The following is a 57,671-nucleotide window of genomic DNA, read 5'->3' as shown; positions in this document are numbered from 1 at the left end:
CGTGCGCGAGCTGGGCACCAACAAGTACGTCGCACTTGCTGCCGCGCTGGCGGCTTTGGAGAGCAAGACCGGTTAAACCGTTGGCCGAGAAGGCATCTACGAACGCCAGCCGCTACGTAGATGCCTTCTCGTCGTCAGCCTCGCAGCGCCTCCGCCAACGGCTCTAGCACCGCTGTGTCGTACGGCGGAGGCAGGTAGATGATCGCCACGTCGAGCCCCTCGGCCCCTAGCGCGGCTGCCTCATCGACAACCTTCGCGTAATCGCGATCCTCGCCGAGCCGGATGTGGGCCGAGAGCGTGATCTCAGCCGGATCCCGGCCGATGTCGGCGCAGTGCGCGGCCAGCACATCGCGCTTGCGCGCGAACTCCTCGGGCGGTCCTCCCACGAAATTCCAGTGCTGCGCGTACTTGGCGGTGATCCGCAACGTGCGCTTCTCGCCGCTGCCGCCTATGCAGATCGGCGGGTGTGGTTTTTGCGGCCCCTTGGGCTCGTTGCGAGCGTCTTTGAGCTGATAGAACGTGCCGTCAAAGCTCGTCGTCTCCTGGCTCAGCAGACCGGTGAGCACCTCGCAGGCCTCTTCGAACCGGTCGAATCGCTCCTTGATGCTGCCCAGTTCAATGCCGTAGGCGCCGGATTCTTCCTCGTTCCAGCCGGCGCCGATACCGAGCTCGAGGCGACCACCGGACACGATGTCCAACGCCGAGGCCATATTGGCCAGCACGGCCGGATGCCGATAGTGGATACCGGTCACCAGCACCCCGACGCGCAGCCGCCGGGTGGCCTGCGCGAGCGCGGTGAGGGTTATCCAGCCCTCCAGGCACGGCCCGGTGGAATCCGAGAAGATCGGATAAAAGTGATCAAAGGTCCAGCCGGACTCGAAGACGTCGATCTCGTCGGCCACCTTCCAGATGGCCAGCATGTCGTCCCAGGTGGTGTTCTGCGGAGATGTCTTGAATGCGAAGCGCATTGCACAACCCTATGCAGGATCCACCTGGAGTGTCGACCAGATACGAACTATCCCAGCCGCTGCTTGAGCGCGTCGAACTCGTCCTTGACGCCGCTAGGCAGCTTGTCGCCGATGAACTCGAACCACTCTTCGATGAGCGGCAACTCCGCGAGCCACTCGTCGTTGTTCACCGCGAGCGCCTCGGCCACATCGGCCTCCTCGACGTCCAACCCGGCCAGATCCAGGTCCTCGACGCCTGGAACGGTGCCGATCGGGGTGGATACACCGTTGGCGCGGTGCTCGATCCGGTCAACGATCCACTTGAGCACCCGGCTGTTCTCGCCGAATCCGGGCCACAGGAAGCGTCCGTCATCGCCACGGCGGAACCAGTTCACGAAGAACACCTTGGGCAGCTTGGACTCGTCGGCCTGCTTACCAACGTTGATCCAGTGGTTCAGGTAGTCGCCCACGTGGTAACCCATGAAGGGCAGCATCGCCATCGGGTCGCGGCGCACGGTGCCGACCTTGCCCTCGGCGGCCGCGGTCTGCTCCGAACCCAGGGTGCCGCCGATGAACACGCCGTGCTGCCAGTCCCGGGCCTCGGTCACCAGCGGCACAGTCGTCTTGCGGCGGCCGCCGAACAGGATGGCCGAGATCGGCACACCCTGCGGGTCATCCCACTCGGGAGCCAGGATGGGGCACTGCGACATCGGGGTGCAGTAACGCGAATTCGGATGCGCCGCTTTGGTCTCGGTCTCGCGCAGAACCCAGTCCTGACCCTTCCAGTCGATCAGGTGCTCGGGCTCGCCCTCCAGACCTTCCCACCACACGTCGTTGTCGTCGGTACGTGCGACGTTGGTGAAGACGGTGTTGCCAGCCTCGATGGTCTTCATGGCGTTGGGGTTCGAGCTCCAGTTGGTGCCCGGCGCCACGCCGAAGAAGCCGAACTCCGGGTTGACGGCGTACAGACGGCCGTCCTTGCCGAAGCGCATCCAGGCGATGTCGTCACCCAGAGTCTCTGCGCGCCAGCCGGGGATGGTCGGCTGAATCATGGCGAGGTTCGTCTTACCGCAGGCCGACGGGAAGGCCGCGGCCACGTAGTAGGCCTTGTTCTCCGGCGAGATGAGTTTGAGGATGAGCATGTGCTCGGCGAGCCAGCCCTCGTCATGGGCCATCGCCGAGGCGATGCGCAGCGAGTAGCACTTCTTGCCCAGCAGCGCGTTACCGCCGTAACCCGAACCGTACGACCAGATTTCACGGGATTCGGGGAAGTGGGTGATGTACTTGGTGTCGTTGCACGGCCACGGCACGTCTTCCTGACCGGGCTCCAGGGGCGCACCGATCGAGTGCAGCGCCTTGACGAAGAATCCGTCGTCGCCCAGCTTCTCCAGAGCGGCGGCACCCATGCGGGTCATCACCCGCATGGAGGCAACGACGTACTCCGAATCGGTGAGCTCCACACCCAGCTTGGGGTCCTCGGCACCGAGCGGGCCCATGCAGAACGGCACCACCCACATGGTGCGTCCGCGCATGCTGCCCCGGAACAGCTCGGTCATGGTCGCGCGCATCTCGGTGGGGTCCACCCAGTTGTTGGTGGGACCGGCGTCCTCTTCACGCTCCGAGCAGATATACGTCCGCGATTCCACCCGGGCGACGTCCGACGGGTCCGACAGCGCCAGGAACGAGTTGGGGTGCTTCTCGGCGTTGAGCCGCTGGAAGGTGCCCGCGTCCACTAGTTGCTGAGAAACGCGCTCGAACTCTTCATCGGAACCATCAGCGAACACGACCCGATCAGGTTGTGTCAGCTCAGCGACCTCGCGGACCCAAGCGAGCAATCCGGCGTGTTTCGTCGGAGCGTTGTCAAGACCGGGAATGGTCGCTGCTGTCATCGAGAGCATCTCCTCGTTGAGCCGGGTGAGGTACGCAGTTGCCGCACCGGCGCTGGTCGGAACCTAGATATATGAGGTTAGCGCTGGCGCTATTCAGCGTGAAACGGGGTTGGTACGTATCCATCAATAACAAGCGAGCTTCGGCCAGTACTTCCCGCGGTACAACCCCAGCCCATTTACTTACCGCCGATGCGACCGTGCTCGATGAGCTCCCAGTGCGCACCCGCACCGCGGGCCCAGGTCTCATACGTGCCGTCCGCCCCGAACGTGGTCACCTTGTCGGCGATACCGTCCTCGTCGATGTCGGACACCACCGATAACCCGTCAGGTTCATGCAGCGTGACGGTGTCGCCGATGCCGTCATGGTCGGTGTCGATGAGGTCTGTTCCGAGGTCCACCAGACCGCCATCGGTGGGCAGGTACATGTGGTGATCGACGTGCAGATCGGGGCTGAGTGCATGGCCTGGTTCGTGCACCCCTTCACCTGGCCCCCCAAGGCCCACATGGAAACCCTGGTCAAAACCATCGATCATGTCTCTGCCTAACCCTCGCGCGCGCGGCCTATCGATCTATTCTCGGCTGTTCCCGCGATCGCGTCCAGCCGTTCGGTGACCGCCGTTAACGCTTTATGTACGGAGGGCAGGTCGCGGTTGCGCAGCGCCGTTGCGCGCGCGGTGTTCATAGCGGCCTCACGCAGCTCGGAATCAATTTGCCCGACCCGGGCGGCCAGCTTGTCGTTCTCACGTTCGTCGATCTCGACCAGATCGGCGTTGAGCCTGGTCTCCACCTCCAGCACCCGCGCGGCGACCCACTGCTCCAAGTACGCCCGCAGCTCTCCCGTGGTGTCTCCCAACCACCGGTCCAGCACCGTCCGGTCGTGCAAGAGCCCGCGCACCGCCACCAGCCACACCGCGATGCAGGCACCGGCGATGAGGCCCACCGCCAATCCCGCCGGCGCCAGGCCGGGACGCGCATACGCCACCAACCGGGACACCGTCAATGCCGCGCCCAGCCCGAAGAACACCCCGAACAGCGCCATCATCCGGGTCTCCAGCCGACGTGATCGCACCGAAGGATCTGGTGCTTCGGGCGGCAGCGGCCGATTCGCGCTGGGGCGCGGCGCCGCCCAGCGTTGGGTTACCTCGGCCGAGATCTCGGCCAGGTGTTCCTCGGTGCCCTGTTCCACTTCGGCGACCACCTCGGCCGCCCGGCGCCGCACCCGATCGCCGAAGCCGGGCACATCGCGGCGCTTCAGTTCGGCGATGTCCTCGCGCAGCTCGCCGGCCACCGAGCCCACTCGCTTGCGCGCGAAGTACAGCAGCGTCATGCGTGCCTGCGCGATGCGGTTGCGCAACGCCAAGGTCCGTTCGGACTTGCCCGAACGCGTGCGCCGTACCGCCGCCTGCCGCTGATTGCGCAGTTCGTCCGCGCGTGCACCCTCCCCGGCCTCCGGCGGCACATTCAGCATTCCCTGCAGACGAGTCGCCCAGGCACGCAGCCGGTTTCGCTCAGCCAGGGCGGGTTCCTCACGAACCTTGCGCACTGCCCGCACCAATTCGTCGAGTCCCACTGCCGTGCCACGCGTCGAGACCCCCAGCCAGGTGATACCGCTGAATCGGGAGTCGTGCTCGGCCAGGATCTCCCGATTCCGGTTCATGACCTCACGCCAGGACTGGTGCACATCGATCTTGGAAACCACCGCGACGAGCGCATCGGTGTTGGCGGCGGCCAGCTGAATCAGACCGCAGTCCGACGGTGTGAGCGGTGCGGTTCCGCTGCACACGAAAACCACCGCCGAGGGCGCCTGCCCGTGCTGCAGCTCCTCAGGCTCGACGATGCGCACACCCGATATGCGTGAGGACAGCTCGGTGGCCAGGGTGCTCGCGCCGGCCAGCCAGCTGCCGGTCACCATCACGGCGTCGTGCGCATGCACGCCGAGCGGACCGAGGGTGGGGTCCACCGCCAGCACCAGCTCGTCGACCCGCTTGTCGGTAGGAGTTGTCACGCCCGGCCCCCCGCCAGCCGCCACAAGCGCAGCGATCCCCGCACGATGTCCGTGCCCATTGCCGCGTATGTGGCGTTCACCGGTCCGGCGGCGAATCGCTGCCAATGTTCGGCGCGGTAGCGGTGATCTTCTGGATGATCGCTCAGCTCCACCGTCAGGCCCGCCGCCGTCGCGGCATCCACCGCACACTGCATCGCCGCGACCACCACGTCGTCACTGGTCAAGAAGGCGTCAATCTGCACCGGCAGCACACCCGTCACGCCGATCCTGCGGAGTTCGGCGAGCACCGCGCGCATTCGGCGGTACCAGCCCTGGGCAATGGCCACGCGAATCGCGTTCACCACCGCGTCGATGCCCGACAGGTCGCGCAGCAGTGCGGCGAGTCCCGGGGCCGCCAGGGTGGGAACCTGCCGAAGCGCCCCGATCGCGCACCCCATCGGGTACAGGTCCAGTTCATGGAGCAACCGCTGCCTCATCGAAACCGGCACCTGGTGTGTGCCGGTGACGAAGGCATCGACGGAACTGGTGTCCGCAGGGTCCCCGACCATCAGTTTGAGGGCCTCGACCATGGCTTCATCGATATCCGCCAACGGAACGTGCGCCGATAACGGCAGCGTCGGCACCCGCGTCTCCAGACGGTACTGGGCGCACCGCTCCACAGCAGCGGTCCAGGGGCCGCGAGCGGCGCCGGGATCGGTCAGATCTGCCTTGTTGAGAATCAGCACCTTGGGTGCGTTGGATGCCTCCAGTACAGCGCGGTCCTCGGGCTTGAGCGCCTCCGCGAACACCACCACGTCGACGTCAGCCACGATCGGTTCCGACGGGATTGGCACCTCGATAAGCGCATGCCCCGGCCCGTCCGCTGCCGGCAGGGTGCGTCCCAACGCGCCGATCACGCTGGTGACGCCCACACCGGCCCGGCCCCGGACGGTAACCCGAAGAGGGTCTCCCGACCGCACCGCCAGATCGTGAATCCGCTGGCCGCCGTGCACCTGGCGAACCTCAGGACGCGTGACGAACCGGTCGAGCGCTCCCCGGAAGACCTCAAACCCCCGCGTCATTGCTTTGCAGACCCAATCTCATCGCGCTTACGGAAATGCTCACATTGTCACCTGATCCGATGGAGGGTTCCACCCTGGTAGGCAACTGTTGAGTATCAATATGCGCTGGGATTATGGGATCTGCCGCCCATGAGTGACCATGGGAAGATGCGTTGTGACGGCCAGGAGCGGGGCTGTGTGGCATCTGAAACAGCCACCGACGAGCTCCCTGGGACCGGCGGGGTCCAATCCACGGCCGGTACGGACGGCCGCGACCACCACCCCCGCCGCGTATCCAGCTTCCGTTCACGGGGGTCATCGCTGTCCGACGGCCAGCAGAAGGCCTGGGACAAATCCTGGCCGACCTATGGGCGCGTCGCCCGGGAAGCCGACGGCACCTGCCCACCGCTGGAACCTGCGGCCTGGTTCGGCCGCACTGCGCCCTTGATTCTTGAAATCGGCTGTGGCACAGGCACATCCACCGCCGCGATGGCGATAGAAGAACCACAATTCGATGTGCTTGCGGTGGAGGTATACCGCAAGGGCCTGGCGCAGTTGCTCTCGGCGATCGATCGTGAGGGCATCGAGAACATCCGGCTGATCCGCGGCGACGCCCTGGACGTGCTGGAGTACCTGCTGCCGTCGGGATCGCTGACCGCGGCGCGGGTGTTCTTCCCGGACCCCTGGCCCAAGGCCCGCCACCACAAGCGGCGGCTGCTCCAACCGGGCACCGTGGCCCTGCTGTCTGACCGCCTCCGGCCGGGCGGCACCCTGCATGTGGCCACCGATCACGCGAACTATGCCCAGCACATCGCCGAGGTGGGCGATAACGAGTCCACGCTGCGGCGCCTTGAGCTCGACGATCCGCGCATTCCCGTCTCCGTGAACCGGCCCACCACTAAGTTCGAGGGGAAAGCGCACACGGTCGGCAGTGCGATCAACGACTTCGTCTGGGAGCGATTGTGAGCCTCGCCGAGGACTTGGAGCGCCCCAACACCGTGGACGAGACGGCCCACCGACGGCGGGTGCTGCGAGTACTGCTGGTGTGGGACGCACCCAACCTCGACATGGGCCTGGGCGCCATCATCGGCGGCCGCCCCTCCGCGGAGAACCGGCCCCGGTTCGACGCCCTGGGCCGCTGGCTGCTCGAACGCACGGCCGCCTATTCGGCGGATCACCCCGATTGCCTCGTCGAACCCGAGGCCACAGTGTTTACCAATATCGCGCCGGGAAGTGCCGACGTGGTGCGCCCATGGGTCGAGGCGCTGCGCAATGTTGGGTTTGCGGTATTTGCCAAACCCAAGATCGACGAAGACAGCGACGTCGACGTCGACATGCTTGCTCACATCGAGCTACGGTCCGACGAAGGCCTGGCCGGGGTGCTTGTGGCCTCGGCGGATGGTCAAGCCTTCCGAGAACCGATGGAGAAAATCGCCGGTGACGGGGTGCCCGTCAGTGTGCTGGGATTTCGCGAACATGCGAGTTGGGCGCTAACCTCGGATACTCTGGAGTTCGTCGATCTCGAGGACATACCCGGAGTTTTCCCCCGAGCCTTACCGCGGGTGGGTCTAGATTCGCTCCCCGACGAAGGCGCCTGGTTGCAGCCATTCCGACCCTTGTCGGCGTTGCTGACGTCCAGGACATGAAAACCGGCGCGTGAGAGACGCTAGTTAGGAGATTCTGTGTTCGCCTGGTGGGGCCGAATGGTGTACCGGTATCGGTTCATCGTCGTTGCCGCGTTCGTCACGGTCTGCCTGGGTTCCGGGCTTTTCGGGATAACGCTCGGCGACCACGTGACGCAGAGTGGCTTCTTCGCGGACAACAGCGAGTCGGTGAAGGCCTCCGTGATGGCCGACGACGCGCTCGGACGCGACCGGACCACCCACGTCGTCGCCGTCATCGCAGCCCCCGAGGGCAAGACGGTCGACGATCCCGCTTTCCAGAAGAAGGTCATCGACCACTTCGACCAGCTTCAGAAGGACAACCCCAACGAGGTCTACGGCTGGGCCGGCTGGTTACGCGCCCCCACCACCACAGACCCCACCGTCAAACGGATGGTCACCGACGACCGTAAACACACCTTCGTCTCGGTCAGCCTCAAGGGCGACGACGACGACACCATCCTCAACAACTACAAAGCCCTGTCTGATCCGGATAAGGACCACGACCCCGCCAAGAACAAGTTCCTGCTCGACGGCGTCGACATCCAGCTGGCCGGCCTGCAGCCTGTGGCCAGCGAGCTGACCGGAACCATCGGTACCGACCAGCAGCGCATGGAGGTGCTGTCGCTCCCGATCATGGCGGTCGTGCTGTTCTTCGTCTTCGGTGGTGTGATCGCGGCGGGCCTGCCGCTGATGGTCGGCGGTCTGACCATCGCGGGCGCACTCGGCATCATGCGGCTGATCACGCTGTTCGCCCCCGTGCACTTCTTCGCTCAGCCGGTGGTCACGCTCATCGGCCTGGGTATCGCCATCGACTACTCGCTGTTCATCGTCAGCCGCTTCCGCGAAGAAATCGCCGAGGGTTACGACACCGAAACCGCGGTCCGGCGCACCGTCATCACCTCCGGCCGCACCGTCATGTTCTCGGCCACGCTGATCGCGGCCGCCCTGATGCCGATGCTGATCGTGCCGCAGCAGTTCCTGAGGTCGCTGACGTACGCCGGTATCGCCTCGGTGCTACTCGCCGCGATTCTGGCGGTCACCGTGCTGCCGGCGTGCCTGGGTGTTCTCGGGCGCCATGTCGATGCCCTGAGCATCAAGCGGTTCAGCCGCACCAAGTCGCGCGAGGAGCTGGAGAACGGCTTCTGGGGACGCACCGTCGTCTTCGTGATGCAGCGGCCGCTGGTCTTCGCCGTCCCGATCGTCATCGTGATGCTGCTGCTGATCATCCCGCTGGGCAACCTCAAGCTCGGCGGATTCAGTGAAAAGTACTTGCCGCCAACGAATTCGGTTCGCGTAGCTCAAGAGGACTTCGACAAGCTGTTCCCCGGGTTCCGTACCGAGACCATCACCATCGTGACCAAGGGCGCCACGGATTCGCAGCTCAACCAGATCCGGGCCGACGCCATGAAGGTTCCCGGGTTCGTCGAACCCGGCGGAGACAAGAGCCAGATGTGGCAGCGCCGCCAGTCCGTCAAGACCGACGGCGACGCCAGCGTCAAGGTCATCCAGAACGCCCTGATCAACCGTGATACCGCCGGGGCCAAGGTCAAAGAGCTCCGCGCGATGTCCGTTCCCAAGGGCGTCACGATGTATGTCGGTGGTACTCCCGCCCTCGAGCAGGACTCGATCGACACCGTGTTCGACAAGCTCCCGCTGGTGATCGTGATCCTGATAAGCGTCACCACAATCCTGATGTTCCTGGCATTCGGCTCACTGGTCTTGCCCATCAAGGCAGCCGTCATGAGTGCCTTGGGCCTGGGTTCGACGATGGGCATCTTGACCTGGATATTCGTCGACGGACACTTCTCCAAGTGGCTGAATTTCACTCCGACACCGCTGACCGCGCCGGTGATCGTGCTGATCATCGTCGTCATCTACGGCCTGTCCAGCGACTACGAAGTGTTCCTCATGTCCCGCATGATCGAGGCGCGGCATCAGGGCCTGTCCACCACCGAGGCTGTGCGCGTGGGTACTGCCAACACCGGGCGGATCATCACCGCGGCCGCGTTGATCCTGATCGTGGTGGCCGGCGGCTTCGCCTTCTCCGATCTGGTGATGATGAAGTATCTGGCCTTCGGTCTCATCGCCGCCTTGATCCTGGACGCCACCGTCGTCCGCATGCTGCTCATCCCGGCGGTCATGAAGCTGCTCGGCGACGACTGCTGGTGGGCACCGGCCTGGATGAAGCGCATCCAGGTGAAGCTCGGCCTCGGCGAGGTCACCCTGGCCGACGAGCGCAAGCGCCCGACCGGACGCGAGCAGGCCATCGCGGCTGCCAGTTCTCCGGTCGGGTCCAACGCACGCACCACCAAGCTGCAGATCGCCTCCGAGCGCACCCGGTTGCCCTCGACACCCACACCGCGCCAACATGATCCGTCCGCACCGGCGCGGCCCACTCCGCCGCCTCCCGCTCCTCCGACCACCCCGGTCAACATCGCGAGCGACGACAGTGGGGACGCCCCCGCGACAACGCGGATGTCGGTGCCCGGCAAGAACGTTGCGCCTACCGACGCGCCCACCACGCGCGTACCTGGCGGCAATCCGACGGGCCCGGACGCTCCGACCACCCGCAGCAGCGTCCCCGGCGCTCAGCGCCCGGCCCCCCGGAACGCCGATCGGGAGATCGAATCGTGGCTCGGTGAGCTGCGCGGCCCCAAGCAGTCCGGCTCTGCCCCGGCCGAGTCGGGCGACGCGACCACCGCGATTCCCGTCGCGAAGCCCAACCCTGCCAATGGCACCTCGGGTGAGGATGCGACAACGGCGATGCCTGTCGCCAATCCCGAAGCCACTCGACAGGGTCCGCCACGGGCTCCCCGTCCGTCACGGGCCCAGCAGACCGCGCCGCCGTCCGCCGACGCGACGGAAGCATTGCCTGCGTCCGATCAGAAGCGCACGCCGCAACAGCAACAGGAAGCGGACGAGGCCACTCGCCGCAGCCGTGGTGGCAGTGTCAGCGCACAGGATCTGCTACGTCGTGAGGGGCGCCGCATCTAGCGCGACAGTTCGTGCGCCGTCTCTCGTATTCGTGCTGGTGACATGACGCAAGACGTTCATCACTCCGAGGCAGCCGCATTCCTTTCCGCCCTCGGAGGACTGATCGGACAGTATCTGGGTGGGACGATTACTGCGCGGATATACACCCGGAACTTCATGTCGCTGAGATCGAGATTTATTACGGATGCGGTGGTCGATGATCCAGCGGTACGTGAAATGTTCACGGATCTCGAAGACTATGTGCCCGCGTACCAGCCCCCCGATCCGGCCGAACCACATGCGATCTCCGAGGCGGAGATGCGCCGCCGCCTGATCGATGAGCGAGTTCCTGCTCTCGAAGAGCGTTACGGAAGATTCCTCGAGCTTCACACGCCTGATGCCGAATACCTGACCAAACAAAACGATTTGGCGCGCAAGATCTATGATCTGCAGTCTGCATATGCACGAGGCTCGGTCTCTGGAGAGGACTTCGTCACGAGCATCTACGAGATCCAGGACCTCGGAGACCAGTGGCAGATCTTCCACGACCTCTTCGATACCGCGTACGCGGATGCCGCAGAGCTCGAGATGGGTTCTCCTGGCATCGGGAGCGACGCATACGGGCGCGATGCACGATTGTTGGCTGCCGAGCGGGCACAGACCTTCGAACGCACTTTTGGTTTAGCCGCCGACTGAACTCGACTTCGATACGGATTGCTCATCGCGCGTTGCGTATTCGCGCGCGTACAGCGTGCCGCCACCCAGGAGTAGCAGCCCGGTGACGATGAACGCTCCAATACGGGCGATGCCGTCGAGAGTGGCCAGGTCGAAGAGGAACAGCTTGGCAACGGCCATCGCTGCGAGCACGAATCCCGTTCTGGTGACCCAGCTCTGATCACGGTAGCGTCGTAGGCCTGCCAGTAGCAACGTCACGGAGACGACCATCCAGGATACGGTCGCCAGACCATGTCCCAGCAGGAAACCATCATTGTTGCCCAGCAGCGCAGTGCCGGAGAGCACAACAGCCGCGGTCCCCGAGTACAGCATCGATACCCCGGCCAGCACGCCACGCGCCGGAGCGGACTGCGGGCTCGCCCAGCCGACCCGATGCATCGCCGCCATCACCATGCCGACCGTGGCGGCACTCAGCACGCTCGCCACGATCAATAGCGGACCCGCACCGCGCACGGCGCTAGCCGAGTTGGTCAGTAGTTCCGGGGGTACGTACGCGATGTAGGCCGCACCGCCCAGCACACCGAACGCCTGCCCGAGCACCAACGAAATACGTTCCCTCAGTTGATATCCAAGGGCAGACAGGGTCAGTGCAAGCACCAGCAGCACCACCACGAGCAGGGCGTCCCGGGCGCCCTGGACCGATGCCTGCAGCAGCGCCAGCCCCACCACCGAGGCCATGGCGATGCGCGCATGTATCGGAAGGCCACCCACCAGCAGCAGCACCGCACCCATCACTGCGGCGACCCCAACCGGCATCAGCACGCCCAACGGCCACACCGGGAGGAACAGGGCACTGTAGAGGCCGGGTGTGCAAGCAACCGCGATCATCACCGACGAGGTGAGATCACCCTCATCTCCGGTAAGCAGCCACAGCGACCCCACCAGGGTGACCAACAGTGCCAGCACCGCCATGATGAGCAAGGCGTGCGGGTGCTCCTCCCCTGCCGCGGCACCAATCGCGCCCAGCAGCGTCAAGCTGACGCCCACGGTCCGAAAAGCATGCAGTACTGGCCAATTCCGGCCAATCTGGGCGGGCAGACTCGCGATCAGTAGCACCAGTGCGAAAGCTGCAAGTTCAACGGTAAAACCGTTGGTGAGGATGGGCGCCAGCACCGTGATCGCGCCGACCACACCCGCCGCAAAGGGTTGAGAGTTCCACTGCCGCGCCAGCACCAGGCCCGCGCCCGCGATGGCCAGCCCGAGCGCCAGTCCCGCAATCACTGGAATCCGGTGATAGATCACCGTGAGTGCCAGCACATCAAAGTACCCCGCCGCGAATCCTGTTGCTGCGGTGGCGATACCACCGACACGGCCACCAGGTCTGGATTGCACCCGGATGCCAAGGGCAACCAGACCCGCGGCAAGGACGGCGCCGGAGGCCATGCGCGGGACCGGACCGAAGTACCCACTCTTGGCGGCGAGGACCAGGAGCATCACCACACCCGCGAGTGTCACCACCGCGCCCGCGAGGGCCATTGCCTTGCTGGCGAATCCTTCACGTGCCCAAAACGGCTCCCGCGGCAGGGGCGTGGTAGGCACCGGGGCCTGAACGGGCGGTGCGAGAGCAGCCACCGGAGCGTGTGTCGCGGGTACCGGTGCAGCCAGCGGAGGCGCCCCCTGAGCACGCCGGTAGTCATCCCAATACCGCTGCGCCTTGAGATATTCGGCCTGAGTCCATTCGACCATTCGGCCCCGCAACGCATCGAGCTCCGCACGCAGTGCGCGCTCACGCCCGTCCAACTCATCGAGCGCGGCGGTCATCTGCTGCAGCTGTGGATCTGTCATGCCTCTGAGCGTCGCGGCTACGGGTCCCGTAGTGAACACGTAGACCTACCTCGATGGGTAGGGGTTTCTCACGCCGTTAGGTAGCGCTACTCAGCACCACGCATCCGGTCCGGCGCATCCGCCGCCACGTGACCCAGATACGCGGTGTACAGGGTCCGGGAGGCAAAGGACTCCTGCTCGCCCCACGGCAGTTGCGGCCTGGTGACGAGCAGCGAGGCAACCCCATGCGTGGTCGCCCACAGTTGCAAGGCCGGTTCCAGGGTATTGCCCGGCGGGAACAGTTCCTCGTCGACGAGTTCCTGAACAACGCCGCGAAGATGCAAAAAGGCTGAACTGTTGAGTATCTCGTCAGATTCGATACCCCGCCGTGGTGGTCGGGTGGTCGCGAACCGGTACATCAACGGGTTCTGCGCGGCGAAGCGCACATAGGCCAGGCCGAGTGTGTGTAGACGTTCCACCCCGGCAGCGATGTTGGACGTTGCCCGCTGCAGTGCCTCACCGAGTTGCTCGAAGTACCTGGAGCACAGCGCGTCCGCCAATTCGTCGGTGCTCGAAAAATGCCGGTAGAAGGACGGTGCCGTGATGCCCAGCGCCCGCGTCAATTCGCGGGCCGACGGGGCCCGGGCCTCGCCCGATCTACGGATGAGATCCATTGCCGTATCGATGATCTGCTGTCGCAGCAGCCAACCCTGCCCCCGGGGCAGGCGCTTTCTCGGTGCGGTTGCGTTGTTTTCGTCATCCATGTGTCACTCCACCGCATGTCCTGGATCAGCTCGGGGGCGCGATGGGTAGTGTCGGGCCGCCCTGAGGTGTAGGGATGGTGAACCTCCCCTTGGGAGTGGGGTCCGTGGTCTTCCCGAGATCGGCACCGGCCGGCGGCCCCGCGGTGTCGTCGCCCGCGGGGCGCGGAGCGTTCTTGGCCCCGCGGATCAGAACCGCCGGATCGTCGTTGGCGCAGTACGTATAGATAGGCGGTTCCGGGAAATCGGCCGAAGAGGGCGGTACTCGCGGAGTGCCGTAGTCACAGGCGTAGCGCGGGTACAGATCTGCCGTGGCCCACACGCCACCGTCGCGCATGGTGTCAGCGATGCCACCGAACACCGAGCCCCGGTAGTTGGGGAAGAACGCGTTGATGGCTGGGGTACGCACGTACAGCATCTGCGCTGTCGAAGCGAGGTTGGCCAGGAGCGCGACCATGGTGTCGGAGTTGTCGGCGAACAGGTTGTCGACGGCACCCAGGGTCTTGGGGGTTTGATCGACGAGGGTGCGGTAGCCGTTTTGCATCTTGTCCACGCCGCGCAGGGTGCGGCCCAGCTCGTTGGCGGTGGCTTGGATGCCCGAGTTCTTGTCGGCGGCCAAGGTGAGCACCACGCGGCTGGTCTTGAGCAGGCTGGTGGTCTCGGGCAGCACCGAATCCAGGGTGCTCAGCAAGAAGGTGCCGCCGTCGATGATCTCGGTGAGCTTGCGCGGGCCTTCCTTGCTCAGGCTCAGTTCCTTCTTGATGAGCTCCAGCTTCTTGGGATCCACCTGTGCCAGCAGACCATCGGCATCGGCTAACAGCTTGGCCAACGTCACCGGCACCTGCGCACCCTCAGAGATCACGCTGCCGTCCGTGAGGAACGGGCCTTGCTGACCGGGCCCGCCCTCGAAGTTGAGGTACTGCTCACCGGCTGCCGACAAACCCGTCACGCGGACTTTCGCCGCAGTCGGAATCCGGTACCTGGATTGAATCTCGGCGGTCGCATTCACACCCTGCTGGGTAATCTCGAGCGACTGCACCGTCCCAATCTTGACCCCCCGCAACGCCACATCCTGATTCGGCAACAACCCACCGGACTCCGGCAGCTGCACCATCACCCGATACGTCGAGGCAAATGGGTTGACGCGCAACGCGCCTACGAACAGATAGACCACCGCCACGACCATGGTCAGTGCCAGAGCGATACCCGACAACGCCGCCTTCTGGCGGTGGCCCGCACGCGCAGCGCCGACCAGAGTATTTGCAAGCGCGTTGATCATCGCCCACCTCCCGGAGCGGGCGGGATCGTCTCGATGACACCGGGCTCGGTGGGGCTGGGGCGCACCGGAACTTCCTGCCCGTACGCACCCTGGCCGACGACGCGTTCCTGCAAGCGCCATAGCGTGTACTTAACGGACCCCACCAGTTGCGCCCAGTTGTATCGCTTAGGGCCGTGTAGACCTGTGTCGGCGTGAGAACCCGCATCGGGTATCGAGCCGAGAACCAACTGGTCTATTCCCGCAGTGAGGGACAGCGAGTTACCGGCGGTTGCTTTGATCGCGGTGGGCATGATCCGGTTGAAGGCAGCAAGGCTGGTGTCGGGATCCAGCGCCACGTCATTCCATGCCTTCGCAACGGTATTGGCGTCCTTGATAACGCTGCGACCACTGGTGTCCGTACCGGCAATCGATGGGAACTTCTGCAACTGCTTGGTGGTGTCGCCCGCCATCACCAAGAGTTCGGACAGCTGTGCGGTATTGGCGGCCAGCGTCTCCGTGGCCGGCCCCGCCGCCGTCACGATATCGGTAATAGCCTGATTCTTGGCGTCGATCCGGTCAGCCAGCTGCGAAGTCTGGGTAAGGGCGTCAGAGATCTCCGCTGAGCGTGAATTCAGCTTTCCCAGTAACTGATTGGAGTCGTTGATCAGATCTCCGAATGCATGGCCCTGATCATCGGTCGCCTTTCCGAAACCATTGACAATATTGGTCAGGTTGCGTACGGCACCCCCGTTGGAGGCTAGCGCGGCCGAGCTGAGCACCGATTCCACTGTGGCGGCGGCGGTCGTCGAGTCCAGACCGATGGTGTCACCGTCTTTCAGGAGCGGGCCATCCGACAGTGCCCCCGCAGGGGGACGGATCGAGACAAAAACATCACCGAGTGGTGTGGCCGAACGCAATTCGGCGGTGCTGCCCTTGGGCAGCCGAACCCCGTCAGAGATGCGCAACGTAGTGATCGCCGTGTAGTTACTCACGTGCATCTCGTCGACCTGTCCCACATCGGCACCGGCGAGTTTGACCTTCGCACTGTCCGGCAGGTTGAGGACGTTGGCGAACAGCGCCGTGAGGCGGTATCCGCCACTGCCGATACCCGGCGCGGGCAGGGGCAGGTCACCGAGACCGTTGGTGGCACAACCACTCAACACAGCAGCGGCCGCGACCGCCGAAGCCGCCAGTATCTTGCGCGCGCCCATCACTTCTGCCCCATCGCCGCGAGTCCGTCCAGCATGTAGGTCAGCCCAAAATCGGGTCCATAATCCTGCAATGTCCCGGTGCCACAGCCCAATTGACGTAGGCCCATCATGTTGCAGATTTCCTTGTCCATCTGGCTCTCGAATAGCAGCCGGTCGGTCATGAACCGGATACGCAACCGCTTGTTGTCCTGGTCCACGACGTTGTACATGTTGTCCCATGCCAACGGCTGGACGTCGATCCACTCGGAGATCTCACGCTGGTTGTCCACTACCGCTTTGAGCGCGGTGTTGGAGTTGAGGATGGTTTGTTTGAGGTTGTCGCGATTGGCCTCGACAATGTCTCCAGCTTGCTTCACCAAATCGTTGAACTTGTGCCCAGTGGACCCGGTTCCCAATGCCTCATCATCGAGGATTTGGCTCAGTTGGTGAACAGTAGAGGCGAATTCACGCAACTTGCCATCGTTGGCTGCCGCTGCGTCAAACAGCGAGCTAACGTTCTTGATGATGGTGGTCAACTGCTCGCGGGTGGTCACCCCACCTTCGGAACTCAGGCGCAGCGCCTTGGATAACTCACCGAGCCCGGACTTGATCTTCTCCCCGTTGTTATCGGCGACCCCGACAGCCGAGTTGACGATATCGGCCACCGGCCCCTGACCCTTGCCATCTCCTTTGAGGGACAATGAAAGCCGGTCCAGCATGCCTAGCACCCTGTCGAACTCCACCGGGGTTTTGGTGTGGTCCAATCCGATGGTGTCACCGTCTTTGAGAGTCGGCCCGCCGCGATAGGGCGGAGACAGCTCGACCTGGCGGTCGGTCAGGATCGAGGTGGACAGCGTGACTGCCTGGACATCGGCAGGCACCTTCACATCTTTGTCAACCGTGAACTGCACCTCGACGTAGCCGGATTGCGGCGTGATCTTCGTAATCTTTCCTACCGGCATACCGAGCACCGCAACGACATTCGACTCATACAAACCGGAGGCATTGTCGAACTGCGCGGTCAGCGTGATGTGATCGAGTTGCGATTTCACGAAATACGCCCCCGCGCCGATGACGGCCGCGGCCAGCACCACTACCGTGCCGACCATCGCGATCAGCCGGTTCCGCCTAGCGCCCATTGTCATCATTTGCAGTCCTTGAAGTACGGGATCATTCCGAATTGCTTGGCGCGCCCACTGATCGCACACATCCACGAATCGACCAACAGGCCATTCGACAGGTTGATGTCGATAGCGTTGCCGGTACCTGTCGAGTTGGCGATACCGCGTATCAAAACCGGCGCAATCGGGTAGAGACTGCGTAGCAGATCGTCGTGCTTACCCAGCATGTCGGAAAGCCCCCGCGCCGTCTTGAGCATCTCGTCGAGCTGCGGGCGGTCCTTGATCAGGACCTTGCTGAGCTGCTCAACCAGGTTCGTGAATGACTGCAGCATTGCGTGAAAAGTGGCGCGGCGGGCCACGAGCTCACCGAGCAGATCTTGCCCCTGGTTGATCAGCACGCCAATGCCGGACTGCTGGCGACGCAAGGTGTTGGTCACCTTTTCGGTGCTCTTGAGCAGCGTCCCCAACTGATCGCGCCGCTCGGCGATCACCGAGGACAGCGACTGGATGTTCGCCATTGCCTCTGGTACCACGTTGGGCAGTCCCTGCAGTTGCTTGCCGAGGATGCTCAGTGACTGAGCCACCTTGTCGAAATCGACTTGGTCAAAGGTGTTCGTCGCCCCAGCCAGCGCGGCCTGCAGATCGTAAGGAACCTCGGTATGCGCGAGATCAATTGTCTTGCCAGGCAATGCCCCCGCACCCTTGGGCTGCAGATCCAAGTACCGGGATCCCAGGATGGTGGTGACGCGGATCGAGGCTTTGGTGTCCTTGCCCAACGTGATGTCGTCTCGGACGCTGAGCCCGGCTTCAACATGGTCACCGACCAGTTTCATGCCCGTGATGTTTCCGACGGGTATACCCGCCACCGTGATCGGCTGACCCGCGCGTAACGAGGCAGCCTGCGCGAATTCCGCCGTGTAGGTGGTGTAGCCCAAGCCCATGGCCTTGACCAGCAGCATGCCACCCACCAGCGCAGCGATTGCCGCGATAGCGATGAACCCGAGCCAGGTCTTGTTGTAAGTCTCGACCGGCCGATTCTTGATCCTCTGCCATCTGGATTGCTCAGCCATTGGCCATGTTCCGGCATCGCGGGGTGTGCTGGGCGACGTTTCCAGGCGTAGCGGCGTTGACGATGATCGGTATCACGTCATTGAGACCGGGGAAGAAGCCGGTGAGGTTCAGGTCGCACATGTAGACGTTGATGAACGCTCCCTCGGAGTAAAAGCGAGACAGCCCCTTCAGAGTGAGCGGCAGGTTGGCTCCCAGGAACGCGTACTGCGGTTCAATACTCACCACATGCTTTCCGAATCCGGGCTGGCGGGTGATGAGTTCGTCGAGCGAGGGGTATACCTCGTCGGTGATCTTCGACAGGCGCCTCATGGACTGCGCCATCGAGCCCACCGAGGACACCAGCTCGGGCCGCTTGCGATCCAGATCCGACACCGTCTGCCGTGTCTGGGTCAGCATCTTGTCGAGGTTGTCGTTCTGCTGCGCAAGATTGCCCGTGACGGTGTTCAGGCTGGTGATGGCATTACCCAACGCCTGGTCACGCCCCGCAAACGTCTTTGTCAGAGTTGATGTTTGACTCACCAGCGTGACGATCGAGGCATTGTCACCTTGTAGTGACTGAATAACGCCCTTGGTCAGATTGTCGGCCTGCTCGGGCGACAGCGTGCTGAACAGCGGCTCGTAACCGTTGAGTAGCGTGGTCACGTCAAACGACGGGTCCGTGCGCTCCACTGGGATGGTCGACCCGCCCGGCAGCACATTGGTGTCGCCCGACTTACCCAGCGCCAGACCGAGGTAACGCTGGCCCACGATGTTCTGATAGGTCACCGAGGCAACTGTGTTGCCGTACAGCTTCTGGTCGTTCTGGACCACGAAGTCGACCCTGGCCTCGTCGTTGTTGACCAGCTCGATCCTCTGCACGCGGCCTACCCGGACCCCCGCCATGCGCACGTCGTCGCCGTCACGCAGTCCGTAGACATCGGTGAACACCGCCGAATACGCCGTGGTACTTCCCGATACATCGCGGCGAAGCGTGGCGTACACCAACCAGCCGAGTGTCAGTGCCACGGTCATGAAGACCGCAAGCCCGATCAGCGGGCCACGGAATTTCATTGCTGTCCTTCCTTCACGAACGACACCGCGGTGCCGCGGGCCACAGGGCCAAGCAGCAGTTGTGTGGCAGGAGTCCGCAGACCACCGGTGATCACGCCCAACTGATCCCGTTCATGCTGACTACCGACTGGCCCGACGTTCCCGCCGAACGATGCGGGAACGACGGGCACGCCTCCACTGTCATGGGCGCCGGGAGCTACCGGCGCGGGCGGGATCGGTGGTGCCTGAGGCGGCGGAGGCGGCTCCAGATCATCGGGATCGTGGGTGCCCGGAACACGCGGCGCCGGAAATGGATGCCATGGCGGCAGAGGCGGGTTGGGGTCCGTAAGGTTCGGGCCGCCCGGCGGCACCACGTACGGCGGACCCACCGCAACCAGATTTCCGTTGGGGCCCACGACTGTTCCGCGAGGCGGTTGCAGATTCGGCGGCACCTTGTAGTTCTGCGGGAGCAACGTCTCGGGCAGGTCCGGTCGCACTACCTGTTCCGGAGCGGTGAAACAGCTCGGCCCCTTCAGATCCCCGTACCGCGGACAGTCCACGCGCGTATAGGTGTAGCTCGGAGCCAGTGTCACCGCGATTGGCATATGCGGCAGGTCCCGATCTGCCACCCACATCTGCTCAAACCAGTTGCGGGACAGCTTGTTCATGTTCCGGAAGATCGGAACGAACTTGTCGGCATTAGTGGCGAAAACACCGATCGGGGGCGTCATGTGTGTGGTGATACCGATCAACTGGTCGGTGTGGTTATCGAAAGCCTGCTTGGTGGTGCCCACCGTGGTCAGCCCCGCGTGTACCAGACTTGTGAGCTGCTCACGATTTTCGGCGAGCGTCTGCATCGGCCTCACCGCCTGATGTAGCGAATCCAGCAGATCAGGTGCAGTCTGCTTGAGGCCTTCGGTGGCATCGAGAAGTGCCGAGATCGTTGAGGGGCCCGAGTCAGTCGCCACGACCTCGTTCAATTGGGTAATAAGCCGGTTGAGCTGGGCGCCGCCGGTGAGCAGTTTGACGCGGCGACTGTCGGTAGCGGCGGCTACCGCTGCGAGGATGCCCACCGAATTGTCCTCGCGACCACGGCCGGTGGCATTGAGAACATCACGCAACTTGCTCACGGTGGTCTGGAACAGCACCGTCGGCAACTCTTGGTCTTCGGCGATATGGGCTCCGGCACGGATCGGCGCGCCCGGCCCGCGGTCAACAAGCTGCACCGAAGACACCGCGAACACATTGCTCGGCACCACACGGGCGGTTGCTGTCGCCGGGATTGCCCTGGCGTACTGCGGTTTGAGGTTGATGTGTACGAAGTTCGGCTTGTTACCGGTGGCCGGAGTGACGTCGTCTACCTCGCCGACCAGTACGCCGTGATACTTCACGTCCGACTTCTGCGGCAGCCCGTCCCCGACATTCGTCAGGTCGGCGACCACGCGCAGGTAATCGTCGAGGCGGCCCGCAGACTTGAGCAACATGGTCGCGGTGAGGGCCACGATTGCGATGAGCGTGACGGCGGCCATGGTGAGCAGCTGCCTCTCGGACGGCCCCCGGCCGTCCACTTCGAAAGAGTTTGGCATCTAGCCACCCAGCCTCGCGCCGGCGTCCACACTCCAGAGCGCCATGGTGAGCAGCATGTTGACGACGATCACGATGGTGATGGCCGCACGCATGGCGTGCCCGGCGGCGATACCGACGCCCTCAGGGCCGCCGCTTGCGTAAAAGCCGTAGTAGCACTGGATAGTTGAGGCCAACCACACGAACACGACGGTCTTGATGACGGAGTACACGACATCGATACCACTGACACCGATGCCGAAGTAGTGCAGATACGAGCCCACCGAGCTCCCGCTGAGAATCTGCACCATAACCTGGCAGGACAGGTAGCTGACGGCCAAGCACGCGACGTACAGCGGGATCACGGCGATGATCGATGCCATGAGGCGAGTGGTCACCAGGAACGGAATCGGTCTAATGGCAACCGAATCCATCGCGTCGATCTCCTCCGCGATCCGCATCGAGCCGAGCTGCGCGGTGAACCGGCAACCCGCCTGCATCGCGAACGCCAACGAGGCCATGATTGGCGCCAGCTCTCGCGTGCTGGCCAGCGAGCTGATGATGCCGGTTGCCGGCCCCAGACCCAGCAGATCCAGGAAGTTGTACGACTCGATGGCCACCAGTGCGCCGGCCGTGATCCCGAGGACCAATGCCACCCCGGCCGTTCCTCCACCCACCACCAATGAGCCATTGCCCCAAGCGATATCGGACAGGTGTCGCAGGAACTCCTTGCGATACTGCCGCAGCACCACGGGCACACCGGCAAGAGCCCTGAAGAAGAAGGCAACCATATGGCCGAAACGGGCCATAGGAGAGCGAATCTTGTTGTAAACGACGACAAACGGGCGAAACCGTGGCGACAGATAGCTGGATACCGTCATGTCACAGCCCCGTCCGCGGGAACATCATGATGTACAGCTGGCTGATGGCGACATTCACGATCATCAACAGCAGGATCGATTCCACGACCGCTGCGTTGACGGAGTTGGCGACACCGATGGGTCCCCCCTTGGTGGACAAACCCTTCTGGCACGCCACCACCGCCACGATGGCGCCGTAGATGATGGCCTTCAGGACCGCCAGAATCATGTCGCCAGGCGTCGCGAAGGAAGCGAACGTGGACACGAAACTGCCCGGCGCACCGTTCTGCCAGTAGACGTTGAACAGGTACGCGCCGAGAAACCCGACGAAGCAGACGATCGCGGTGAGCGCCACGGCGATCATGATGGCGGCGGCGAATCGGGGCACCACCAGCCGCCGGATCACCGATACACCCATGACTTCCATGGCGTCGGTCTCCTCACGCATGGTGCGTGAGCCCAGGTCGGCGGTAATGGCCGAGCCCACGGCCGAGGCCATCAGCACCGCGGCAACCAGGGAGGCTGCCTGGCGGATGATCGCGATGCCGCTGGCGGCGCCCGCCAACGAAGTCGCACCCACTTGGCCTGCAAGTAGCGCGAATTGGATCGACAGCGTGACACCGATGGGCAGTGTCACCAGGATGACCGGCGTTACGGCCGTCGCGGCCTGGAATGCACCCTGTCGAACGAACTCCTGCCACTGGAACTGCCCGGTGAACAGGTCGACAAAGAACCATTGAATGGTGCGCACGCCCAGCATGAACTGCTCACCAACCGTGCTCAAGGATTCCAGCGGGTGACGCCTGACGTACCCGGTGGCCCAGTCCTCGATTGCCGCGACGCCGTCTCCCGTAGCGACTCCGGTTTCCGACCCGCTCACGGCCGACACTGGCGCAGCGCCACCCCTAGTTCAGTGGGACCAGACGCATGAATCGTCGCACCACGCATTCCAGACTCCTCGTTGACCCGGTATTCGCTGGGCGCCAAGGGCTGCGGCGCCAATGTGCGTTGACGCTAGATGATGAAGCGTTAATTTAACAGTTGGTAATATCCTAAATCACACCGATCGGTGTACTGTGCCGTGGGTCACAGTTCGTGATGATGGGCCGCCGGGACCGGTCGGAGGCACGCGCTGAACGGGCTGAATTACATTGGTGAAAAGCATTTTTGGCATAACGTGTGCCCGCTCACAGTCCCACTGGACGGAGGCGCCATCCTTGGCTGGCCGCCCGAGGAGTGCGGTGCCGCTCATTGCGTTCTGAGCCATAAACGCGGGTCCGGGAGCTGCGCGTCACACTCGCGTTGATCTGCCAATGTTTGCTGAAACAGTGCTCGCCGACACTAACGGTGAAGCAGGGAATCCGGAGAGCCCTATTCGTCCAGTCCATGTTCGATGGCGTACCGCGTGAGTTCCACACGGTTGCCCAGCTGCAGCTTGCGTAAGGTTGACTGCACATGGTTCTCGACGGTTCGGTGACTCAGCGACAACCGTGTGGCAATCTGCTTGGCGCTCAAACCCTTCGCCACCAGACGCAGTACCTCGGTTTCCCGTTCGGAGAGCCGTGGCGTGTCGTCGCTCTCGGTCGACGGCGCGCTCGACATCCGCCGAAACTCCCCGAGTACCAGCCCAGCCAGGCCCGGAGTGAATACCGCCTGCCCCTTGGCCGTCGCCTTCACGGCATCGATGAGCTCGGTGGCAGACGCGCTCTTGACCAGATACCCCGTGGCTCCGGCCTTAACCGCTTCCAGCACGTCCTCGCGTTCAGCCGAAGCCGACAGCACCAAGATGTGGCTTCGCGGAGAGGCCGCGAGTACCGCGGCTGTTGCCTGTGCTCCGTCACCGTCTGTCAGCTGCATATCCATCAGCACCACATCGGGTCTCACCGTCGCGGCAATCCGTCCAGAGGAGGCAACCCCGTCGGCAGTGGCCACAACCCGCAGCCCCGCCGCCTGCAAATCGCGAGACACCCCATCGCGCCACATGGGATGGTCATCGACCACCATCACCGAAATCTGCTCACTGTCAATGCTTTCCGTATTTTCGGTCACAACCCCACCTCCTGCGACTTGGGCACCGTGATCTCCCATTCGGTGCCTGCGCCCGGCGCTGTCTCCAGCAGGACAGCCCCGCCCAGATCGGCTACCCGGCCCAGAATCGATCGGGACACCCCCATCCGTCCCTCACGTTCTGCCTGATCCAGCCTGCCGGCGGCGATACCACTGCCGTCGTCCCGCACCGTCACGACCACCGAATCGTCGAGATCTTCGATAAGCACGTAGGCGTGTGCCTGCGGCCCGGCATGCAAGGCCACATTGGACAGCGCGCTACGCACCACGGCCGCCAGCTCGCTGGCCATGTGCTGACCGATGAGCACCGGAGAGCCCGGCGCCGAGACCGAGACCGCGGTACTGGCCTGTGTGCGCAACAGTGGACGCAGATCTACCAATTCATCGTCGGCCAACATCGTCTGGGTAGCCCCCGAGATCAGCTCCCGGAGGGCCACTTCCTGCTCGCCCGCGATGGCCGCCAGTTCGGCTGTCGGGCCACCGATCTCGGTGCCCCTTCGCTTCACGTAGGACAGCACCTGGAGCACCCCGTCGTGTACCTGCCGTGCGAGCCGCTCGCGTTCGATGGCCGCTGCGGCCGCACGCTCCGCGCGCCGCAGCTCATGGAAGGTGCGCTTCGCGGTGGTCGATGCGGCACCAATCGCGAGCCCCACCACCACCAAAGCCGGCATGGTGGAATCGAGCCACAACGCGCTCACGGGCAGCCCGCGCGCAGCGATGCTGATGGCGGCCAGGACGAACCCCGAGATGACGCCGGCGAGCTGTCCGCGCAGCAGACCCATGGACACCACCGCATTGGCCACCCATAGCGTGGTCGGCAGCGTCTGATGTCCGCTGTACCACTGCACATCGACTACCAGCCGGCCGGCAAGCATCAGCGCGATGACTATCACCTGATCGCACAGCACCAGCTGCCAGCGCCGGAACCAGTTGCGCGACAGTGCGACTGCCGCGAATCCGGTCCATATCGCCATGCCTGCGTACAGTGCCCAGCTCAGTGCTTGCCGGTCGTAATGGGTGTAGGAGGTCAGCTGTGAGGCCAGCAGCGCGTACCCGAAACTTGCCAATCGGAACACCTGCGCGGCGCGCCACAGCGATGCCGTCGGATCGTTACCGCTCACCCAGCGTGGGACGGTTCCGTGTCCGGATGCCATAACGGTCCGTCAGTCCTTGGGCGGAGCCGGGCCCAATTCCGGCACACCGTTGCTTGGACCGGCGCCGACTGCGGGTGGGCCACCGTCGGGCACCATCTCTGGATCGAGGATCTCCGCTTCCTCTTCTCCTTCAACCAGATACGGATCGGCGGAGTCCTCGGGTTCGATGAGGGCCCGGATCGCGGTGTTGAGCACCGCAACGGTCGGCACCGCCAGAAGTGCGCCGATGATTCCGCCCAGCACGCCGCCCGCGGCGATCGACAGCACCACCGCCAGCGCGTGGATCTGCACCGCATGGCCCATGATGAGTGGTTGCAGCACATGGCCTTCCACCTGCATCACCACGATCACGATGACCAAGATCATCAACGCGGTAAAGGCTCCCTTGGTGATGAGTGCGATGAATACCGCCACAAACCCGGAGATCGCCGCACCGATGATGGGGATGAAAGCACCCAGAAACACCAGCGAGGCCAGTGGAAGCGCCAGCGGCACACTGAAAGCCGCGAGGCCCACGCCGATACCGATGGCATCAACCAGTGCCACCGCGACCGTGGCGCGCACGTAGCCGATCAGCGAACCGAAGCCGAGAGCACCGGCGCGACGCACCCGCGGCCGCACCGCCGTCGGGAAGATTCGGGTGATGAACTCCCAGATCTCCTTGCCGCCGTAGAGGAAGAAGATGGTGGTGAACAAGGTCAACACCGCACCGGTGATGATCTCGGTGACCGTGGTCGCCGTCGCCAGCGCCCCGCTGGTGACCCTTCCCTGGTTGTCCTTGATGGCGTTGACCAAAGCATCGCCGGCCTTGCCGATCTGGTCCTCACTGACGTGGAACCGACTGTGGATCGCCCAGTTCTTCAGCGACTCGATGCTGTTGGTCAGCTGCGTCGACAGGTCCGGCAGACCCTTGATGAACTGGTCCACCACGAAAGTCAGGATCCCGCCGACCGCCGCGGTACCGGTCAACATGACCACGACGACTGCCAGCGAGCGCGGAACCTTATGCCGCTGAAGGTAGTTGACCGTGGGAACCAGCAGTGCCGAACCCATCAGGGCGAGCAGCAGCGGGATGGTGATCGTTTTGAGATGCCAGAACAACCACAACGAGGTGAGCCCGAAGGCAAGCAGCACCAGCAGGCGCCAAGCCCATGCCGCCCCCTTGCGCACATACGGATGAACCGACTCGGCTGCGTCAGCGTGCGTCATGCGGCGAGCCTAGCTCAGCAACTATCCCTTCGGCGCAGGCTCGGCAAGTACCTCGGTCAGCCACTTCACGACGAGCTCGGGCTGCTCATCGACGATGAAGTGACCACAGTTGGGCACCTCGGTGATGTTCAGATCGTCGGCGTGGTCTTTGAAGCCGTCGAGCAGCGACGGGTGCACGGCGACATCGTCGAGCCCGAACAGCACCCGCACCGGCATCGCGAGTTTCTGATCGTCGTATGGGCCGCGCGCCAACCTGGCGAATTCCCTGCCGACCATCGACCGGTAGATCTTGGATCCGGCCACCCGGCGGTCGCGGTCACGGAAACAGCCGCGGAAGAAGTCCACCGACTCCTTGGGCATGCCGCTACGGCGGATGAACCACCACAGGGTCGGCGACAGGTGCGATAGCGGTCCGACGACGGGGGCTCCCACCACGAGCTGGTAGGCCAGCTTGTGGGCATGCCTGGCGACACGGCCCGGCTCCTGCCACACCGGCGGAATGTTGAGGATGGCCAGCCGCTTGATCCGCGACGGCGCCTTCAGGGCCACCAGCTGCGCCGTCCAACCACCCCAGTCATGTCCGACCAGGTCGAAGGATTCGAGCCCCAGCGCGTCGGCCGCGGCCAGCACATCGGAGGCGAACTGCTCCTTCTCGTAGCCCGCCGGAGCGACCTCGCTCCACCCGGCGCCACGAAGATCGACGGCGTGCACGCGGTACCCGGCATCGGCCAGGGCCGGAATCACCTTGTGCCACATCCACCAGTTCTCGGGCCAGCCGTGCAACAACACGACCGGTCGTCCCTCCTGCGGTCCGGCTACGGCGACGTGGATCTTCACGTCCCCGGCTTGCACATATTCGTGGGTCACGCCCTCGAGGACGGGCATGCTGCGCTGCGTCATGAACCGCACCCTACCGCGCAGTAGGTTCCGTGGCGCGAGCGCGGCCTCCACATATGCATCCGTAAGACCTGCAAGAACTGGCATGCTTCGTCATAGCGGGCGGATAAGAGTACAAGTGAAGTAGACCGATCGGAATACCTAGGTGATGGAACGGCTGCGCGAATGGTTTCGGGCCATGCATGTGCTGGGCCCCCGCTGGACGGTGTTCGTGGCATCGATGGTCGGCATCAATGCCGCCACCTTGCTGTTGCTGTTCTACTTTTTGCGCCATTGGATGCCGTTCAAACGGCCGGCCGACGACTGGGTCTTCGAGAACGGTCCCCCGCTGTTCTGGCTGCTGTTCGGAGTCATGATCGTCACCAGCGTGGGCTGGGCGCTGCATATGGAACACCGGCTCGCCCGCTGGTACTGCCGAGGCGGGCCGCCCACCGCGCTGGAGTTACGCACGGCGTTGACCGCCCCCCTTCAGCAGTCGCTACTGCACCTCGGTGGTTGGGCCATCGGCGCGGGAGTGTTCATCGCGGTGGGTGCCATGCACGACTCCAAGTGGACTCTGGCCACCATCATCGGGTGTGTGCAATCGGCGACGGCCAGCTTCGGCCTCACCTACCTACTCGGTGAGCGCATCCTGCGCCCCATCGCGGCCAAAGCGTTGAGCGCCAGCGAATTTCACGGGCGATTCGCCCCCTCTGTATTCGTCCGAGTCCGCCTGAGCTGGTGGATCGGCACGCTGGCGCCGGCCATCGGAATCATCGCGCTGTGCGGCATGGCCCTCTGGAAGCCGGAGGACTTGACCTCCACGCGCGACCTTGCCCTGACCGTCCTGCTCATCGTCTCGACCACCCTGGTCGGCAGTTACGGGCTTGCCCTGCTTACCGCCGGACAGCTGGCCGACCCGGTGCGCCAGCTGCGCACCGCCATCAGCGATGTGGCGCAGGGCGACTTCGAGGCGCGCGTCGACGTCTACGACGGCAGCGAGCTGGGCGTCTTGCAGGCCGGGTTCAACAGGATGATGCAGGTGGGTGAGGAACGTCGTCAGCTGCGTGAACTATTCGGTAAGCACGTGGGTGCCGACGTGGCCAGCCAGGCCTTGCAGCTCGGCACCAACCTCGGCGGCGAGAACCGTTATGTCGCAGTGTTCTTCGTCGACATGATCGGGTCGACGTCGATGGCTTCCGACCGCGACCCCGAAGAAGTGCTCACCATCCTCAACGACTTCTTCCGCATCGTGGTGGAAGTGGTCGACAGCCGCGGCGGCTTCGTCAACAAGTTCGTCGGCGACGAAGCGCTCTCGGTCTTCGGCGCCCCGTTGCACCGCCCCGATGCCACTACCGCCTGCCTGGCGGCGGCCCGGGAACTGCGCGACCGGCTCAACGAGGACTTCCCCCATCCCTTCGAGTTCGCCATCGGGGTATCGGCAGGGCTGGCGGTCGCCGGGAACGTCGGTGCGCCGGAACGCTATGAGTACTCGGTGATCGGCGATCCGGTGAACGAGGCATCTCGCCTTACTGAGCTGGCCAAACACCGGCCCAGCCGCCTACTCGCCTCCACAAATGCGCTCTATTTCGCCGACCCCGATGAACAAAAACACTGGGATCACGGCGACTCTGTGCTGCTCCGGGGCCGCACCAGGGCGACACACCTAGCGTGGCCTGCGGGAACCTGAAAGAAGTGGCCAGCCCGCGCCGTTACTGTGGTGCCCGTGCCCGATGACCGTGACCCACTCGACGGCGGCTGTACGCCGCCCGAAGGAAGCGGTCCGGCTTCATGCCCAGACGACCCCGAAGCGGATACCGCACCCCAACCCGTCATCAAGCAACGGGGAAAGTACTGGTGGATCCGCTGGGCGGTCCTCGTGGTCCTCGCCATCGTGCTCGCGGTGGAAATCGGATTCGTCTCCGATCAGCTGGCATCGGCCTGGCGCAGCCTCAAGACCGCCAACCCGTGGTGGGTGCTGGCGGCAGCGTTCGCGGCGATGGCCTCGATGCACAGCTTCGCGCAGATCCAGCGCACGCTGCTGCGTTCGGCGGGCGTGAAAATACGTCAATGGCGCTCTGAGGCCGCGTTCTACGCCGGCAACGCGTTGAGCACCACATTGCCCGGCGGACCCGTGCTCTCGGCCACCTTTATCTATCGGCAGCAGCGACTCTGGGGCGCGACCCCGGTCGTGGCGTCCTGGCAGTTGGTGATGTCCGGGGTGCTACAGGCGGTGGGTTTGGCGATCCTGGGATTGGGCGGGGCATTCCTGTTGGGTGCCAAAACCAACCCATTCTCGCTGATCTTCAGCATCGGCGGACTATTGGCCATCTTGCTCCTCGCGCAGGCGGTCGCATCGCGACCGGAGATGCTCGACGGCATCGGGGTGCGAGTCCTTCGCTGGGTCAACGATGTTCGCGGTAAGCCGCCGATGATGGGGGTGGCGCGCTGGCGCGAGATCCTCAAGCAGATGGAAGCGGTGACGCTGACCCGGCGAGCCCTCGGCGAGGCGTTCGGCTGGTCGCTGTTCAACTGGATCGCCGACGTGGCGTGCCTGGCCTTCGCGGCGTATGCCGTGGGCAGCCGCCCCTCCCTGGTCGGTGTCATGGTCGCCTATGCCGCGGCACGTGCCGCCGGTTCGCTCCCACTCATGCCCGGCGGCCTCCTGGTGGTGGAGGCCTTCCTGGTTCCCGGTCTGGTGTCCTCCGGGATGACGCTGCCCGACGCGATCTCCGCCATGCTCATCTACCGCGCGGTCAGCTGGATTTTCATCTCCGCGATCGGCTGGGTCATCTTCTTCTTCCTCTTCCGCAACGAGAGCCAGATCGACCCCGACGCCACGCCGAGCCCATCCAAGGAGCCCGAACCCGCACCTGACGCTCGTCCAGCCGACCCTCCAAAAAATTCTTCCGATCCACCGAAATAAAGCGGACTGTGGTCCGGTTGGCATGAATGTCCTACCCCAACTTTGAGGAGCATTCATGACCACCACCACGCCAGTTCTCGCCCCTGGAACCTGGACCATCGACTCGGTTCACTCAGACATCACCTTCTCCGTACGGCACCTGGGCGTTTCGAAGGTTCGCGGCTCGTTTACCGACTTCAGCGGTGACATCACCGTCGCCGAGGACGGCACTCCCTCGGTATCGGCCACCATCAACGTGGCCTCTGTCGACACCCGCAACGACCAGCGCGACGGCCACCTGCGTTCGGCCGACTTCTTCGACACCGACAACCACCCCACCGCCACCTACCGCTCCACCTCGGTGCGTGCCGACGGTGACGGCTACATCGTCGACGGTGAACTGACCCTGCACGGCATCACCCAGCCGGTCTCGCTGAACCTGTCCCTGGAAGGCGTCGGCCCCGGAGCACAGGGTGGCGCTGTCGCCGGCTTCGAAGCCAGCACCGAGATCAACCGCGGCGACTTCGGCGTCACCGGCGGGGCCGGACTTGTCGGCGAGAAGGTCACACTGACCTTCAACATCGAAGCCGGGCACCCGGAGGCACCCTCCAACTGATCGCCGCACGGCACCCGCTACGGTCGGGGAATGCCCAGCGTGCAACAGAATTCGTCACCCCAAGCGCCGGTGACATCCGTACTGCTCTCCCTGGTACTGGATGTCATCGGCGTCTTGGTCTTCTGCACCATCGGCCGGCGCAGCCACGCCGAAGGCATCACGCTGGTGGGTGTGTGGGAGACGGCGTGGCCGTTCTTGTCGGGCGCCGGAGCCGGTTGGCTGCTGAGCAGGGGTTGGTCGCGACCGACATCCGTCGCCCACACCGGCATCGCGGTGTGGGTCTGCACGGTGCTGTTCGGGATGATCTTGCGCCGCCTCAGCAACCAGGGCGTGGCATTCAGCTTTGTCATCGTCGCCTCGCTGGTGACTGCCCTATTCCTGCTGGGATGGCGCGTCATCGCGAACCGGTTTGTCGGAACAGCCCGCAGCTGATCAATAAATAGCGAGCCACCGTCAGGATCTCGTCAACGCGCTTGGATACACGGCCGGCACCCCCGCAAGCTGACTGCATGGAAGGTCTCGCCGCCGTGCTGGTGCCCCTCGCCGGTTATGCCGTAGTGCTGCTGTCGGTGCGGTATCTCAACCGCCACGACGACATCTCCCCGGCGGGCCCGGAAGCCTTGCCCCGCTAGTCCCCAAACACCGAGTGCGAGCCTCGCGCGGATATCTCCAGGGAAATCCGCGCGAGACTCGCACTCGAATGACGTATGCGCCCTTAGACGCGCGGACCGGGCGCGGGACCTGTGCCCACCGGGCCGGCGGGAGCCGGAGCGACGGCGGCCGGAGCCGGTCCGGGCGCGGGACCGGGGCCCTGCGGGAAGTTGGCAGCCGGTGCCTGGTTCTGAATCGCGGACTGCACTGCCGGGTTCTGCACGAGAGCCTGCGCGGCCGGGTTCTGCGCCACCTGCTGCGCCGCCGGGTTCTGCGACAGCGCGGTCAGCAGCGCGGGGTTGACGCCCATCGCGGCCGGGTTCAGTCCGCCACCGTTGACCACCTGGGCCAGGTCTAGCGGCAGACCGCACTTGGTGCGCAGGTCATTGAGCGGTGCGGCGATGCCACCGAGCGAACCGGCCACATCGGGCCGCGACACCAGATAACTCTGCGTCTTGGCGGCGATCTGGTCCTGCGGGGCCGCCTTGATCTCGGTGAAAGCCGCATCGACGTCGGGATGCTGCTCCAGGTAGCCCGCGGCGTTCTGCACCACGTTGCCGACGGTCTTGGTCATCTTGCTGGCCTGGCATCCATCCGGCGTGGGTGTGGCAGGAGTCACCGTCGCCGCGGCAGGTGCGGCGGCGTTCGGGGCGGGTGCCGGTGCGACGGGAGCCGCCGGAGCCGGGGCGGGGGCCGGGGGGATTGGTTCGGCCGCGGCAATCGGTGCCAGGGCGCTCATCGCGAGCCCGCCAGCGAGAACACCTGCGCTCAGCAAGCCGTAGGCCGTGCGCCGCGAGGTTGTGGCTGACATGACATTCCTCCTACTTGGTTGGGGGATTACAGCCAACGTATCGAAATTCGGCGCCATTTCGAAACACGCACGCGCGTAGTGACCAGAGCGTTACCCACTCTTTATCGTCGGCCAGATTCTGAATTTCAAGATCCTATTTTCAGCTCAGCGCAACGTTGCCAGGGAGCGCGAAAAGCATGTCCAGCCACCACTGGTTTTTCGCCAAGGCAGGCTGTTAGTAAACGTGTCATCGCAGGTTGCCGGGATATATACAGACAGGGGGCGAGGTTGGTCGCGTTGCTGTAGCATCACGACCACGCCACAGGAGACTGCGTGCGTCACACCGAACGACAGGAACCATCGTGCAGTCAGTCATGATGCGCACCAGCGACTACCTTCGCAGGTATAGGTGGTTGACGGTCGCTGTCTGGCTGATTCTTATTGCCTCCGCGGCGGGCCTGGTAGCCAGTCACGGAGAAAAGCTCACCGGTGGTGGTTTCGAGGTCGCCGGTTCGCAGTCGCTGAAGGTTCATGACGCGATGGAGACCGGGTTCCGTGATCACGGCGCCTCCCCGCTGGCGCTGGTCGCCGCACCCCGGCCCGATGCGACCGTCGCCGATATGACTGCCGCCGTCGACTACCTCAAGCAGGTGGCGGCGCAGATCCCTCAGGTCTCGGTCGAGCCCATCCCCCCGCAGCTGACGCCGCAACCGGATCGCCCATTCGTCGTCACCCTGCGGATCGGCTTCGATAACACCGGCGCGACCGACATTGCCAAGGACCTCCGCAAGAAAATAGGTGTGCACGGCGGTGAGCCCGGGCAGATCGCCGGTGGCCGCGTCTCCCTCTATGTCATCGGCCAAGGTGCGCTGGGCGCCGCGATGACCGAACAGATCGCCGGGGATATCAAGCAGGCCGAGAAGTGGAACATCCCGGTCATCCTGATCGTGCTAATTGCCGCGTTCGGCTCGCTGGCCGCGGCCTCCCTGCCCTTGCTCCTGGGCCTGTGCACGGTCGCGTTGAGCGTCGCGATCGTCCTCGCGCTGTCCAACATCACCACTATCTCGGTATTCGCCCTGCCGACGGTGACCATGATCGGCCTCGCTGTCGCGGTGGACTACTCCCTTTTCATCCTCATGCGATACCGCGAGGAGCTGAATTCGGGGAAGAACCGGCAGGAGGCGATCGCGGCGGCGATGGCCACCTCCGGGCTCACCGTCACATTCTCCGGCCTGACGGTGATCGCCGCCCTCGCCGGCATCTACTTGATCGGAACCCCCGCGTTGGCATCGATGGCCTCCGGCGCCATCATCGTCGTCGCGATCGCCGTTCTCAGCTCCACCACACTGATGCCCGCACTGCTCGCCATCTTCGGTAAGGCCGCAGCCAACCAGTCCCGATTCCTACGTCTCTCACCGCTGCGCAAACATTCAATTCCATTCTGGCGCAAGTGGACCCAAGAGGTTATGCGCCGGCCCTGGCTATCCGCGCTGGGCGCTTCGATTTTCTTGCTCGCATTGGCCGCACCGAGTCTGCACATGCAGGTCTCCAATAGCATGTTGCGCCAATTCGATTCGTCCCATGAGATCCGGCGGGGCATCGACGCTGCGGCCGTCGCAATGGGACCGGGCGCGCTCGGACCGGTGCAGATACTGCTCACTTTCGACGGCAACGCGCAAGATCCGCAGCATGCACAAACCCTGGAGAACGCGAAGGAGACAATCGCGCAGGCCCCCAACATCGCGCGGGTCTCCGATCCGATCTTCTCCACGGGCGGACATGACGCGCTGATCTCGGCAGTGCTGTCGGTAGACCCCGAGGCGAACGCCGCCCGCGACACCGTCAGCTGGATGCGCGCGAATGTGACCGATGCGCTCAAGAATTCGGGTGCCGATATCAGCGTCGGCGGGCCTACTGCGCTGCTGTTCGACTACGACAACAGGGTGGAACACGCACTGTTGGGAGTGTTCGCTTTCGTCTGTGTCCTGGCATTCGTCATGCTGCTGGCCACGCTGCGCTCGCCGGTGCTGGCGCTCAAGGGCGTGGTGATGACGGTGCTCTCGGTCGCCGCCGCTTACGGCAGCCTGGTGATTGTCTTCCAATGGGGATGGCTGGAATTCCTGGGCTTCCACAAGGCCAACATCGACAGCAGCATCCCGCCGTTAGCGCTCGCACTGACCTTCGGTCTCACCATGGATTACGAGATCTTCCTGCTGGCACGCGTGCGCGAGCGCTATCTACGCACCGGTGATTGCGCCGACGCGGTCTCGTTCGGCGTACGCACGAGCGCGCGCACCATCACCAGCGCGGCGCTGATCATGATTGCGGTGTTCATCGGATTTGCCTTCGCCGGAATGCCGTTGGTCGCCCAGCTGGGCGTCGCGTGCGCCGTGGCGATCGCCGTCGATGCGACGGTGGTGCGCTTGGTGCTGGTACCGGCGCTGATGGCGATGTTCAACCAGCGCAACTGGTGGCTTCCGGGGTGGCTGGATCGGGTACTGCCCACCGTGGATTTCGAAACCCCCTGTGTCGACGAACTTCCGGGCCCGCATACCGAGAGCGCCCTGCGACTTCAGGGAGCCGGACTCGAGGAACCGCGCATCGACTACCACGCCATCGCTGTCTCGGCGGCCCGTCTCAAGCGGCTCGCCGATGGCGGCACCGTCGCCGCACCCGATGCCCAGTCGGTGCTCGTGGACCGCTGGCGTGACAACTTGACTGTGGCGCTGGAGGCACTGCAGGCCGGCAAAAACGGATCCGATGCCGACACCGTCGCCATGCCGGGTCCCCTCTCGCGAGTGACACCGGTGGAAATCACCCAGGTAAAGCTGCCGACGGGACAAAAGTGTGTCGTACCCACCGACGCTGAAGCACTGCGCATGCAAGGACTTTTGTTGATGCGCCGCAACGCCGAACGCGATTACACCGAGTTCGCCAGGCTCGCATCGCTGATGGAACCGCAAACCGCGGCAAAGGTCCTCGCCGGTCTCGATCAGCATTACTGTGTACAGTCCAATCAGAGGTGGGTTTCCAGTCAGCTGGTGCGACGGCTCGCTGACCCGAAGCCCGGCGACGGTGCAATGGAATGCCCCGCGGTGCGCAGGCAGTGCCTGTCCGTTGCGGTTGCGATGTTGGAGGATGCGAGGTGACGGTCACGAGCGACGCTCCAGCCGTCTCCCCCGAAGTGCCCGATGAGCCTTCGGGTTCCGGCGACATCGGCTCCGGTTCCGCTCACGCCGAGCAGCCGGCGCGCAGCGACAAGCCGGTCACCCACTGGACCACCTCCGAGATACTCGACGCCCTGCAAAGTGGTGACCTTTCCGATTGGCAGGCGATCGTCCACGCGCTCAAGCGCGATCCCTTCGGACGGACCGCACGCCAGGTTGAGGAAGTCGTAGGCGCTGATGAGCTCTACGGCATTTCGACCGTGCTGCAAGAAGTCCTCACCCGGGCGCGCGACAACCTTGCCGAAGCCGAGCAACGAGAAGCAGCCAACGAGATCAACCTGCTGTTCGAGGCATCCGGTCTGCGCCAGGCCGAGTTTGCTTCCCGCATAGGTGTTTCAAGCGGCGAACTCTCCTCGTACCTGGCAGGCACAACCAGCCCCACGGTCGCGATGCTGGTGCGGATGCGCCGGGTAGCCCGGCGGTTCGGGCGCACCCGTCCCCGCGGATAGCCACCGGGCACATCGCGTTACATCCGGGTACCTGCGTAACCAATGTCAGTTCCCTGAGAGCTGTCCGATCGTTATGGCAGCCCGCCTGAAATCGGCCTAACCTCGTGCCATGACCGACGAGACGAAAACTGACGAACCTACCGGCGCCATTTCGACGCCCGCGCCCCCGCCCGCACCGACGGCCTCCGCGGGAGTTCCGAAGCCTCCCCCCACCAATGTCGGCTGGGCAGTGGCCTCCATTGTCTTCTTCTGGCCGTTGGCGTTCAGCGCATTTACCAATGCGTTGAATGTCACCCAGTACTGGCTCACCGGCCAGTACGACCGCGCGCAGGAATCCTCGGATCGCGCCAAGCTCCTCGGCAAGATCGCCCTGCTGACCGGCCTGGTGCTGCTGTTCCTGTTCATCGCCTTCCGGATCGCATGCGCCATCTGGTGGCACACGCACGGTGGCGGCGGTGGCGGCTGGGGACACCACGGTGGCTGGCACCGCACCTGGGATGACGACGGATGGAACGGCCCGGGCCCGATGGGCCGTCCCGGTCGCGACAACTAGCTAGAAGTCATCGGGTGCACTAGGTGCGACGGGCCAGCCGAATGCAATCGCGGCCCGTTGCACCGCACCTGTTCGAAGTTCTCTGACCAAACCTGCCCTGGCCAGCGCCTGCAGGCTGACCCCACCCATGTAGACGGACCCGAGATCGCGCACGGTCAGCGCGATATCGGCGTCCGCCGTGGTGATTTCGCAGCTGGCAGCCGTCAGACTGCCGCGCAGACGGTAGCGTCCCGAATTCTCTGGCAGGAATTCGTCGGTGACCTCCAGCACCACGTCCACCTCGGTGGCGTAGCGCCGCTGCGACAGCGCCTTCGCAATATCGACCAATCGCACGTGGATCGCGTCGCTCACAGCGCATTCCAGTGCAGGGTGGTTCGCCACCAGGTAGCGCAGCTCCTCATGTACCGATGCGCCGTGATATTTGATCGTGCGCACCAGATCCATATCCAGCAGGTAGCGCCACGTCCGCGCGTAGGCGTGCGGGTTGGCACCCAGCACCTCTTGCACATGCAGCTCCGCGTCGGGGCCTGCGTCGCCCCACCCCGGTTTCGGCCGATAGATGGCGAATCCGCTGACTGTTCCATCGGATTCGTAGTGCAGGACGAAGCGGATCTTGCCGGACTCCTTCTGGCGTTCCTCGTTATCCAGCGTCCAGATCGCCCACCACTCGGGCGTACGGGACATTTGGCCGGGCAGTTCGGCGATGGCGCCGTCATACACAGCAGGGGCCGATGCCAGGAAAGTGGCGGCGTCGACTTCCTCCAGGGTGCCGTCGCCCAGATCCACATCTGGCCGGAAAGACAGCTCCTTGACCCGGCCAGACAATTCCGCGGCTTCCGTCGCGACTCCATAACCAAATCGGCCGTAGATCAACGCTTCCGAGGCGAACAGCATGGCGATGGCCTCACCGCGCGCGCGGACGTCGTCCAGTTGACGGCGCATCATCGCGGTCAACAGACCGCGACGCCGATGCGTTGGCGCCACCGTGACAGCGGTGATGGCGGCGACAGGTGCGACCGTTCCGCCCGGTAGCACCACGTGACGGCTGTATGCACCCGCCGTCGCCACCCACTTGCGCCCGTTGTGGAATCCGATCATGCGGTCCAGCTCGGTGAATTTGCGGCTGGCCGCTATCTCGTCCTGCTGGGGATCCTGCAGGAACACGGAGTACGCGAAGCTCACGTACGACTGGTAGTCGTCCTCGTCTTGAATGGTGCGTAGGGTCAGCTCAGACACATACCCATGTCTACCGTGCCATGCCAAGGCCTGTCACTTGAGTTTTCGGCGTGCCACGGGCCAGCAGGAAAGGAACCGCGGTGTGGACTGCCCCCGATGACACGGCAATCGCCGAGATACTGCTCGAAACTAAGACCGTTGCCGTCGTTGGCGTTTCGGCCAATCCGGACCGGCCGAGTCATGGCGTCTACCGCTATCTGGCCACGCACAGTCCCTACCGAATCTTCTTGGTGAATCCGACGCTCTCCGAGCTCGACGGCCAGACGGTCTACCCGAGCCTTGCGGCGCTGCCGGAGACACCCGATCTGGTCGATGTGTTCCGTCGCCGCGAGGAATTGGCGGGCATCACCCAGGAGGCCATCGACATCGGGGCACGCACACTCTGGTTCCAGCTCGATCTCGTCGACATCGACGCCGCGAACAAGGCCACCGATGCTGGGCTGCGGGTTGTCATGGACCGCTGTACTGAAATCGAATTCGCTCGTATCAGTTCGCGTTAGCCCCTGGGCGGCTGTGCCCCGATACGGTCGATCGGTGCGATGTTGTCCACGAGCCAGCGGCCATCACGCTTGGCGAGGGTCATCCGCAGCGCCAGCACCGATTCTTCGGGTTGCGCTTTCGCGGCGACGCTCGTGCGTCGCACCAGGGTGGCGGTCACGGCGTCTTCGGGTCCCAGGGCTTCGATGCCAACCGAGATGATCTCACCCTGCTGCGAGATTCCTTTGGCCTTGAGCTCGGCAGTGGCCCTGTCGAAGTCACGTGTGAAGGACTGCCTCTGTCCTTCCGTCATATGCTCGGTGGCCTTGCGCACGTAGGAATCCGGGCTACCCGGGGTGAAATTCACCACGGCCCCGGCCACCGTCGCGACGACGTCGGTCACCGCCGCGCGGTCTGCGTTCCCCTCTCGGTCGGGAACCGTCCAATGCCGGTACCCTACGACCGCGACCGCCAGCACCGAAATAGTGGTCAGTGCGACGATTCCGGTACGCAGCGCCGGCCCGTCATCGTCGGTGCCGACGGTCACCGAATCACGTCGGGCCAGATAGGCGTTCACGGCCAGGCCTTGAGCGATAAGCAGACACGATGCCGTACAAACCACCACCCACCAGGTGGGCCAGCGCAGTATCACGCCGAGTTCGACAATCGCCAGCATCGTGACCAAAGGCGCCAGTAGGTCAAAGATGATGACCCGCACTGCATTACGGCTCATCGCAGCAGCTCCAGACCAGTGACCAGCAACTGGTCCCCAACCTTGGACACCGCAAGCCGGAGGTGCCATTGATTGACCTTCGGGGCGGCATCGGCGTCACGCGTCACCGACGTGGCCACCACCATGACGCGATCCACCCGCTCCACGGAAGGCAGGCCGATATCCTCATCGGGAATTCTCGCCCCGACCCTGTCAATGGCCACCGCATCGATCTCTCCCGCCGCGTCGGCATCGACCGTTCGCGCGAGCTTCACGACGCCCGCGAGCATCTCCCCTAGATGATCACTCAACTGCCCAGCAGTGCCGTCCTGCAGCATCTGCACGCTGGAGTCGACATTGCTCTTCTTCATGTTGATCAGGGTGTTGACCCAGGTCACCGCGGTATCAAGCACGCGCGAGTCGTAGCGGTCACGGGCCGCTTGGCTGCGATGACCGGCAACGACGAAGACCGAAAGCACCAGAGCGACAACCGTGATCGCACCGAGAACGGCCGACAGCACGCCGTACCGGGAGAAGACGGGTCCGGCTGCGCTGCCTTGGCTGGTTGCCGGGGCCTCTTTGCTCACGGGCCTCACCCTAGCGACCCGTGCCACCATGGACGGGTGACGACAGAATCCGTGCTGCCAAAATCCGGTATCGACCTGAGCCACCGTGACGAATCCATCCGCCCGCAGGATGACCTGTTCGGCCACGTCAATGGGCGCTGGCTCGCCGAATACTCCATTCCGGCCGACCGTGCCGTCGACGGGGCGTTCCGAACTCTGTTCGACCGCGCCGAAGAGCAGGTGCGCGGGATCATCACGGAGGCCGCCGACTCGGGCGCACCCGAAGGTACCGAGGCGCAGAAGATCGGCGACCTGTTCGCGAGCTTCATGGACATCGAGACCGTGGCAGCTGTCGGCCTGGCACCGCTTCATCAGGAGCTGGACGGGATCACCTCGGCAGCCGATGTCACCGCACTGGCCGCTGTCATGGGTACGTTGCAGCGGGCCGGGGCCGGCAGCGGGGTGGGCTGCTATGTGGACACCGATGCCAAGGATTCCTCCCGCTATCTCCTGCACATCAGCCAGTCCGGTCTGGGCCTGCCCGATGAGTCCTACTACCGGGAGGAGCAGCATGCGGCGACACGCGACGCGTATCGCGCCCATATCGCCGCCATGTTCGCGCTGGTGTACGGCGAGGGTGACCACACCGATACCGCCGGCCGGATCCTCGCGCTGGAGACCAAGATCGCCGCAGCGCACTGGGATGTGGTGAAGCGGCGCGACGCCGAGCTGAGCTACAACCTGGTGCGGTTCGCGGACCTGGAACACACCGCCCCCGGATTCGATTGGGACGGATGGATCTCCGGGCTGGGTGCCGCCACCGGCCAAGTCACCGAACTGGTGGTGCGACAGCCCGACTACCTGACCGCCTTCGCCGGCCTCTGGGCCTCGGAGCCGCTGAGTGATTGGAAGCAATGGGCAAGCTGGCGGCTCATCTGTGCCCGCGCGGCATACCTCACCGAACCGCTGGTGGCAGAGAACTTTGACTTCTACGGACGCACGTTGTCCGGCACCGAGCAGATTCGCGACCGCTGGAAGCGCGGCGTCGCGGTGGTCGAATCATTACTCGGCGAGGCCGTGGGCCAGCTCTATGTAGAGCGCCACTTCCCGCCGAACGCCAAGGCGCGCATGGAGGTTCTCGTCGATAACCTGCGCGAGGCCTATCGGGTCAGCATCACCGACCTGGCGTGGATGACGCCGGAGACCCGCGAACGCGCCCTGCAGAAGCTCGACAAGTTCACCCCGAAGATCGGCTACCCCGCCACGTGGCGTGACTATTCGACCATCGCCATCCGGCGCGATGACCTGCTGGGTAATGTCCGGCGCGCGACAGCCGCCGAATGCGACCGTGGCCTGGCCAAGTTGGCCGGACCCGTCGATCGTGACGAGTGGTTCATGACCCCGCAGACCGTGAACGCCTACTACAACCCGGGCATGAACGAAATCGTCTTTCCCGCAGCGATTCTGCAGCCACCCTTCTTCGATGCGGACGCCGATGACGCCGCCAACTACGGCGGCATCGGTGCCGTCATCGGCCACGAGATAGGCCATGGATTCGACGACCAGGGTTCCAAATACGACGGCGACGGCAACCTGGTCAACTGGTGGACCGATACCGACCGCGACGAATTCGGTGTGCGCACAACGGCGTTGATCAAGCAGTACGACGAGTTTGTGCCCCGCGAGCTCTCCGATCAACACGTGAACGGTGCGTTTACCGTCGGCGAGAACATCGGCGATCTGGGCGGTCTCTCGATCGCCCTACTGGCCTACGAGATCTCGCTGCGCGGCAACCCGGCTCCGGTCATCGACGGACTCACCGGAGCACAGCGGGTCTTCTTCGGTTGGGCGCAGGTATGGCGCACAAAAGCCCGCGAGGCTGAGGCCATTCGACGTCTGTCGGTGGACCCGCACTCCCCGCCTGAATTCCGCTGCAATGGCGTGGTGCGCAACATCGACGCGTTCTACGAAGCCTTCGAGCTGAGCGCCGAGGACGAGCTGTTCCTGGAAGCCGATCAGCGTGTACGCATCTGGAGCTGAGCTCCCCCGACGAGAAAGCCCCCGGCCAGTGGCCGGGGGCTTTCTCGTGCGCTGGCGAGATCTAGAAGCGCTGCCAGTCGTCATAGCCGTCGTAGTCCTTGTACGGGCCACCGGGCGAGTTCTTCACGATCACCGGATCGCCAGGGTGGGACTGGTTGAAGTACCAGGTGGCGTTCTCGGTGCTCAGGTTGATGCAGCCATGGCTGGTATCGCTCCTGCCCTGCTGGCCGACCGACCACGGTGCGGCATGGACGAAGATGCCGGAGTTGGACAACCGGGTGGCCCAGTAGACGTCTAGCTTGTAGCCCTCGGCCGAATTGACCGGCACCCCATACGTTGACGAGTCCATCACCATCTTCTGGAACTTCTCGCTGACGTAATAGGTGCCGTTCTTCGTCTCGTGCTTCTTGTCGTGCTTACCCATCGACATGGGCATGGTGCGTTCCACAACCCCGTTGCGGGTCACCGTCATCGTGAAGGTGGCATCGTCGACTGTCGACACGAAGGCGTCACCGACCTTGAAGCTCCACTTGGTTCCGCCGGCATTCACGTTCACATCAGTGTTCGCGGGCCAGAACTGGGTGGGCTTCCAGCGCAGCTGCTGATCGGTGTACCAGTAGAAATATCCCGGCGCGGGCTTGGACGTGGTGATCTTCACGGCGGCCTCGGCGGCCTTCTTGTCCGTCACCGGAGCCGCGAAGACAATCGTCACCGGCTGAGCCACACCAACAACATCGCCATTGTTGGGCGAGTTCTTCAACAGGCCCACCGGCAGCGGCGGCACATCGCCCGTCGGGGGCGCCCCGGGAGGCGGCGTGGTCGGCGCCGGAGCCGGCGGAACCTCGCCGGGAGGCGGCGCGTCAGGCGCGGGTGGCGGCGGCAGCTCCCACGGCAGCGGCGGAGGCGGCGGTAGCTCGAACGGCGGCGGTGGGGGCGGTTCTTGAATACCCGGATCGCCGGGGTCACCCGGCTCTGCGAAGGCAGGAACCACGCCAGCACCCAGCAGTCCTGCAACACAGATACCGCTGATGAGGGCGCGCCGGGACCAACGAGTTAAGACAAGCATGCTCACTCCTGTAGACGCGACACATCCAGTGTGTCACAGGGTTCGTCGCCACCAGGCAACACGATGTTTCACCCGTTCAAGAAAATACGTCTTGACCAGGCCTTATCGCCGTTGATTAGAAAAGGTCACATTCATAACCCCGTGGGGGTACCTGATGTGACTCAGCACGCTGGGCGACCGTCGCGGAAGCCCAGCTCACCTAGCCAGCTAAGTACTCCGACAGGCTACCGGCTCAACGCGCGGGCGATGAGCATCAGCTGCACCTCGCTCGTGCCCTCGCCGATCTCGAGGATCTTGCTGTCGCGATACTGACGAGCGACCGGTGACTCGTTCATGAATCCCGCTCCCCCGAAGATCTGGGTGGCATCCCGCGCGTTGTCCATCGCTGCCTCGCTGGCCACCAGCTTGGCAATCGAAGCCTCGGTCTTGAACGGCTTTCCGGCCAGCAGCAGGGCGGCGGCGTGGTAGTAGGCCAGCCGGGCCGTGTGCGCGCGCGCCTGCATCCGGGCGATCTTGAACGACACCGACTGATAGTCGATGATCGCGCTACCGAAGGCCGGACGGCTGCTGGCGTACCGCAGGCTTTCGTCGACGCATCCCTGTGCGGCACCGGTTGCCAATGCCGCGATAGCGATTCGCCCCTCATCGAGGATCCGCAAGAATCCCGCGTAACCGCGACCACGCTCACCCAACAGATTCTCGTAGGGCACCCGCACATCATCGAAGCTCAACGGATGAGTGTCCGAGGCATTCCAACCGACCTTGTCGTACCCGGGCTCGACGGTGAATCCCGGTGCACCTGAAGGTACGTGAATGACCGAGATCTCCGGCGATCCGTCCGCCGAACGTCCGGTCACCGCCGCAACACCCACCACCGCGGTGATATCGGTTCCGGAATTGGTGATGAATGCCTTGGAGCCGTTGATGACCCAGCTGCCGTTATCCTCGACGGCCCGGGTACGAATCGACCCGGGGATGTCGGTGCCGCCACCGGGTTCGGTCAAGCCGAAGGCGGCCAAGGATTTTCCGGAGGCGAGCGTCGGAAGCCAGCGCTGCTTCTGCTCCTCGTTCCCGAATCGGTAGATAGGCATGGCACCCAGAGACACGGCAGCCTCGAGGGTGATGGCCACGCTCTGGTCCACCCGGGCCAGTTCTTCCAGCGTCAGGCACAGCGCGAAGTAGTCACCACCCATTCCGCCGTACTCCTCGGGGAAGGGGAGACCGAACAGCCCCATCTCACCCATCTGCGCCACCACCGCATAAGGAAAGGTCTTGGTGGCGTCATGATGGGCGGCTACCGGCGCGACCACCGAATTCGCAAATTCTTCAACGGTTTTACGTAGCGACTCGTACTCGTCGGGCAGTTCCGCGGTGCTGAATGTCATGCCTTCCCCTCCTCGGGGTTGATAACGGGGTGGATAGTGGCCAGAAGTTGGTCGACGGCCACTTGGTCGCCGACAGCCACCGCGACGGTCACGGTTCCGGCGATCGGGGCGCGCAGGGTGTGTTCCATCTTCATGGCCTCGACCACCACCACCGGGGCATCGCGCTCGACAACGGCACCCGTGTGCACCGACACCACCCGCACGAGCCCGGGCATCGAGCTCCGGATCTCGCCGTCCTCGTCTTCACCGTCGTGGTGCCGCAACCGGGGTTCCGGCGCGATATCGGCGTGCCAGGTTCCTTCTTCGGTGGCGATCCACGCCGCACTGCCGGCCTGTGCGGCGTTCGCGCGGTACAGCTGGCCGGCGAATTCGACACTCACCTGCCCCGGGGCGCGATGCGCCCTGGCAGAAGTGCGCTCGCCGTCTCCGATGCTGACCTCGGCCACCGGGTCACCCCAGAGCTGGACCAGTTCGATGGTCTCTCCGATGCGCAGCCGGTACGAACGCGGCGCGTGTTCCCCAATACGCCACCCGGACTTGCTGTTCCACAATGTTCCGGATTCCGACTCGCCGTCCAGCAGGGCCGCCGCAGCCACCCACACCCAATGCGGAACGACGGGCGGACCATATTCGGACGCGATCTTGTCGAGCAGCGCCGTGTCGATGTCTCCGGATATCACGACGGGATTCGTGACCAGCGCGCGCAAGAAGTCGATATTGGTACCCACACCGAGTACCTGGGTGTGGGCAAGGGCCCGGTCGGCGTCGGCCAGTGCGGTGGCGCGGTCGTGCGCATGCACAATGACCTTGGCCAACATCGGGTCGAACCGCGAACCCACCACCGAACCAGTCGACAATGCCGTGTCCGTGCGGGCACTACTCGAAAAACGCGCCAGCGCAACCGTTCCTCCGGTCGGAAGGAACTCACGGGCCGGGTCTTCGGCGTACACCCGCGCTTCTATCGCATGGCCGCTGAGCGAGATCTGTTCTTGCGTCAACGGGAGGCGTTCACCGGCCGCGACCAAGATCTGCCACTGCACCAGGTCGATCCCGGTCACCATCTCGGTGACCGGATGCTCCACCTGAAGCCGCGTGTTCATCTCCATGAAGTAGTAGGACTCGGGAGCATCGCTGTCCAGAATGAACTCGACGGTTCCGGCGCCGAAATATCCAACGCTGCGCGCGATCTGGCATGCGGTCTCGCCCATCGCAGCCCGCAGCTGCGCGGTCAGCAGTGGGGAGGGCGCTTCTTCGATCACCTTCTGGTGCCGCCGCTGCAGACTGCACTCACGCTCGCCCAGGTGCACCACATTGCCGTGGGTATCACCGAAGACCTGAACCTCAATATGCCTGGGGCGGGCCAGATAACGCTCGACGAGCAAGGTGTTGTCGCCGAAGATCGCGGTGGCCTCGCGCCGGGATGCGACCAGCGCGTCGGGTATCTGCTTCAGATCGTGCACCACGCGCATGCCCTTGCCACCGCCGCCCGCGGACGGCTTGATGATCAGCGGGGTCCCGATTTCCTCGGCGGTGACAACCAGCTCTTCATCCGAGAGTGCACCGACGCTGCCCGGCACGACCGGCTCGCCGGCCGCGGCAACGGTGTCCTTGGCTCTGATCTTGTCGCCCATGGCGTCCATCGCTTCGGCGGGCGGCCCGACGAAGACGATGCCCGCCGACTGACACGCGCGAACAAAATCGGCGTTCTCCGAGACAAATCCGTATCCGGGATGGACAGCGTCGGCGCCGGCCTGTTTGGCGGCGCTGATGATCGCGTCGATGTCGAGGTAGCCCGCGGATTCCGCACCGAGGTACACCGCGGTGTCGCAGGCACCGAGATGATCGGTGTCCCCGTCGGTGTAGACGGCGATCGATCGAATCCCCATGGTCCGCAACGTGGATGCGATGCGTACCGCGATCTCACCGCGGTTGGCGATAAGCACTGAACGAATCACTGGCCGCACCTTCTGTTTTTCGTGTAAACGGCTCCCGCAAGCGGGTGGGGGCACCTCCCGCTTGCGGGGGAGTACCCCCACATCACTGTCACATCCGGAAGACGCCGTAGGAAACGGGTTCAAGTGGTGCGTTGGCGCAGATTCCGAGCGCCAGCCCGAGCACTGTGCGCGTGTCGGCAGGGTCGATCACGCCGTCGTCCCACAGCCGCGCTGTCGAGTAGTACGGATTACCTTGCCGTTCATACTGTTCGCGTATGGGCGCCTTGAACGCTTGCTGCTCGTCCTCGGTGAACTCCTTGCCCGACGCCGCGCTTTGATCGGCGCGCACCGTCGCAAGCACCGAGGCGGCCTGCTCACCGCCCATCACCGAGATGCGCGCATTCGGCCACATCCACAGGAACCGCGGCGAGTACGCGCGCCCGCACATCGAGTAGTTGCCGGCCCCGTAGGAGCCACCGATGACCACCGTCAGCTTCGGAACGCGCGCACACGCGACGGCGGTGACCATCTTCGCTCCGTGCTTGGCGATGCCGGCGGCCTCGTAATCGCGGCCCACCATGAATCCGGAGATGTTCTGCAGAAACACCAGCGGTATGCGTCGCTGATCGCACAGTTCGATGAAATGCGCAGCCTTCATGGCACTTTCGGCGAACAGCACCCCGTTGTTCGCGATGATTCCGACCGGGTGTCCGTGCAGCCGTGCGGTTCCCGTGACGAGCGATTTTCCGTACTCCGCCTTGAACTCGGTGAAGGTGCCGCCGTCCACGAGCCGCACAATCACCTCGTGGACGTCGTAGGGGATACGCGGATCGGTGGGCACCACGTCGTACAGGGTGCCCGGATCGCGCTCTGGGGCAATTGTTTCGGTAATCGGCCAGGGCGCCTCAACCTTGGGCGCTAACGTCGACACGATGCGGCGAACGATCCGCAATGCGTCCTTGTCATCGGCTGCCAGATGATCGGTCACACCCGAGGTACGCGAATGCAGGTCGCCGCCGCCGAGCTCCTCGGCGGTCACCACCTCACCCGTGGCGGCCTTCACCAGCGGCGGGCCACCCAAGAAGATCGTGCCCTGCTTGCGCACGATGACGGCTTCGTCACTCATCGCCGGCACGTACGCGCCACCGGCGGTGCAACTACCCAGCACCGCCGCGATCTGCGGAACTCCCTTGGCGCTCATGGTGGCCTGGTTGTAAAAAATCCTGCCGAAGTGCTCGCGATCCGGGAACACCTCGTCTTGCTTGGGCAGGAAGGCGCCACCGGAGTCCACCAGGTAGATACAGGGGAGCCGGTTCTGTAGCGCGATTTCCTGGGCGCGCAGATGCTTCTTGACCGTCATCGGGTAGTACGTGCCGCCCTTGACCGTCGCATCGTTGGCGGCAATCACGCATTCGCGCCCCGAGACGCGGCCGATGCCGGCGATCATGCTGGCTCCGGGCGCATCGTCGTCGTACATGCCGTTCGCCGCCAGTGGTGATAGCTCCAGGAACGGGCTGCCCGGGTCAAGCAGCACCTCGACACGGTCGCGTGGCAGCAGCTTGCCACGGTCCACATGCCGCTGCCGGGACTGTTCACTGCCGCCGAGCGCGGCGCGTGCGAGCCGCTCCCGCAGCTCGCCGACCAGTCGGGCATGCTCGGCCCTATTCTGCTCACCAACCAGAGTCATGCCCAGCTCCGAAGTCTGAAGTTTCAGTTAATGAGGATTAACTTGAATTAAGATAATCTCCATTAACTGATTTGTCTAGAGCGCGCCGCCGAGGAGGTGTGATGACCAACCTGGTACCCGAGTCGGAAACTCCGAACAAACGCGAACGTGCCAAAGCCGATCGCCGGGATCAGCTGCTGCAGGCCGCGGCCCGGCTGGTGGCCATGCGCGGATATGCGCGGGTGCGCCTGGAAGATCTCGGCTCGGCCGTGGGGATTAGCGGCCCGGCGATATACCGGCACTTCCCCAACAAGGAAGCCCTGCTGGTGGACCTGCTCACCGACGTGAGCCGCCGGCTTCTCGCCGGGGGAACCGATGTCGTTGAGGCGGCAGCCGGAGCGTCAGAGGCACTCTCGGGTCTCATCGATTTCCACCTCGACTTCGCGCTCAACGAGAGCGATCTGATCCGGGTGCAGGACCGCGATCTTGACTCGCTACCGGAAAACGCACGACGTCAGGTGCGCCAATATCAGCGCCGATACGTGGAGGCCTGGGTGCAGGTGCTGTGCCAGATCGATGGTGAACTCGATGAGTCGGATGCGCGCATCAAGGCGCATGCCGCGTTCGGCCTGATGAACTCCACGCCCTACAGCGCCGGCCGATCAGCGCCCACTCAGACGCGAGCGGTGCTGCGGCAGATGGTGGTTGCCGCGCTCGGCTCCTAGCTGCGAACCAGCCGGGCAATCGCCGCGGAGGCCTCGGCCAGTTTCTCGTCGGCGTCGGCGCCGCCAGAGGCAACGGCATTGGAGACGCAGTGACCGAGGTGCTCGTCAAGGAGCCCGAGCGCGACCGAGCGCAGCGCGCTCTGCGCGGCGCTGATCTGGGTCAGCACGTCGATGCAGTACTTGTCCTCGTCGATCATCTTGGCGATGCCACGCACCTGCCCCTCGATACGCAGGAGCCGCTTGGCGTAGTCATCCTTTTTCAGCGAGTAACCGTGTGGAGTCGAAGTCTTGGTGCTCATGTCCATTTATCCCTTGAGGAGGCCTTGCATCGTGTCGATCTCAGGCTGCTGATTATCGATGATCTTTTGCGCCAACTGCTTTGCCGAAGGGTACTGGCCTCCGGAGAGTTCCGCATTCGACATGGCGACGGCACCCTGATGGTGAGCGATCATCGACTGCAGCCACAGCTGGTCGAAAACCTCGCCGTTGAGGGTCTTCATCCGGTCCAAAACCGGCGTGTCCACCATGCCAGGCATGTGTCCGGCGGGGTCATGCCCCTCCGGTATGAGCGGCTGACCCCAGCTGGTGAGCCACTCGGTGAAGGTGTCGATCTCGGGCTGCTGTGCCGTCTGAATGTTGTTCGCGAGCTCCAGTACCGCCGGGTTGGCGGTGCGCCCCTCGGTCAACTTCGACATCTCGACAGCCTGCTGGTGATGCATGATCATCTGCTGGGCAAACGTCACATCAGCGTCGTTGTGATCGGACGGAGCCGTCGCCGGGTTGGTATCGAGCGTCGTCGTCATGCCCGGCATGCCGGAATGACCTGAATGCTCGGACTTCGTCTCATCACCCTTTTTGTCCGAGCTACATGCCGACAGAATCAGCACCGCAGCAGCAGCGCCGGCAAGGATCGCAGTCCGAGTTCGGTTTCGCATGCCACTATCGTAGCTCAGATACCCCCATAGGGTACGAGATCGCGAGAGGGCATACCCCTCGCGGGTACAACGCGTTAAACGACGGACTCCTCCAGCTGGGTCAGCGCCTCCTCCAGATGGGTCAAAATCCGCTGCAGATGCGGCACGCTGGTGCGGCATCCGGTCAATCCGAAGTGCATCGCCGACCCGCTGCTGGTGCACGTGATGTTCAACGCCACTCCGTCGATCGGAATCGACGCCGGGTAGCACCCGTCCATCTCGAACCCGTTCCAGAACATATCGGTGCGGGGGCCCGGGACATTAGAAATGATCACGTTGAATGCGGGAGCCGCCCGGTCCACCAAACCCGGGACGGCACCGCTCAGCGCGGGAGCTCCATTGAGCGCGCCAACCAGCATCCGCTGCATGGGTGTCATCTCCGAGAGCACCGACTTGGCGGCCTGCACCGAGTCGCGGATCGCACTGAACCGCTCCAGCGGATCGGGCTTATCGGTCGCCAGGTTGGCCAGCAGCGCGGTGATCGAGTTCCCCGCGTTCTGGTCCCCCTCGGCCCGGATCGACACCGGGCACATCGCGATGAGCGGCTTGTCGGGTAGCGCGTTCTGCTCCTCCAGATATGTGCGCAACGCACCGGCGCACATCGCCAGCACCACATCGTTGACGGTTCCCCCCAGGGCTTTGCCCGCCTCCTTGATCCGTGTCATCGACCAGGTTTGCGCCGCGAAGCGCCGGGCGCCTCCGATCGAGACATTCAGCATGGTGTGCGGGGCCGACAACGGCCTGACGAGCTGTGGGTCCGACAGCGCGTGGCGTCCGTACTTGAGCAGACCGGGCGGAATCGACACAACCTGCCGCACGGCGCCGGCGGCTCCCTTGACGAGGTCCAGCGCCGAGGTGTTGGTGGTGCTCACGATGCTGCTCTTCGCACGCCGCTTGGCCGGGGCCCACACGGCCTGGCAGTCGCGCGCATCGGGATCATCGGAAAGCGAGCGCATCATCATGCGCAAGGCACCGACACCGTCGATGACGGCGTGGTGCATCTTCGTGTAGACAGCCAGACGCCCGTCCGAAAGCCCTTCCACCACGTGCATTTCCCATAGCGGCCGGTGCCGGTCCAGCGGGGAGCTGTGCCACCGTGAGGTGACGGTCAGTAGTTCACGCACCCGTGCCGGGCGCGGCAGCGCCGAACGGCGCACGTGGTACTCCCAGTCGATCTCGTCGTCGATGATCCAGGTGAGGTTGCCCATTACCGCCAGCGGCTGCCCGGGTCGTTTGCGGAAGTCCGACGACACCTCGGTGGTGGACATCAGCTGTTCGTAGAACACCTCGGCATAATCCGGGCCCGCATCAACGGGCGGTTTGAACAGCTGTAGGCCGCCGACGTGGAAGGGATGTTCCCGCGTCTCCCCGATGAGAAACATCGAGTCGCTGACCGGCATGAATGGCATGGCGGTCATGCTGCCACTTTGCTCGGCTTCCGGAGGCGGAATCCGCAGCGATGAGCTGCTGGCGCGAAGAGCGAATCCCCTTTGACCGGCTAAGTAGCCGCCGGGGATACTTAGGCGCATGTCAGCCCACGACGCACCTGATATCAAGCCGCGTAGTCGCGACGTCACCGATGGTCTGGAGAAGACTGCCGCCCGCGGGATGCTGCGCGCCGTAGGCATGGGCGACGACGACTGGGTGAAGCCACAGATTGGCGTCGGTTCGTCGTGGAACGAGATCACCCCGTGCAACATGTCGCTGCAGCGCCTGGCCCAGTCGGTCAAGGAGGGTGTGCACGCAGCCGGAGGTTATCCGCTGGAGTTCGGCACCATCTCGGTGTCCGACGGCATCTCGATGGGCCACGAGGGCATGCACTTCTCGCTGGTGTCCCGCGAGGTCATCGCCGACAGTGTCGAGACCGTGATGCAGGCGGAGCGGCTGGACGGCTCCGTGCTGCTGGCCGGATGCGACAAGTCCATCCCCGGGATGCTCATGGCCGCGGCGCGTCTGGACCTGGCCTCGGTGTTCTTCTACAACGGTTCGATCATGCCCGGCAAAGCCAAGCTGACTGACGGCACCGAAAAGGAAGTCACCATCATCGACGCCTTCGAGGCGGTCGGTGCGTGCGCACGCGGTCTGATGTCGCGTGAGGACGTCGACATCATCGAACGCGCCATCTGTCCGGGCGAAGGAGCCTGTGGCGGTATGTACACCGCCAACACCATGGCCAGCGCCGCCGAGGCACTCGGCATGTCGTTGCCGGGCAGTGCTTCTCCAGTCGCCATCGACAAGCGTCGCGAGGAGTACGCACGCAAGTCCGGGGAGGCCGTCGTCGAGATGTTGCGCCGCGGGATCACCGCGCGCGACATCCTCACCAAGGAGGCCTTCGAGAACGCCATCGCCGTGGTGATGGCGTTCGGTGGGTCCACCAATGCGGTACTGCACCTGCTGGCCATCGCCCGTGAGGCAGAGGTGCCGCTGTCCCTGGATGACTTCACCCGGATCGGCCACAAGGTTCCGCACCTGGCCGACGTGAAGCCCTTCGGCCGTCACGTGATGAAGGACGTCGACGAGATCGGCGGCGTGCCCGTGGTGATGCGCGCGCTCCTGGACGCGGGCCTGCTGCACGGCGACTGCCTCACGGTCACCGGCAAGACCATGGCCGAGAATCTCGCACACATCGCGCCGCCGGACCCGGATGGCAAGGTGTTGCGCGCCATGAACAACCCGATCCACCCGACAGGTGGCATCACCATCCTGCACGGCACACTGGCGCCGGAGGGCGCCGTGGTCAAGTCGGCGGGCTTCGAGTCCGATGTTTTCGAGGGCACTGCAAGGGTTTTCGAGCGGGAGCGGGCAGCACTCGACGCCCTGGAAGATGGCACCATCACGCACGGCGACGTCGTCGTCATCCGCTACGAGGGCCCCAAGGGCGGGCCCGGTATGCGCGAGATGCTGGCCATCACCGGTGCGATCAAGGGTGCCGGCCTCGGCAAGGACGTGCTGTTGATGACGGACGGCCGATTCTCCGGCGGTACCACCGGTCTGTGCGTCGGGCATATCGCGCCCGAGGCCGTCGATGGTGGCCCCATCGCATTCGTCAAGGACGGTGACCGTATCCGCCTCGACGTTGCCAACGGAAAGCTGGATCTCCTGGTTGACGAGTCCGAACTTGCCTCGCGCCGTGAGGGATTCGAGCCGTTGCCGCCGCGGTACAAGACCGGGGTGCTGGCCAAGTACACCAAGCTGGTGCAGTCGGCTGCTGTCGGAGCGGTCTGCGGCTAAGCCTTCCGGCCTCTCTTGAGCGCGGGATGGCTACGCGCCACCATGCGGGTGAGTAATCCGCGCGGAAGCAGATGGTTGGCGGCTGCGCCGATGCGGTTGGCCAGACCGGGCACGATCACCGTCTTGCCCGCTGTCAACCCATCGACCGCCTTCCTGGCAACGGTCGCCGCGTCCACCCACATGACCTTGGGCATCGCGGCTTCGGCGTCCTCGTCGGAGATTCCCACCGCCGCACCGAATCCCGTCTTCACCGGCCCCGGACACAGCGTGGCGGCGCGGACGCCTGTCCCGCGCAACTCTTCATTCAGCGCGTGGGTGTACGAGACCACGAATGCCTTCGCGGCCCCATAGGCGGCTTGCCCGGGCAGCGGGCCGAAGGCGCCGACCGAGCCGAGGTTGAGCACGACCCCTCTGCCGCGTGCCACCATCTGCGGCACAAAGCGCGAGCAGAGATCCACTACCGCACTGACGTCCACCTCCACGAGGTTGAGCTCGGCGGCGGGGTCGGATTCGGCGACGGGACCCGCCGTACTCAGCCCGGCGTTGTTGACCAGCACGTCAACCGCGAGTCCAAGCTGCGCCACGCGCTGAGGCAATTGAGCGCGCTCCTGGGCATTCGAAAGATCAACGGGCAGTACGTGAGCAGACGGTCCCAGGCTCTCGGCCAGCCCACGTAGCCGATCAGCACGCCGCGCCACCAGCACCACGGGATAACCACGCCGGGCGAATTCTCGTGCGAGTTCTTCGCCAATGCCCGATGAGGCTCCGGTGATCAAGACTGCGGCGTCGGCGCGCGGGGAAGGAAGCACCTACTGAGCCTATGTCGACGGCGATGCGGCGACATCAGAAATCTTCGGCGCTACGGGAGGCGTGCGGGATCTCGGTAACGCTGCACGTTCCGAGCGATTTCCCCGGGTTCTGGCAGTGGCTCCTCGCTGTCGAGGTAGACACCGCCCGCACGCAAGCTGTCCTCCACGATGAGCCAGATGCGCCGAACCAGGCTCTCGATCAATCGTTCTTGTGAGGTCTGCCCTGGCTGGTCCAACCAGTAACTCACCGAGGTCTCGGCCATCCCGACAATGCCCATTGCCAGCAGCTCGGCATCGGTGTCAACCCCGAACGCTTCGAGGTACACCGCAAACACCCGCGAAAGATGCAGTCCTGCAGACATTTTGATATCGGCAATGGCATCGGGCGCATCCGAGCCCTCCGAAAGTGAGCATCGCGCAAGATACCGATACAGGTTGCGGTGCCCAACCAGGAAACGAACGTACGCACCGATACCCGCCTCGATGATCTGTGCCATCGAGCCGAGCGGCTGCCATACGGGTGCAAGCTCAGCGATGATCATGTCGCCGGCCCGCCGAGCCACAGCGCGCTGTAAGTCCGCGGCGCCGTCGAAGTGCCGGTAGAGCTTTGTTCGGGTGACCCCCACATAGACCGCGATCTGCTCCGTGGACGTCTGCGGACCGTGCTCGGCAATGGCGGCAAGGGCGGCCTCGACGAACTCGGCCCGGCGCCGTTCGCGCTGGCCATCCCACCTGCCAGCTGGGAGTTCTTGGCTGTCGGGCTGCACGAAGCTCACTCTAGCAATGGGGTGGTACGTCACGTACCATGTGACCCACCGAACACATCACCACCCGACTTCGATTAGAGCGCGAGCTGACATCCATGACCGACGTACAGATCGAATCCCCCGTCGACCAAGCCCTGCAGGACTTGACCGAAGGCGAAAAGGCCTGGGCCAAAACCTCGTTGGCAGATCGTTTGCGCTTGTTGGCGGATACCCGCCAGCGCGTGATCGACAATGCGCACCAGTGGGTGCAGGCGGCGGCATTCCAGATCAAGAAGCTCGACCCGGAATCTCCCCTGGTCGGCGAGGAATGGATCTCGGGCCCGTACGCCGTGGCGGGGGCCATCGCCTCCCTGATCGCCAGCCTGGAGCAGCTCCAAGCTGGGCAAAGCCCGCTTCAAGGCGCCGAATTCGGTGTCACTCCCGGCGGTCGTACGACGGTTTCGGTGTTGCCGCTCAACATCTTCGACAAGCTGCTGCTGTCCGGGTTCAGCGCTGAGCTGTGGTTGCAGCCCGGTGTGGATAAGGCCGAGGCGTTGCGCACAGCCGGCCTGGCGCAGCGTGACCCCAGCCGCACCCAGGGTGTCGGCGCGGTGCTCGGCGCAGGCAACATCACCTCGATCGCGCCCCTGGACACCCTGTACGAACTTTTCGCGAATAACCGCGTGGTGGCCCTCAAGCTCAACCCCATCACCGATCCACTGCTGCCGGTGTTCACCCAGGTGCTGCAGCCCTTCATCGCGATCGGCGCGGTACGCATCCTGACCGGCGGCGCCGATGTCGGCACCTATCTGGTGCACCATCAGCTGGTCGATCACGTCCATATGACCGGTAGCTCGGTCACCCACGACGCGATCGTGTTCGGCACCGGCGAGGAAGGCGCGCAGCGCAAGGCCGCCAACCAGCCGGTCCTGGACAAGGCCATCACCAGCGAACTCGGCGGGGTTTCGCCGACCATCGTGGTACCCGGCCAGTGGAGCTCCTCCGATATCGAGTTCCAGACCCGGCACATCGCCACCCAGCGGTTACACAACAACGGCTACAACTGCATCGCCTCGCAGGTCGTGGTGCTCTCGAAGGCATGGCCGCAGCGCCAAGAGTTCCTCGCCGCGCTGCGCAAGGCCGTCGACGAGGCGCCGTCCCGTCCTGCCTACTACCCCGGTTCAGATGACCGGGTGGCCGGTGCGCAACAGTCCTACCCCGACGCCGAGCGCCTCGGACAGAACGGCGCGCGCGTGCTCGTGGTCGATCCGGAGGACCGCACGGCTCTGCTGCGTACCGAGTACTTCGGGCCCGTCCTGGGCGTCATCGAACTCGATGTCGCCAATGACCCGGACGGAGCCCTCTTCCTGCAGGAGGCCGCACGGGTGGCCAATGACGAGTTCGTCGGGACGCTCGGCGTGAACGTGCTCGCGCACCCCGACACCATCAAGGCGCTGGGATCGCATTTCGACACCTTGGTCGAAGACCTGCGGTACGGCACCGTCGCGATCAACGCCTGGACCGGGGTGGGATATCTGACCCCCTCCGCGACGTGGGGCGCATTCCCCGGCCACGTGCTCAACGACGTACAAAGCGGGATCGGCGTGGTACACAACGGCTTCCTGGTCGAGAAGCCGGAACGTACCGTGGTCCGCGGCCCCTTCCGGCCGTTCCCCCGGTCCTTTGCACATGGCGAATGGGCCCTATCGCCGAAGCCACCGTGGTTCGTGAGCAATGCCACAGCGGCGGGCACTGGCGAACTGCTGGTCGACTTCGCCGGTAAGCCCAGCCTGCTGAAAGTGCCTCGGATCTTCATCTCCGCGCTACGCGGCTGAGGTCTTACGACGGCCACCTGACGGTGGTCGTCGGGGTGAATATCCTCGTGGGACTAATTCGCGGGGACTTCGGCGTAGGAAACCGCCATGGTGTGGGTGGTTTGGGCGGCACATAGGCGAAAATATCGATGAAGTACGCGATTCCGCCGACGAGGCTGACCAGACCACACACAAGCAAGATCAAATCCCACGGATCGAATGTCGCCGTGCCCGATTCCGCGGCCATGTACACGTACAACACCCGGATAAACACGATGATCAACGAAGCTCCGCCGATCACGGCGAAAATCGAGAAGCATGTGTACAGAAGGGCCTTGTGATGGGAGCCGCCTGCGTAAGCGACGGCGTTGCCCCAGCGACTGGCCATGAGCGTGCCCAAGCCGAGTATGGCCGGGACACTAACACCGACGACGATTTTCCCGAGCACATCGCGATAGTCGACAAGCGCCATTACCGACTCCTTCGGCCGCGACGACAGCGGGTTAGGTGTTAATACCACGCGATTCACGCCCGCGACTCAAAATCCAGGAAACGGGCGTACCCTCACGGAAGTGACTCTCTCCCAATCAGTGTGGACCGACACCGACCAGTACCTGGAGCGCACAGTCGCTACCGATGCCGCCGAGCTGGACCATATTCGGCAGGCACAAGACGACGGTGGCCTGCCGGATATCGCGGTATCGGCCACTCAGGGCAAATTCCTGTACCTGTTGGCGACGATCGCCAAGGCCAGCCGCGTGCTGGAGATCGGCACGCTCGGCGGGTACAGCACCGCGTGGCTGGCCAAGGCGGTCGGACCCGAGGGCGCCGTCGTGACGCTCGAGTACGAGCCCAAGCATGCCGCCGTGGCTCAGGCGAGCCTGGAGCGCGCCGGGCTGGCCGAACAGGTCGAGATCTTGGTGGGTAGCGCCCTCGACAATCTTCCGTCGGTCCAGGGGCCGTTCGATCTGGTCTTCATCGACGCCGACAAGGCCAACAATCCCAACTACCTGAGCTGGGCTTTACGACTGACCACTGCGGGGTCGGTCATCTTGGTAGACAACGTGATTCGCTGGATCTCCGAAGACGGACCGAACGCCGAGGGGACGCGGGACGTGCTGGAACTACTGGGGTCCAACCCACGCCTTGATGCCACCGCGCTGCAGACGGTGGGCGTCAAGGGCTGGGACGGGCTGGCGATCGCCGTCGTGCGTTAGCGCGCCCCCTCGCGGGCATAGACGGTGCGCAGAACGAACTCCACCTCCGGCCCCATGGCCAGCCCCGCCAGTTCCGGGTAAAGGGCCACGAAATCGTGCCCGTGCGCCGGAACGTCGTGCGGGCACAGGTGATGCGCCAGCTCATGCAGGATCACCAGTTCACGCATGGCCCAGGCGCTTCCGTTGCGATCGTCGGGAACGGCGATGGCCGCCCGGTCTCCATCACGCTCGTAATGGGCGGCCGTCGCTCCCCGCCGGGCACGCACCGTGACGGGTCCGGCAGACCATCTGGCCGCGACGAGGGCCAGCACGTCGTCGACGTAACGCTGCACCGATTCGACCGACGCGAACCGCGCTTCGGGCGGCAGGGTCAACCTGGTGCCGAAGAAATCGATATCCCGTTGGCTGTGGCTGGCCGCGCGCTCGAACATGGTGCGCACAAACTCTTCGGCCGCGTATACCTTGGCGCGCTGGGTGTCACGCGGATGAGCCGTCCGCGTGACGGCATCCGACTGAGGACGCGCCTGATCGCTCAGTTCTGCTCCAATGCGCCACGCGCACCTGCCAGTTCGGGACTGTTCCCAAGCCTGGCCCGGCGGCCCGCACGATCACCCGCACGCCGGGCGTGTGAGGAATAACCGGCCTGTGCGCTCACCGCACGCCACTGACCGCGGGCCGTCGAGGCACCCTTGTAGAAGTCTCGCAG

At 64.3% G+C, this 57,671-nt stretch carries 53 protein-coding genes and 1 pseudogene (2 of these 54 cut by a window edge); 19 read left to right on the top strand and 35 right to left on the bottom strand.

Features of this window, described 5'->3' with window-relative positions:
- A protein-coding gene (locus tag AOT83_RS08265) for a hypothetical protein (protein ID WP_030097333.1) crosses the window boundary here: on the top strand, window positions 1-76 show its end. 149 nt of this gene lie to the left of the window's left edge; 76 of the gene's 225 nt are visible here — the last part of the coding sequence; its start codon lies beyond the left edge, outside the window; it ends in the stop codon at window positions 74-76.
- A gap of 58 nt (window positions 77-134) precedes the next feature.
- On the opposite strand, the gene AOT83_RS08260 is transcribed toward AOT83_RS08265, so the two are convergent.
- The 5 genes from AOT83_RS08260 to AOT83_RS08240 all read right to left on the bottom strand — a co-directional run bounded on the left by AOT83_RS08260 (window position 135) and on the right by AOT83_RS08240 (window position 5,902).
- Window positions 135-968 (bottom strand): LLM class F420-dependent oxidoreductase, encoded by an 834-nt coding sequence (locus AOT83_RS08260; protein WP_057965497.1) that lies wholly within the window; start codon window positions 966-968, stop codon window positions 135-137.
- A gap of 47 nt (window positions 969-1,015) precedes the next feature.
- Window positions 1,016-2,836, bottom strand: a complete 1,821-nt coding sequence (locus tag AOT83_RS08255; RefSeq protein WP_030097335.1) for a phosphoenolpyruvate carboxykinase (GTP) — start codon at window positions 2,834-2,836, stop codon at window positions 1,016-1,018.
- A 176-nt stretch (window positions 2,837-3,012) separates the two neighbouring features.
- Window positions 3,013-3,369 (bottom strand): DUF6802 family protein, encoded by a 357-nt coding sequence (locus AOT83_RS08250; protein WP_030097336.1) that lies wholly within the window; start codon window positions 3,367-3,369, stop codon window positions 3,013-3,015.
- An 8-nt stretch (window positions 3,370-3,377) separates the two neighbouring features.
- Window positions 3,378-4,841 carry a hypothetical protein gene (locus AOT83_RS08245; RefSeq protein ID WP_057965615.1) on the bottom strand — a complete coding sequence of 488 codons (1,464 nt, stop codon included), beginning with the start codon at window positions 4,839-4,841 and terminating at the stop codon, window positions 3,378-3,380.
- Window positions 4,838-5,902 carry a hypothetical protein gene (locus AOT83_RS08240; RefSeq protein ID WP_057965498.1) on the bottom strand — a complete coding sequence of 355 codons (1,065 nt, stop codon included), beginning with the start codon at window positions 5,900-5,902 and terminating at the stop codon, window positions 4,838-4,840. Before AOT83_RS08240 ends, AOT83_RS08245 begins: the two co-directional genes overlap by 4 nt.
- Window positions 5,903-6,166: 264 nt before the next feature.
- Between AOT83_RS08240 and trmB the strand changes: the two are divergent.
- The 4 genes and pseudogenes from trmB to AOT83_RS08220 all read left to right on the top strand — a co-directional run.
- Window positions 6,167-6,847 (top strand): annotated as a pseudogene (gene trmB, locus AOT83_RS26730) (tRNA (guanosine(46)-N7)-methyltransferase TrmB); the annotation flags it as partial.
- A gap of 14 nt (window positions 6,848-6,861) precedes the next feature.
- On the top strand, window positions 6,862-7,527 hold the full coding sequence (locus tag AOT83_RS08230; protein WP_044105533.1) for an NYN domain-containing protein: 666 nt from the start codon (window positions 6,862-6,864) through the stop codon (window positions 7,525-7,527).
- A 36-nt stretch (window positions 7,528-7,563) separates the two neighbouring features.
- Window positions 7,564-10,539, top strand: coding sequence for an MMPL family transporter (locus AOT83_RS08225; protein ID WP_030097341.1), 2,976 nt, complete (start codon window positions 7,564-7,566; stop codon window positions 10,537-10,539).
- A 42-nt stretch (window positions 10,540-10,581) separates the two neighbouring features.
- Window positions 10,582-11,214 carry a hypothetical protein gene (locus AOT83_RS08220; protein WP_030097342.1) on the top strand — a complete coding sequence of 211 codons (633 nt, stop codon included), beginning with the start codon at window positions 10,582-10,584 and terminating at the stop codon, window positions 11,212-11,214.
- Here the strand turns inward: AOT83_RS08220 and AOT83_RS08215 are convergent.
- The 14 genes from AOT83_RS08215 to AOT83_RS08150 form a co-directional block, all read right to left on the bottom strand.
- Entirely contained in the window at window positions 11,200-13,077 is a 1,878-nt protein-coding gene (locus tag AOT83_RS08215) for a DUF2339 domain-containing protein (RefSeq protein WP_057965499.1), read from the bottom strand. The genes AOT83_RS08220 and AOT83_RS08215 overlap by 15 nt on opposite strands.
- A gap of 47 nt (window positions 13,078-13,124) precedes the next feature.
- Window positions 13,125-13,781 (bottom strand): TetR/AcrR family transcriptional regulator, encoded by a 657-nt coding sequence (locus AOT83_RS08210; protein ID WP_030097344.1) that lies wholly within the window; start codon window positions 13,779-13,781, stop codon window positions 13,125-13,127.
- 25 nt (window positions 13,782-13,806) lie between these two features.
- Window positions 13,807-15,057 carry an MlaD family protein gene (locus AOT83_RS08205; RefSeq protein ID WP_057965500.1) on the bottom strand — a complete coding sequence of 417 codons (1,251 nt, stop codon included), beginning with the start codon at window positions 15,055-15,057 and terminating at the stop codon, window positions 13,807-13,809.
- Window positions 15,054-16,247, bottom strand: coding sequence for an MlaD family protein (locus tag AOT83_RS08200; protein ID WP_057965501.1), 1,194 nt, complete (start codon window positions 16,245-16,247; stop codon window positions 15,054-15,056). The genes AOT83_RS08205 and AOT83_RS08200 overlap by 4 nt, the downstream gene beginning before the upstream one ends.
- On the bottom strand, window positions 16,247-17,374 hold the full coding sequence (locus AOT83_RS08195) for an MlaD family protein (protein WP_030097347.1): 1,128 nt from the start codon (window positions 17,372-17,374) through the stop codon (window positions 16,247-16,249). The genes AOT83_RS08200 and AOT83_RS08195 overlap by 1 nt, the downstream gene beginning before the upstream one ends.
- Window positions 17,371-18,417, bottom strand: coding sequence for an MCE family protein (locus AOT83_RS08190; protein WP_030097348.1), 1,047 nt, complete (start codon window positions 18,415-18,417; stop codon window positions 17,371-17,373). The genes AOT83_RS08195 and AOT83_RS08190 overlap by 4 nt, the downstream gene beginning before the upstream one ends.
- Window positions 18,410-19,468, bottom strand: a complete 1,059-nt coding sequence (locus AOT83_RS08185; RefSeq protein WP_057965502.1) for an MCE family protein — start codon at window positions 19,466-19,468, stop codon at window positions 18,410-18,412. The genes AOT83_RS08190 and AOT83_RS08185 overlap by 8 nt, the downstream gene beginning before the upstream one ends.
- Window positions 19,465-21,033: an MCE family protein gene (locus tag AOT83_RS08180; RefSeq protein ID WP_030097350.1), complete on the bottom strand. Its 1,569-nt coding sequence runs from the start codon at window positions 21,031-21,033 to the stop codon at window positions 19,465-19,467. The genes AOT83_RS08185 and AOT83_RS08180 overlap by 4 nt, the downstream gene beginning before the upstream one ends.
- Window positions 21,034-21,891, bottom strand: a complete 858-nt coding sequence (locus tag AOT83_RS08175; RefSeq protein WP_030097351.1) for an ABC transporter permease — start codon at window positions 21,889-21,891, stop codon at window positions 21,034-21,036.
- A gap of 1 nt (window position 21,892) precedes the next feature.
- Complete coding sequence (locus AOT83_RS08170) at window positions 21,893-22,750, bottom strand: ABC transporter permease (RefSeq protein WP_030097352.1); 858 nt, start codon at window positions 22,748-22,750, stop codon at window positions 21,893-21,895.
- A gap of 491 nt (window positions 22,751-23,241) precedes the next feature.
- Window positions 23,242-23,874 (bottom strand): response regulator transcription factor, encoded by a 633-nt coding sequence (locus tag AOT83_RS08165; protein ID WP_030097353.1) that lies wholly within the window; start codon window positions 23,872-23,874, stop codon window positions 23,242-23,244.
- Between the two features lie 41 nt (window positions 23,875-23,915).
- Window positions 23,916-25,091 (bottom strand): ATP-binding protein, encoded by a 1,176-nt coding sequence (locus AOT83_RS08160; protein ID WP_057965503.1) that lies wholly within the window; start codon window positions 25,089-25,091, stop codon window positions 23,916-23,918.
- A 9-nt stretch (window positions 25,092-25,100) separates the two neighbouring features.
- Window positions 25,101-26,300: an AI-2E family transporter gene (locus AOT83_RS08155; protein ID WP_057965504.1), complete on the bottom strand. Its 1,200-nt coding sequence runs from the start codon at window positions 26,298-26,300 to the stop codon at window positions 25,101-25,103.
- Window positions 26,301-26,321: 21 nt separating this feature from the next.
- On the bottom strand, window positions 26,322-27,200 hold the full coding sequence (locus AOT83_RS08150; RefSeq protein WP_057965616.1) for an alpha/beta hydrolase: 879 nt from the start codon (window positions 27,198-27,200) through the stop codon (window positions 26,322-26,324).
- Between the two features lie 142 nt (window positions 27,201-27,342).
- Between AOT83_RS08150 and AOT83_RS08145 the strand changes: the two genes are divergently transcribed.
- The 5 genes from AOT83_RS08145 to AOT83_RS28340 all read left to right on the top strand — a co-directional run bounded on the left by AOT83_RS08145 (window position 27,343) and on the right by AOT83_RS28340 (window position 31,329).
- Entirely contained in the window at window positions 27,343-28,866 is a 1,524-nt protein-coding gene (locus AOT83_RS08145) for an adenylate/guanylate cyclase domain-containing protein (protein ID WP_030097357.1), read from the top strand.
- Between the two features lie 27 nt (window positions 28,867-28,893).
- Window positions 28,894-30,102, top strand: coding sequence for a YbhN family protein (locus AOT83_RS08140; RefSeq protein ID WP_057965505.1), 1,209 nt, complete (start codon window positions 28,894-28,896; stop codon window positions 30,100-30,102).
- A gap of 55 nt (window positions 30,103-30,157) precedes the next feature.
- Window positions 30,158-30,697 carry a YceI family protein gene (locus AOT83_RS08135; RefSeq protein WP_057965506.1) on the top strand — a complete coding sequence of 180 codons (540 nt, stop codon included), beginning with the start codon at window positions 30,158-30,160 and terminating at the stop codon, window positions 30,695-30,697.
- Window positions 30,698-30,727: 30 nt separating this feature from the next.
- On the top strand, window positions 30,728-31,129 hold the full coding sequence (locus AOT83_RS08130) for a DUF3054 domain-containing protein (protein WP_030097360.1): 402 nt from the start codon (window positions 30,728-30,730) through the stop codon (window positions 31,127-31,129).
- Between the two features lie 77 nt (window positions 31,130-31,206).
- Entirely contained in the window at window positions 31,207-31,329 is a 123-nt protein-coding gene (locus AOT83_RS28340; protein WP_044105399.1) for a hypothetical protein, read from the top strand.
- Window positions 31,330-31,412: 83 nt separating this feature from the next.
- On the opposite strand, the gene AOT83_RS08125 is transcribed toward AOT83_RS28340, so the two are convergent.
- Complete coding sequence (locus AOT83_RS08125; protein ID WP_030097361.1) at window positions 31,413-32,159, bottom strand: hemophore-related protein; 747 nt, start codon at window positions 32,157-32,159, stop codon at window positions 31,413-31,415.
- A gap of 353 nt (window positions 32,160-32,512) precedes the next feature.
- Between AOT83_RS08125 and AOT83_RS08120 the strand changes: the two genes are divergently transcribed.
- From AOT83_RS08120 to AOT83_RS08110, 3 genes are all read left to right on the top strand, one after another.
- Window positions 32,513-35,287: an MMPL family transporter gene (locus AOT83_RS08120; protein WP_057965507.1), complete on the top strand. Its 2,775-nt coding sequence runs from the start codon at window positions 32,513-32,515 to the stop codon at window positions 35,285-35,287.
- A complete protein-coding gene (locus AOT83_RS08115) occupies window positions 35,284-35,814 on the top strand; it encodes a helix-turn-helix transcriptional regulator (protein ID WP_030097363.1) in 531 nt (176 codons plus the stop codon). The genes AOT83_RS08120 and AOT83_RS08115 overlap by 4 nt, the downstream gene beginning before the upstream one ends.
- Before the next feature lie 109 nt (window positions 35,815-35,923).
- Window positions 35,924-36,367, top strand: coding sequence for a CD225/dispanin family protein (locus AOT83_RS08110; RefSeq protein ID WP_030097364.1), 444 nt, complete (start codon window positions 35,924-35,926; stop codon window positions 36,365-36,367).
- Here AOT83_RS08110 and AOT83_RS08105 read toward each other — a convergent pair whose 3' ends face one another.
- On the bottom strand, window positions 36,368-37,603 hold the full coding sequence (locus AOT83_RS08105) for a GNAT family N-acetyltransferase (protein ID WP_057965508.1): 1,236 nt from the start codon (window positions 37,601-37,603) through the stop codon (window positions 36,368-36,370).
- A gap of 80 nt (window positions 37,604-37,683) precedes the next feature.
- On the opposite strand from AOT83_RS08105, the gene AOT83_RS08100 reads away from it, so the two are divergent.
- Window positions 37,684-38,103 carry a CoA-binding protein gene (locus AOT83_RS08100; protein WP_057965509.1) on the top strand — a complete coding sequence of 140 codons (420 nt, stop codon included), beginning with the start codon at window positions 37,684-37,686 and terminating at the stop codon, window positions 38,101-38,103.
- On the opposite strand, the gene AOT83_RS08095 is transcribed toward AOT83_RS08100, so the two are convergent.
- Together AOT83_RS08095 and AOT83_RS08090 are read right to left on the bottom strand one after the other, a co-directional pair.
- On the bottom strand, window positions 38,100-38,813 hold the full coding sequence (locus AOT83_RS08095; RefSeq protein WP_057965510.1) for a hypothetical protein: 714 nt from the start codon (window positions 38,811-38,813) through the stop codon (window positions 38,100-38,102). The two genes, AOT83_RS08100 and AOT83_RS08095, sit on opposite strands and share 4 nt — an antisense overlap.
- Window positions 38,810-39,379, bottom strand: a complete 570-nt coding sequence (locus tag AOT83_RS08090) for a hypothetical protein (RefSeq protein WP_109365483.1) — start codon at window positions 39,377-39,379, stop codon at window positions 38,810-38,812. Before AOT83_RS08090 ends, AOT83_RS08095 begins: the two co-directional genes overlap by 4 nt.
- 36 nt (window positions 39,380-39,415) lie before the next feature.
- On the opposite strand from AOT83_RS08090, the gene AOT83_RS08085 reads away from it, so the two are divergent.
- Entirely contained in the window at window positions 39,416-41,398 is a 1,983-nt protein-coding gene (locus tag AOT83_RS08085; RefSeq protein ID WP_030097369.1) for a M13 family metallopeptidase, read from the top strand.
- A gap of 61 nt (window positions 41,399-41,459) precedes the next feature.
- Here the strand turns inward: AOT83_RS08085 and AOT83_RS08080 are convergent, their stop codons facing one another.
- The 4 genes from AOT83_RS08080 to AOT83_RS08065 form a co-directional block, all read right to left on the bottom strand.
- Window positions 41,460-42,464, bottom strand: coding sequence for a L,D-transpeptidase family protein (locus AOT83_RS08080; protein ID WP_057965511.1), 1,005 nt, complete (start codon window positions 42,462-42,464; stop codon window positions 41,460-41,462).
- 224 nt (window positions 42,465-42,688) lie between these two features.
- Entirely contained in the window at window positions 42,689-43,849 is a 1,161-nt protein-coding gene (locus AOT83_RS08075) for an acyl-CoA dehydrogenase family protein (protein ID WP_030097371.1), read from the bottom strand.
- Window positions 43,846-45,804 (bottom strand): biotin carboxylase N-terminal domain-containing protein, encoded by a 1,959-nt coding sequence (locus tag AOT83_RS08070; protein ID WP_057965512.1) that lies wholly within the window; start codon window positions 45,802-45,804, stop codon window positions 43,846-43,848. Before AOT83_RS08070 ends, AOT83_RS08075 begins: the two co-directional genes overlap by 4 nt.
- Window positions 45,805-45,892: 88 nt before the next feature.
- Complete coding sequence (locus AOT83_RS08065) at window positions 45,893-47,470, bottom strand: carboxyl transferase domain-containing protein (protein ID WP_057965513.1); 1,578 nt, start codon at window positions 47,468-47,470, stop codon at window positions 45,893-45,895.
- Between the two features lie 101 nt (window positions 47,471-47,571).
- Between AOT83_RS08065 and AOT83_RS08060 the strand changes: the two genes are divergently transcribed.
- Window positions 47,572-48,174 carry a TetR/AcrR family transcriptional regulator gene (locus tag AOT83_RS08060; protein ID WP_057965514.1) on the top strand — a complete coding sequence of 201 codons (603 nt, stop codon included), beginning with the start codon at window positions 47,572-47,574 and terminating at the stop codon, window positions 48,172-48,174.
- Here the strand turns inward: AOT83_RS08060 and AOT83_RS08055 are convergent.
- The 3 genes from AOT83_RS08055 to AOT83_RS08045 all read right to left on the bottom strand — a co-directional run bounded on the left by AOT83_RS08055 (window position 48,171) and on the right by AOT83_RS08045 (window position 50,566).
- Window positions 48,171-48,473, bottom strand: a complete 303-nt coding sequence (locus AOT83_RS08055) for a metal-sensitive transcriptional regulator (RefSeq protein WP_030097375.1) — start codon at window positions 48,471-48,473, stop codon at window positions 48,171-48,173. The two genes, AOT83_RS08060 and AOT83_RS08055, sit on opposite strands and share 4 nt — an antisense overlap.
- 6 nt (window positions 48,474-48,479) lie before the next feature.
- On the bottom strand, window positions 48,480-49,109 hold the full coding sequence (locus AOT83_RS08050; RefSeq protein WP_057965515.1) for a DUF305 domain-containing protein: 630 nt from the start codon (window positions 49,107-49,109) through the stop codon (window positions 48,480-48,482).
- Window positions 49,110-49,183: 74 nt separating this feature from the next.
- Entirely contained in the window at window positions 49,184-50,566 is a 1,383-nt protein-coding gene (locus AOT83_RS08045) for a wax ester/triacylglycerol synthase family O-acyltransferase (RefSeq protein WP_078284797.1), read from the bottom strand.
- Between the two features lie 109 nt (window positions 50,567-50,675).
- On the opposite strand from AOT83_RS08045, the gene ilvD reads away from it, so the two are divergent.
- Window positions 50,676-52,379, top strand: a complete 1,704-nt coding sequence (gene ilvD / locus AOT83_RS08040; RefSeq protein WP_057965516.1) for a dihydroxy-acid dehydratase — start codon at window positions 50,676-50,678, stop codon at window positions 52,377-52,379.
- On the opposite strand, the gene AOT83_RS08035 is transcribed toward ilvD, so the two are convergent.
- Together AOT83_RS08035 and AOT83_RS08030 are read right to left on the bottom strand one after the other, a co-directional pair.
- Window positions 52,376-53,188: an SDR family oxidoreductase gene (locus AOT83_RS08035; protein WP_057965517.1), complete on the bottom strand. Its 813-nt coding sequence runs from the start codon at window positions 53,186-53,188 to the stop codon at window positions 52,376-52,378. The genes ilvD and AOT83_RS08035 overlap by 4 nt on opposite strands.
- Before the next feature lie 50 nt (window positions 53,189-53,238).
- Window positions 53,239-53,964 (bottom strand): TetR/AcrR family transcriptional regulator, encoded by a 726-nt coding sequence (locus AOT83_RS08030; RefSeq protein WP_109365485.1) that lies wholly within the window; start codon window positions 53,962-53,964, stop codon window positions 53,239-53,241.
- 86 nt (window positions 53,965-54,050) lie between these two features.
- Here AOT83_RS08030 and AOT83_RS08025 point away from each other — a divergent pair, with 86 nt between their 5' ends.
- Window positions 54,051-55,769 carry an aldehyde dehydrogenase family protein gene (locus AOT83_RS08025; protein ID WP_057965518.1) on the top strand — a complete coding sequence of 573 codons (1,719 nt, stop codon included), beginning with the start codon at window positions 54,051-54,053 and terminating at the stop codon, window positions 55,767-55,769.
- 4 nt (window positions 55,770-55,773) lie between these two features.
- Here AOT83_RS08025 and AOT83_RS08020 read toward each other — a convergent pair whose 3' ends face one another.
- Window positions 55,774-56,220, bottom strand: coding sequence for a hypothetical protein (locus tag AOT83_RS08020; protein WP_057965519.1), 447 nt, complete (start codon window positions 56,218-56,220; stop codon window positions 55,774-55,776).
- A gap of 100 nt (window positions 56,221-56,320) precedes the next feature.
- Between AOT83_RS08020 and AOT83_RS08015 the strand changes: the two genes are divergently transcribed.
- Window positions 56,321-56,965, top strand: a complete 645-nt coding sequence (locus AOT83_RS08015; protein WP_057965520.1) for an O-methyltransferase — start codon at window positions 56,321-56,323, stop codon at window positions 56,963-56,965.
- Here AOT83_RS08015 and AOT83_RS08010 read toward each other — a convergent pair.
- Both AOT83_RS08010 and AOT83_RS08005 read right to left on the bottom strand, forming a co-directional pair.
- A complete protein-coding gene (locus AOT83_RS08010) occupies window positions 56,962-57,501 on the bottom strand; it encodes a TIGR04338 family metallohydrolase (RefSeq protein WP_078284796.1) in 540 nt (179 codons plus the stop codon). The genes AOT83_RS08015 and AOT83_RS08010 overlap by 4 nt on opposite strands.
- Window positions 57,498-57,671, bottom strand: the end of a protein-coding gene (locus AOT83_RS08005; RefSeq protein ID WP_030097385.1) for a DUF2786 domain-containing protein. 579 nt of this gene lie beyond the right edge of the window; the window shows 174 of its 753 coding nt (coding positions 580-753); its start codon lies beyond the right edge, outside the window; the stop codon is at window positions 57,498-57,500. The genes AOT83_RS08010 and AOT83_RS08005 overlap by 4 nt, the downstream gene beginning before the upstream one ends.

The sequence above is a fragment of the Mycobacteroides sp. H001 genome, from assembly GCF_001440005.1.
Taxonomy (GTDB): domain Bacteria; phylum Actinomycetota; class Actinomycetes; order Mycobacteriales; family Mycobacteriaceae; genus Mycobacterium; species Mycobacterium gwanakae.
Note: the sequence above shows the minus strand (reverse complement) of the source record. Positions and strands in the feature narration are given on the sequence as shown.

Excerpts from the sequence above, each read along its gene's own strand:
- AOT83_RS08060 (WP_057965514.1), top strand. The coding sequence starts at position 47,572 with ATGACCAACCTGGTACCCGAGTCGGAAACTCCGAACAAACGCGAACGT.
- AOT83_RS08255 (WP_030097335.1), bottom strand. The coding sequence starts at position 2,836 with ATGACAGCAGCGACCATTCCCGGTCTTGACAACGCTCCGACGAAACAC.
- AOT83_RS08195 (WP_030097347.1), bottom strand. The coding sequence starts at position 17,374 with ATGATGACAATGGGCGCTAGGCGGAACCGGCTGATCGCGATGGTCGGC.
- AOT83_RS08055 (WP_030097375.1), bottom strand. The coding sequence starts at position 48,473 with ATGAGCACCAAGACTTCGACTCCACACGGTTACTCGCTGAAAAAGGAT.
- AOT83_RS08050 (WP_057965515.1), bottom strand. The coding sequence starts at position 49,109 with ATGCGAAACCGAACTCGGACTGCGATCCTTGCCGGCGCTGCTGCTGCG.
- AOT83_RS08130 (WP_030097360.1), top strand. The coding sequence starts at position 30,728 with ATGCCCAGCGTGCAACAGAATTCGTCACCCCAAGCGCCGGTGACATCC.
- AOT83_RS08250 (WP_030097336.1), bottom strand. The coding sequence starts at position 3,369 with ATGATCGATGGTTTTGACCAGGGTTTCCATGTGGGCCTTGGGGGGCCA.
- AOT83_RS08110 (WP_030097364.1), top strand. The coding sequence starts at position 35,924 with ATGACCGACGAGACGAAAACTGACGAACCTACCGGCGCCATTTCGACG.
- AOT83_RS08150 (WP_057965616.1), bottom strand. The coding sequence starts at position 27,200 with ATGACGCAGCGCAGCATGCCCGTCCTCGAGGGCGTGACCCACGAATAT.
- AOT83_RS08180 (WP_030097350.1), bottom strand. The coding sequence starts at position 21,033 with ATGCCAAACTCTTTCGAAGTGGACGGCCGGGGGCCGTCCGAGAGGCAG.
- AOT83_RS08135 (WP_057965506.1), top strand. The coding sequence starts at position 30,158 with ATGACCACCACCACGCCAGTTCTCGCCCCTGGAACCTGGACCATCGAC.
- AOT83_RS08020 (WP_057965519.1), bottom strand. The coding sequence starts at position 56,220 with ATGGCGCTTGTCGACTATCGCGATGTGCTCGGGAAAATCGTCGTCGGT.
- AOT83_RS08025 (WP_057965518.1), top strand. The coding sequence starts at position 54,051 with ATGACCGACGTACAGATCGAATCCCCCGTCGACCAAGCCCTGCAGGAC.
- AOT83_RS08220 (WP_030097342.1), top strand. The coding sequence starts at position 10,582 with ATGACGCAAGACGTTCATCACTCCGAGGCAGCCGCATTCCTTTCCGCC.
- AOT83_RS08155 (WP_057965504.1), bottom strand. The coding sequence starts at position 26,300 with ATGACGCACGCTGACGCAGCCGAGTCGGTTCATCCGTATGTGCGCAAG.
- AOT83_RS08175 (WP_030097351.1), bottom strand. The coding sequence starts at position 21,891 with ATGACGGTATCCAGCTATCTGTCGCCACGGTTTCGCCCGTTTGTCGTC.
- AOT83_RS08165 (WP_030097353.1), bottom strand. The coding sequence starts at position 23,874 with ATGGTGGTCGATGACCATCCCATGTGGCGCGATGGGGTGTCTCGCGAT.
- AOT83_RS08205 (WP_057965500.1), bottom strand. The coding sequence starts at position 15,057 with ATGATCAACGCGCTTGCAAATACTCTGGTCGGCGCTGCGCGTGCGGGC.
- AOT83_RS08080 (WP_057965511.1), bottom strand. The coding sequence starts at position 42,464 with ATGCTTGTCTTAACTCGTTGGTCCCGGCGCGCCCTCATCAGCGGTATC.
- AOT83_RS08160 (WP_057965503.1), bottom strand. The coding sequence starts at position 25,091 with ATGGCATCCGGACACGGAACCGTCCCACGCTGGGTGAGCGGTAACGAT.
- AOT83_RS08065 (WP_057965513.1), bottom strand. The coding sequence starts at position 47,470 with ATGACTCTGGTTGGTGAGCAGAATAGGGCCGAGCATGCCCGACTGGTC.
- AOT83_RS08045 (WP_078284797.1), bottom strand. The coding sequence starts at position 50,566 with ATGACCGCCATGCCATTCATGCCGGTCAGCGACTCGATGTTTCTCATC.
- AOT83_RS08200 (WP_057965501.1), bottom strand. The coding sequence starts at position 16,247 with ATGGGCGCGCGCAAGATACTGGCGGCTTCGGCGGTCGCGGCCGCTGCT.
- AOT83_RS08240 (WP_057965498.1), bottom strand. The coding sequence starts at position 5,902 with ATGACGCGGGGGTTTGAGGTCTTCCGGGGAGCGCTCGACCGGTTCGTC.
- AOT83_RS08210 (WP_030097344.1), bottom strand. The coding sequence starts at position 13,781 with ATGGATGACGAAAACAACGCAACCGCACCGAGAAAGCGCCTGCCCCGG.
- AOT83_RS08075 (WP_030097371.1), bottom strand. The coding sequence starts at position 43,849 with ATGACATTCAGCACCGCGGAACTGCCCGACGAGTACGAGTCGCTACGT.
- AOT83_RS08095 (WP_057965510.1), bottom strand. The coding sequence starts at position 38,813 with ATGAGCCGTAATGCAGTGCGGGTCATCATCTTTGACCTACTGGCGCCT.
- AOT83_RS28340 (WP_044105399.1), top strand. The coding sequence starts at position 31,207 with ATGGAAGGTCTCGCCGCCGTGCTGGTGCCCCTCGCCGGTTATGCCGTA.
- AOT83_RS08260 (WP_057965497.1), bottom strand. The coding sequence starts at position 968 with ATGCGCTTCGCATTCAAGACATCTCCGCAGAACACCACCTGGGACGAC.
- AOT83_RS08120 (WP_057965507.1), top strand. The coding sequence starts at position 32,513 with ATGATGCGCACCAGCGACTACCTTCGCAGGTATAGGTGGTTGACGGTC.
- AOT83_RS08185 (WP_057965502.1), bottom strand. The coding sequence starts at position 19,468 with ATGAAATTCCGTGGCCCGCTGATCGGGCTTGCGGTCTTCATGACCGTG.
- AOT83_RS08125 (WP_030097361.1), bottom strand. The coding sequence starts at position 32,159 with ATGTCAGCCACAACCTCGCGGCGCACGGCCTACGGCTTGCTGAGCGCA.
- AOT83_RS08190 (WP_030097348.1), bottom strand. The coding sequence starts at position 18,417 with ATGGCTGAGCAATCCAGATGGCAGAGGATCAAGAATCGGCCGGTCGAG.
- ilvD (WP_057965516.1), top strand. The coding sequence starts at position 50,676 with ATGTCAGCCCACGACGCACCTGATATCAAGCCGCGTAGTCGCGACGTC.